Source organism: Shewanella sairae, from assembly GCF_023283535.1.
Taxonomy (GTDB): domain Bacteria; phylum Pseudomonadota; class Gammaproteobacteria; order Enterobacterales; family Shewanellaceae; genus Shewanella; species Shewanella sairae.
On sequence record NZ_JAKILT010000010.1, the window covers coordinates 1 to 57,671 of the forward strand.

At 41.7% G+C, this 57,671-nt stretch carries 59 protein-coding genes, 1 tRNA gene and 1 pseudogene (1 of these 61 running past the window's edge); 8 read left to right on the plus strand and 53 right to left on the minus strand.

Translation table 11 applies throughout. The features are described from left to right. On the plus strand, positions 1-518 hold a 518-nt coding region (locus tag L2748_RS05770), incomplete at its 5' end, for an integrase core domain-containing protein (RefSeq protein ID WP_248957670.1). 56 nt (positions 519-574) lie between these two features. Here L2748_RS05770 and L2748_RS05775 read toward each other — a convergent pair. The 32 genes and pseudogenes from L2748_RS05775 to L2748_RS05930 all read right to left on the minus strand — a co-directional run. Then, positions 575-715: pseudogene (locus L2748_RS05775) on the minus strand (flagellar motor switch protein FliN); the annotation flags it as partial. A gap of 12 nt (positions 716-727) precedes the next feature. Continuing rightward, positions 728-1,756, minus strand: a complete 1,029-nt coding sequence (gene fliM, locus L2748_RS05780; protein WP_220782806.1) for a flagellar motor switch protein FliM — start codon at positions 1,754-1,756, stop codon at positions 728-730. A 39-nt stretch (positions 1,757-1,795) separates the two neighbouring features. Further along, positions 1,796-2,314: a flagellar basal body-associated protein FliL gene (fliL, locus tag L2748_RS05785; RefSeq protein WP_220782807.1), complete on the minus strand. Its 519-nt coding sequence runs from the start codon at positions 2,312-2,314 to the stop codon at positions 1,796-1,798. Between the two features lie 73 nt (positions 2,315-2,387). Next, positions 2,388-3,839 (minus strand): flagellar hook-length control protein FliK, encoded by a 1,452-nt coding sequence (locus tag L2748_RS05790; RefSeq protein WP_220782808.1) that lies wholly within the window; start codon positions 3,837-3,839, stop codon positions 2,388-2,390. Positions 3,840-4,030: 191 nt separating this feature from the next. Further along, positions 4,031-4,477 carry a flagellar export protein FliJ gene (gene fliJ, locus L2748_RS05795; RefSeq protein WP_220782809.1) on the minus strand — a complete coding sequence of 149 codons (447 nt, stop codon included), beginning with the start codon at positions 4,475-4,477 and terminating at the stop codon, positions 4,031-4,033. Between the two features lie 30 nt (positions 4,478-4,507). Then, on the minus strand, positions 4,508-5,848 hold the full coding sequence (gene fliI / locus L2748_RS05800) for a flagellar protein export ATPase FliI (RefSeq protein WP_220782810.1): 1,341 nt from the start codon (positions 5,846-5,848) through the stop codon (positions 4,508-4,510). Beyond that, entirely contained in the window at positions 5,817-6,797 is a 981-nt protein-coding gene (gene fliH, locus L2748_RS05805; RefSeq protein ID WP_220782811.1) for a flagellar assembly protein FliH, read from the minus strand. The genes fliI and fliH overlap by 32 nt, the downstream gene beginning before the upstream one ends. After that, positions 6,797-7,834: a flagellar motor switch protein FliG gene (gene fliG, locus L2748_RS05810; protein WP_220782819.1), complete on the minus strand. Its 1,038-nt coding sequence runs from the start codon at positions 7,832-7,834 to the stop codon at positions 6,797-6,799. Before fliG ends, fliH begins: the two co-directional genes overlap by 1 nt. A 1-nt stretch (position 7,835) precedes the next feature. Next, positions 7,836-9,536 (minus strand): flagellar basal-body MS-ring/collar protein FliF, encoded by a 1,701-nt coding sequence (fliF, locus tag L2748_RS05815; protein ID WP_220782820.1) that lies wholly within the window; start codon positions 9,534-9,536, stop codon positions 7,836-7,838. Positions 9,537-9,579: 43 nt separating this feature from the next. Further along, positions 9,580-9,912, minus strand: coding sequence for a flagellar hook-basal body complex protein FliE (fliE, locus tag L2748_RS05820; RefSeq protein ID WP_220782812.1), 333 nt, complete (start codon positions 9,910-9,912; stop codon positions 9,580-9,582). A 479-nt stretch (positions 9,913-10,391) separates the two neighbouring features. Continuing rightward, positions 10,392-11,744, minus strand: coding sequence for a sigma-54-dependent transcriptional regulator (locus L2748_RS05825; RefSeq protein ID WP_220782813.1), 1,353 nt, complete (start codon positions 11,742-11,744; stop codon positions 10,392-10,394). A gap of 12 nt (positions 11,745-11,756) precedes the next feature. Next, positions 11,757-12,824, minus strand: a complete 1,068-nt coding sequence (locus L2748_RS05830) for a sensor histidine kinase (protein ID WP_220782814.1) — start codon at positions 12,822-12,824, stop codon at positions 11,757-11,759. A 151-nt stretch (positions 12,825-12,975) separates the two neighbouring features. Continuing rightward, positions 12,976-14,409 carry a sigma-54 dependent transcriptional regulator gene (locus tag L2748_RS05835; RefSeq protein ID WP_276516339.1) on the minus strand — a complete coding sequence of 478 codons (1,434 nt, stop codon included), beginning with the start codon at positions 14,407-14,409 and terminating at the stop codon, positions 12,976-12,978. Positions 14,410-14,686: 277 nt separating this feature from the next. Continuing rightward, on the minus strand, positions 14,687-15,097 hold the full coding sequence (gene fliS, locus L2748_RS05840) for a flagellar export chaperone FliS (RefSeq protein WP_220782815.1): 411 nt from the start codon (positions 15,095-15,097) through the stop codon (positions 14,687-14,689). Positions 15,098-15,103: 6 nt separating this feature from the next. Then, positions 15,104-15,430 carry a hypothetical protein gene (locus tag L2748_RS05845; RefSeq protein ID WP_220782816.1) on the minus strand — a complete coding sequence of 109 codons (327 nt, stop codon included), beginning with the start codon at positions 15,428-15,430 and terminating at the stop codon, positions 15,104-15,106. Between the two features lie 22 nt (positions 15,431-15,452). Beyond that, positions 15,453-16,817, minus strand: a complete 1,365-nt coding sequence (gene fliD, locus L2748_RS05850) for a flagellar filament capping protein FliD (RefSeq protein ID WP_220782817.1) — start codon at positions 16,815-16,817, stop codon at positions 15,453-15,455. A 41-nt stretch (positions 16,818-16,858) separates the two neighbouring features. Continuing rightward, the gene (locus L2748_RS05855; RefSeq protein ID WP_220782822.1) at positions 16,859-17,239 is read right to left on the minus strand and encodes a flagellar protein FlaG; all 381 of its coding nucleotides are present in this window, start codon (positions 17,237-17,239) and stop codon (positions 16,859-16,861) included. 145 nt (positions 17,240-17,384) lie between these two features. Continuing rightward, positions 17,385-18,203, minus strand: coding sequence for a flagellin N-terminal helical domain-containing protein (locus L2748_RS05860; protein ID WP_220782818.1), 819 nt, complete (start codon positions 18,201-18,203; stop codon positions 17,385-17,387). A 312-nt stretch (positions 18,204-18,515) separates the two neighbouring features. Beyond that, positions 18,516-19,337 (minus strand): flagellin N-terminal helical domain-containing protein, encoded by an 822-nt coding sequence (locus L2748_RS05865; protein ID WP_220782529.1) that lies wholly within the window; start codon positions 19,335-19,337, stop codon positions 18,516-18,518. Between the two features lie 92 nt (positions 19,338-19,429). Then, a complete protein-coding gene (gene flgL / locus L2748_RS05870; protein WP_220782530.1) occupies positions 19,430-20,620 on the minus strand; it encodes a flagellar hook-associated protein FlgL in 1,191 nt (396 codons plus the stop codon). A 45-nt stretch (positions 20,621-20,665) separates the two neighbouring features. Further along, on the minus strand, positions 20,666-22,588 hold the full coding sequence (flgK, locus tag L2748_RS05875) for a flagellar hook-associated protein FlgK (protein WP_220782531.1): 1,923 nt from the start codon (positions 22,586-22,588) through the stop codon (positions 20,666-20,668). Between the two features lie 40 nt (positions 22,589-22,628). Next, positions 22,629-23,756, minus strand: a complete 1,128-nt coding sequence (flgJ, locus tag L2748_RS05880) for a flagellar assembly peptidoglycan hydrolase FlgJ (protein WP_220782532.1) — start codon at positions 23,754-23,756, stop codon at positions 22,629-22,631. Between the two features lie 28 nt (positions 23,757-23,784). Beyond that, on the minus strand, positions 23,785-24,876 hold the full coding sequence (locus L2748_RS05885) for a flagellar basal body P-ring protein FlgI (protein ID WP_220782558.1): 1,092 nt from the start codon (positions 24,874-24,876) through the stop codon (positions 23,785-23,787). Between the two features lie 41 nt (positions 24,877-24,917). Further along, complete coding sequence (gene flgH / locus L2748_RS05890) at positions 24,918-25,592, minus strand: flagellar basal body L-ring protein FlgH (RefSeq protein ID WP_220782533.1); 675 nt, start codon at positions 25,590-25,592, stop codon at positions 24,918-24,920. A 22-nt stretch (positions 25,593-25,614) separates the two neighbouring features. Further along, positions 25,615-26,403: a flagellar basal-body rod protein FlgG gene (flgG, locus tag L2748_RS05895; RefSeq protein WP_220782534.1), complete on the minus strand. Its 789-nt coding sequence runs from the start codon at positions 26,401-26,403 to the stop codon at positions 25,615-25,617. Positions 26,404-26,413: 10 nt separating this feature from the next. Further along, positions 26,414-27,157: a flagellar basal-body rod protein FlgF gene (flgF, locus tag L2748_RS05900; protein ID WP_220782535.1), complete on the minus strand. Its 744-nt coding sequence runs from the start codon at positions 27,155-27,157 to the stop codon at positions 26,414-26,416. Positions 27,158-27,352: 195 nt separating this feature from the next. After that, positions 27,353-28,714 carry a flagellar hook protein FlgE gene (gene flgE / locus L2748_RS05905; RefSeq protein WP_220782537.1) on the minus strand — a complete coding sequence of 454 codons (1,362 nt, stop codon included), beginning with the start codon at positions 28,712-28,714 and terminating at the stop codon, positions 27,353-27,355. A gap of 89 nt (positions 28,715-28,803) precedes the next feature. Then, the gene (gene flgD, locus L2748_RS05910) at positions 28,804-29,568 is read right to left on the minus strand and encodes a flagellar hook assembly protein FlgD (protein ID WP_373317229.1); all 765 of its coding nucleotides are present in this window, start codon (positions 29,566-29,568) and stop codon (positions 28,804-28,806) included. A gap of 88 nt (positions 29,569-29,656) precedes the next feature. Continuing rightward, a complete protein-coding gene (gene flgC, locus L2748_RS05915; RefSeq protein ID WP_012276534.1) occupies positions 29,657-30,073 on the minus strand; it encodes a flagellar basal body rod protein FlgC in 417 nt (138 codons plus the stop codon). A 2-nt stretch (positions 30,074-30,075) separates the two neighbouring features. Next, complete coding sequence (flgB, locus tag L2748_RS05920) at positions 30,076-30,474, minus strand: flagellar basal body rod protein FlgB (RefSeq protein ID WP_220782539.1); 399 nt, start codon at positions 30,472-30,474, stop codon at positions 30,076-30,078. A 153-nt stretch (positions 30,475-30,627) separates the two neighbouring features. Continuing rightward, positions 30,628-31,461 (minus strand): CheR family methyltransferase, encoded by an 834-nt coding sequence (locus L2748_RS05925; protein WP_220782540.1) that lies wholly within the window; start codon positions 31,459-31,461, stop codon positions 30,628-30,630. A gap of 136 nt (positions 31,462-31,597) precedes the next feature. Further along, complete coding sequence (locus tag L2748_RS05930) at positions 31,598-32,518, minus strand: chemotaxis protein CheV (RefSeq protein WP_220782542.1); 921 nt, start codon at positions 32,516-32,518, stop codon at positions 31,598-31,600. Positions 32,519-32,711: 193 nt separating this feature from the next. On the opposite strand from L2748_RS05930, the gene flgA reads away from it, so the two are divergent. The 3 genes from flgA (at position 32,712) to L2748_RS05945 (ending at position 34,391) form a co-directional block, all read left to right on the plus strand. After that, on the plus strand, positions 32,712-33,485 hold the full coding sequence (gene flgA / locus L2748_RS05935) for a flagellar basal body P-ring formation chaperone FlgA (RefSeq protein WP_220782544.1): 774 nt from the start codon (positions 32,712-32,714) through the stop codon (positions 33,483-33,485). Positions 33,486-33,561: 76 nt separating this feature from the next. Next, a complete protein-coding gene (gene flgM, locus L2748_RS05940; RefSeq protein WP_220782545.1) occupies positions 33,562-33,879 on the plus strand; it encodes a flagellar biosynthesis anti-sigma factor FlgM in 318 nt (105 codons plus the stop codon). Between the two features lie 86 nt (positions 33,880-33,965). After that, entirely contained in the window at positions 33,966-34,391 is a 426-nt protein-coding gene (locus tag L2748_RS05945) for a flagella synthesis protein FlgN (protein WP_220782546.1), read from the plus strand. A 75-nt stretch (positions 34,392-34,466) separates the two neighbouring features. Here L2748_RS05945 and L2748_RS05950 read toward each other — a convergent pair whose 3' ends face one another. Together L2748_RS05950 and L2748_RS05955 are read right to left on the minus strand one after the other, a co-directional pair. Next, the gene (locus tag L2748_RS05950; RefSeq protein WP_220782547.1) at positions 34,467-34,913 is read right to left on the minus strand and encodes an LPP20 family lipoprotein; all 447 of its coding nucleotides are present in this window, start codon (positions 34,911-34,913) and stop codon (positions 34,467-34,469) included. Then, on the minus strand, positions 34,914-35,534 hold the full coding sequence (locus tag L2748_RS05955) for a FlgO family outer membrane protein (RefSeq protein WP_220782549.1): 621 nt from the start codon (positions 35,532-35,534) through the stop codon (positions 34,914-34,916). A 326-nt stretch (positions 35,535-35,860) separates the two neighbouring features. Here L2748_RS05955 and L2748_RS05960 point away from each other — a divergent pair, with 326 nt between their 5' ends. The 3 genes from L2748_RS05960 (at position 35,861) to L2748_RS05970 (ending at position 38,713) form a co-directional block, all read left to right on the plus strand. Continuing rightward, positions 35,861-37,030, plus strand: coding sequence for a flagellar assembly protein FlgT (locus L2748_RS05960; protein WP_220782550.1), 1,170 nt, complete (start codon positions 35,861-35,863; stop codon positions 37,028-37,030). Positions 37,031-37,222: 192 nt separating this feature from the next. Further along, a tRNA-Arg gene (locus L2748_RS05965) sits at positions 37,223-37,298 on the plus strand. 374 nt (positions 37,299-37,672) lie between these two features. Then, a complete protein-coding gene (locus tag L2748_RS05970) occupies positions 37,673-38,713 on the plus strand; it encodes an FkbM family methyltransferase (RefSeq protein ID WP_220782551.1) in 1,041 nt (346 codons plus the stop codon). Positions 38,714-38,779: 66 nt separating this feature from the next. On the opposite strand, the gene L2748_RS05975 is transcribed toward L2748_RS05970, so the two are convergent. The 19 genes from L2748_RS05975 to pseB are packed head-to-tail and all read right to left on the minus strand — an operon-like array spanning position 38,780 to position 55,900. Then, positions 38,780-39,988, minus strand: coding sequence for a glycosyltransferase family 2 protein (locus tag L2748_RS05975; RefSeq protein WP_220782553.1), 1,209 nt, complete (start codon positions 39,986-39,988; stop codon positions 38,780-38,782). Between the two features lie 50 nt (positions 39,989-40,038). After that, complete coding sequence (locus L2748_RS05980; RefSeq protein WP_220782555.1) at positions 40,039-40,269, minus strand: acyl carrier protein; 231 nt, start codon at positions 40,267-40,269, stop codon at positions 40,039-40,041. Positions 40,270-40,288: 19 nt separating this feature from the next. Continuing rightward, on the minus strand, positions 40,289-41,218 hold the full coding sequence (locus L2748_RS05985) for a ketoacyl-ACP synthase III (RefSeq protein WP_220782556.1): 930 nt from the start codon (positions 41,216-41,218) through the stop codon (positions 40,289-40,291). Then, on the minus strand, positions 41,215-41,763 hold the full coding sequence (locus L2748_RS05990; protein ID WP_248957671.1) for a hypothetical protein: 549 nt from the start codon (positions 41,761-41,763) through the stop codon (positions 41,215-41,217). The genes L2748_RS05985 and L2748_RS05990 overlap by 4 nt, the downstream gene beginning before the upstream one ends. A 5-nt stretch (positions 41,764-41,768) precedes the next feature. After that, positions 41,769-42,710, minus strand: coding sequence for a DapH/DapD/GlmU-related protein (locus L2748_RS05995; RefSeq protein WP_220782997.1), 942 nt, complete (start codon positions 42,708-42,710; stop codon positions 41,769-41,771). Next, on the minus strand, positions 42,697-43,776 hold the full coding sequence (locus L2748_RS06000; RefSeq protein WP_220782996.1) for a DegT/DnrJ/EryC1/StrS family aminotransferase: 1,080 nt from the start codon (positions 43,774-43,776) through the stop codon (positions 42,697-42,699). Before L2748_RS06000 ends, L2748_RS05995 begins: the two co-directional genes overlap by 14 nt. Continuing rightward, on the minus strand, positions 43,773-44,645 hold the full coding sequence (gene rfbA / locus L2748_RS06005) for a glucose-1-phosphate thymidylyltransferase RfbA (protein WP_220782995.1): 873 nt from the start codon (positions 44,643-44,645) through the stop codon (positions 43,773-43,775). Before rfbA ends, L2748_RS06000 begins: the two co-directional genes overlap by 4 nt. Next, entirely contained in the window at positions 44,645-45,706 is a 1,062-nt protein-coding gene (gene rfbB, locus L2748_RS06010) for a dTDP-glucose 4,6-dehydratase (RefSeq protein ID WP_220782994.1), read from the minus strand. The genes rfbA and rfbB overlap by 1 nt, the downstream gene beginning before the upstream one ends. A 22-nt stretch (positions 45,707-45,728) precedes the next feature. Beyond that, entirely contained in the window at positions 45,729-46,904 is a 1,176-nt protein-coding gene (locus L2748_RS06015; protein WP_220782993.1) for an acyl-CoA reductase, read from the minus strand. Further along, entirely contained in the window at positions 46,901-47,983 is a 1,083-nt protein-coding gene (locus tag L2748_RS06020) for a LuxE/PaaK family acyltransferase (protein WP_220782992.1), read from the minus strand. Before L2748_RS06020 ends, L2748_RS06015 begins: the two co-directional genes overlap by 4 nt. Further along, positions 47,980-49,371 (minus strand): AMP-binding protein, encoded by a 1,392-nt coding sequence (locus L2748_RS06025; RefSeq protein WP_220782991.1) that lies wholly within the window; start codon positions 49,369-49,371, stop codon positions 47,980-47,982. Before L2748_RS06025 ends, L2748_RS06020 begins: the two co-directional genes overlap by 4 nt. 17 nt (positions 49,372-49,388) lie before the next feature. Then, complete coding sequence (locus L2748_RS06030) at positions 49,389-49,619, minus strand: acyl carrier protein (protein WP_220782990.1); 231 nt, start codon at positions 49,617-49,619, stop codon at positions 49,389-49,391. Positions 49,620-49,630: 11 nt separating this feature from the next. After that, the gene (locus tag L2748_RS06035; protein ID WP_246616261.1) at positions 49,631-50,380 is read right to left on the minus strand and encodes an SDR family NAD(P)-dependent oxidoreductase; all 750 of its coding nucleotides are present in this window, start codon (positions 50,378-50,380) and stop codon (positions 49,631-49,633) included. Positions 50,381-50,390: 10 nt separating this feature from the next. After that, positions 50,391-50,945 (minus strand): UDP-4-amino-4,6-dideoxy-N-acetyl-beta-L-altrosamine N-acetyltransferase, encoded by a 555-nt coding sequence (gene pseH, locus L2748_RS06040; RefSeq protein WP_220782989.1) that lies wholly within the window; start codon positions 50,943-50,945, stop codon positions 50,391-50,393. Beyond that, on the minus strand, positions 50,942-51,997 hold the full coding sequence (pseI, locus tag L2748_RS06045; protein WP_220782988.1) for a pseudaminic acid synthase: 1,056 nt from the start codon (positions 51,995-51,997) through the stop codon (positions 50,942-50,944). The genes pseH and pseI overlap by 4 nt, the downstream gene beginning before the upstream one ends. Positions 51,998-52,036: 39 nt before the next feature. Continuing rightward, positions 52,037-53,050 (minus strand): UDP-2,4-diacetamido-2,4,6-trideoxy-beta-L-altropyranose hydrolase, encoded by a 1,014-nt coding sequence (gene pseG, locus L2748_RS06050; protein WP_220782987.1) that lies wholly within the window; start codon positions 53,048-53,050, stop codon positions 52,037-52,039. A 17-nt stretch (positions 53,051-53,067) separates the two neighbouring features. Further along, positions 53,068-53,763, minus strand: coding sequence for a pseudaminic acid cytidylyltransferase (gene pseF / locus L2748_RS06055; RefSeq protein WP_220782986.1), 696 nt, complete (start codon positions 53,761-53,763; stop codon positions 53,068-53,070). Further along, positions 53,763-54,908, minus strand: a complete 1,146-nt coding sequence (gene pseC, locus L2748_RS06060; protein WP_220782985.1) for a UDP-4-amino-4,6-dideoxy-N-acetyl-beta-L-altrosamine transaminase — start codon at positions 54,906-54,908, stop codon at positions 53,763-53,765. The genes pseF and pseC overlap by 1 nt, the downstream gene beginning before the upstream one ends. Further along, positions 54,905-55,900 (minus strand): UDP-N-acetylglucosamine 4,6-dehydratase (inverting), encoded by a 996-nt coding sequence (gene pseB / locus L2748_RS06065; RefSeq protein WP_220782984.1) that lies wholly within the window; start codon positions 55,898-55,900, stop codon positions 54,905-54,907. Before pseB ends, pseC begins: the two co-directional genes overlap by 4 nt. 744 nt (positions 55,901-56,644) lie before the next feature. On the opposite strand from pseB, the gene L2748_RS06070 reads away from it, so the two are divergent. Then, positions 56,645-57,671, plus strand: the 5' end (the start) of a protein-coding gene (locus tag L2748_RS06070; RefSeq protein ID WP_220781123.1) for a 6-hydroxymethylpterin diphosphokinase MptE-like protein. It continues 1,445 nt past the right edge of the window; the window shows 1,027 of its 2,472 coding nt (coding positions 1-1,027); its start codon is at positions 56,645-56,647; its stop codon lies off the right edge, out of view.

A 57,671-nucleotide genomic window follows, 5' to 3' on the forward strand; every position in this document is an offset into this window, starting at 1 on the left:
GCAATCTAAAAGGTGTGGGTAGAATTTACCAGCAAACCTTTGTAGATACCTATAGTAAGATAGCGTTCGCTAAGCTCTATACGACGAAAACACCTATCACAGCAGCAGATATGCTGAATGATAAAGTATTGCCTTATTTCGAACAGCATGAGCTCCCTATGCTACGAATACTGACAGATAGGGGAACTGAGTACTGTGGTCGAGTTGAGCATCATGACTATCAATTATACCTGGCAATAAATGATATCGATCATACAAAAACTAAAGCGATGTCACCGCAAACCAACGGCATTTGTGAACGATTCCATAAGACAATTTTGAATGAGTTTTATCAGGTAACTTTCCGCAAAAAGCTCTATGACAGCCTAGAGAGCTTACAGAAAGATCTGGACGAATGGATGAATTACTACAACAATGATCGAACCCATCAAGGAAAAATGTGCTGTGGTCGAACACCACTTGAAACATTGCTCGATGGGAAGCAGGTTTGGGCAGATAAGAATTTAGCTCAAATCTAAACTGACAGATACCTTTAAAAAACGGGTAACTGTCAGATCAGGTCTGAGCTACTACACATAATCGCATCAAGTTTTGACGCTTCTTCTTCACTCAACGGCGCACCATCATTACTAAACTCATCCAATTCGACCGCTTTAGCCTCTTCTATCGCTTGCTCAGCCATTGCTGAAGCCCAATCATCAGTATCTGTACTCATTCACTCTTCGCCTTATATTTCCGAACGGTCACGGGAGCGCCCTTTGTGGGTCACTAGTTGTAACTCTGTTTTGACTGTCTCTGGTCGTGGGATCTGTTCACAAATTTTTAATGCTAAATTCTCTTTGGTTCTTCCCATCTTACATCTGTAAGTTGGCAAGTCTTCTACTTTTAAAATAATATGCTCAGGCAATTCGACCGGAATCACATCACCCGCCTTAAACTCCAGTACTTCTCTTAATGTGACCTTGTGTTCTACCACTGTGGCATCAATGCCAACATCCACATCCATAATTTCATCTCGCAGTGCCTGTGACCAACGCATATCTGTATCTTGGGTATCACTTTGCACACCGGCATCGAGCAACTCTCGAATCGGCTCAATCATGGAATACGGCATAGTGATGTGAAAATCACCACCACCGCCATCAACTTCAATATGAAATGAGCTCACCACAACCACTTCTGTCGGGCTAACAATGTTAGCCATTGCAGGGTTAACTTCTGAGTCAAGGTAATCAAACTGGACATCCATCACTGGCGCCCAAGCATCTTTGTAATCTTCAAAGATAATCTTTAGCAATAACTGTACAATACGGCGCTCTGTAGGAGTAAATTCACGCCCTTCAATTTTGGCATGAAAACGCCCGTCACCACCAAAAAAGTTATCAACCAAGATAAACACTAAACGTGCTTCCATGGTGATTAAGGCGGTTCCTTTAAGAGGACTAAACCGCACCATATTCAAGCTGGTCGGGACAAACAAGGTATGAACGTACTCACCAAATTTCAACATCTGCACGCCGTTGATTGACACTTCTGCTGCACGGCGCATCATGTTAAACATACTGATCCGTAAGTGACGGGCAAAACGTTCATTAACAATTTCAAGCGTTGGCATCCGCCCACGAACAATCCTGTCTTGCGACGAGAAATCATAAGAGCGCGCATCCAGCTCGTTGTCGTCAATAACGTCATCATCAACATCATCTACGCCATGGAGCAGAGCATCAATTTCGTCTTGGCTTAATAAATCACTCACGGTATCGCCTTAGCTTAAAAATAATCGATTCGCAGATAGTTACTGCATAACAAAACCGGTAAATAATACCTTCTCTACGACTGTACGACCGGTGACAGGTTGCAGCGTATTTTGCACATTGCGTAATGCCAGCAAGCGCAATTCATCTTTACCTGCAGGAGAACTCATTTTTTGGATATCCGCAGCACTAAAGGTCGTCAATAACGCATCTTCAATCAATGGAATATGTTTTTTAATCAAGGTGTCGTCATCAACGCCTCGAACCATTAACTGGACTTTAATCTCGACCAAACGAGTACGACCATTGTCCGGAAGATTGAACAAAAAAGGTCTTGGCATGGCGGCATAAAAAGCTTCACCGGTATTCACGACCGCTTGTTCTGCCGTACTACCTTCAACTTGTGCATCATCGTTTGCCGCTGAGGGGCTTAACAACACCCACACTGTGATTGCAATAATAGCAACCAGCACAACACCAATTGCGCCAAATAAGATCAGTTTCTTTTTACTTTTAGGTTCTACGTTATCTTCGAGCTCTAAGCTTGCTTCTTCTGCCATCTGCCTTCCCTAATGCCGCGCTAATGAACATCTACGCCAGACTGTTCCTATTTAGTTGCTATAGGTTACCTGCTTATGCGTAATAATCTATACCTGAAGCTGAACTTGTTGATAGATTTGATCTAGTTAGCATATCTTCTGCTGAAAATTCATCCGATTCGCCTCGTTCACTCCCCTCACCGTTGCCATTTCCACCATCACCATGGGTACCACCACCGTGACCTTGGGATACCTGCCCATCAGTCAATTGCATCCCTTGCTCTGCTAGCATTTCTCGCAGCCTTGGCATCGCTTGTTCAACTAAGTCTTTAGTTTGATGCTGACTCACCTGAAACTGTACTTGAGTGGTATCTCCTTGCACTTGAATACGTACCATCATTTGTCCAAGCTCTGGCGGGTCCAAACGTATCTCAGCTTGTTGAACACCGTTGCTCACCATAGTGATCAACTGTTGATTCATCACTGGTGCAAACCGTTGGATCATTTGCTGCATAGTGGGTGTTTGTTCAATATTTTGCTTTAACGATAGGTTTATTTGAGGAAGTTCTTGTCTGTTTGTACCAACTTGTTGCATTTGGTTTTGTAGGCTATTCAGCGATTTAACATCTGATTGTGGCTCTTCTACAGCAGATAACAACTCACCGGTTTCAGTGGTCGTCATACGCACTGATAAGTCGGCATTTTTTAGCTGCTCCGTTGCTAGTTGCGGGTTAATCGCTACTTGATTGCTGCTATCGTTACCTTTTCCAACTTTTGCATCATCAACTGCCGCATGACTGCCCGATAGCTCCTTACCAAAAATGTCGCGAACACCATTTTGTAATTTATTGTTGATATCGTCCTGCGGAAGTTTAGTTGCCATATCACCTTGTATTTGTGATGTTCCAATCGATTTAGATTTAACAGCAGATTCTTCTGGAAGAGGTTGGCTTGTTTCGTTCCCTTTAACCGTTGTTAGGTTTAGCGTAACAAACTCAGGTTTAAGCTGACCACTAGCATTAAGCAGTTCATTTTGTTCTAAAAGTTTTTTTAACTCATCAGTAGACAACTGACTCAATGCTTGTTCATCAAGTCCAGACTGTAGACTCAAAATTAAGACTACGTCTTCAGGTAAATCATCGATCGTGACTTCTTCAGTAACTTCGACAGGCGGCAAAGTTTCGCCGTCAGTGGCAACTTGAGCTTCATCACTAGCCCCACTGGAAAAGTTATTAGCAAGATTTATTTGGGCAAAAACCTGGCTCACTTCATCTTCAACATTAGCCTTGGTTTCTTGCTGTTCAGCGACCTCACCTAGTTCGGTCTTTTCCGTTTTTAATTTCTCAGGTTCACGCTCTTTTTCTGTAGCATGCTTTTGTGCAGCAGTGTGCTGCTCAGCCGCTTTTTCAAGTGCTGCCGAAAAGCTATCATCTTGAGCAGGACCTTTAGGTTGGCTGCTATTGATATCGCTTGGTTTATTTTGGGTCTCACCAGCTTTTTGGCTAAAATCTGGTTTTCCGAGCAAGATATTACTCACCTGTTGCATTACGTCTCCATCAGCGCAATCTAATCAAACTGACAAATTGTCAAAAAATCGGCAAAAAATGCTGTCAATATTAATAAGCAAAAATAATGCCAAAGCATTAACCCAATCTAATGATTATACGCTGAAGACTCATACAGTTTTGGTTTTGAGTACATTGAGTTAGTAGGTAGGAGATCTGTTTTTTTTAAAAGCTAACGTGCTTTTTTACGATAAAACTGCTGCGAAGCAAATTCGTCAATCATTTTTTGCTCACTGCGTAACTCAGCTAATTTTGCTTTTTCCGCTTTGTTCGCAAGTAGCAACTCAACCGCTTTACGCTTTTGTTGTTTTTCTTGCCAATGAGCTTGCCTATGCTGTTTAAGGGAATCAGCTTCTTGAACCGTATGCACTTGTTGGCTAATGGCAGTGTCGACTTGTCTGACAAACTGATGAAATTGATGATAATGGCTAGCACTAATGCTTTGACCCTGTTGCTGTTCCATCTGTTTCATATAATCGAGACGATAATTTTGTAGCGCGGTTAACTGATTCTGACGGCGTTGTAATTCAAACTCGGCAGAACGTAGTTGCAGCGAAGCCTGTTCTTCTGCTTCTTCAGCCAATTTAAGTACCAAATGCAGTGGATCTTGTTTAGCCATGATGCACTGCCACTCCATTTATAAACCAGACTAAACTTGGCATTGCGCCCCCATTTGCCCCAGCATCAAAGTGCTACTTTCAAACGTCACAGAGTCTTTCATCATCTGTCTTAAAAATGCATTCATCGCCGGTTGTAAGCGAATCGCATTATCGATGCGTGGGTCGCTGCCTTGACTATACGCACCTATTGAAATCAGATCTTTATTTTGCTGGTACAGTGAGTAAACTTGCTTAACCTTACGCATCGCCTCTAAATGATCCGGTGTTATCACCATAGGCGCCACACGACTAATAGATGCTTCGATATCAATTGCCGGATAATGACCTGAGTCAGCAAGTGAGCGTGACAGTACAATATGCCCATCCAAAATAGCCCTTGAAGCATCGGCAATCGGATCTTGAAGATCATCGCCTTCGGTTAATACGGTATAAAAGGCTGTAATAGAGCCTTGTTTGCCGCCACCGTTACCGGCTCGCTCAACCAATTTAGGTAGCTTTGCAAACACTGATGGCGGATACCCTTTAGTTGCTGGGGGCTCACCAACCGCTAACGCAATCTCACGCTGCGCTTGAGCATAGCGTGTTAGGCTATCCATAAGCAGTAATACGTTATAACCAAGATCTCTAAAATACTCGGCAATTCTGGTGGACGTTTCACAAGCTCTTAGTCGCATTAACGGTGATGTATCTGCCGGGGCGGCGACTACGACTGAGCGAGCTCGACCTTCTGCACCTAGAATCTCTTCAATAAACTCTTTAACTTCGCGACCACGTTCGCCAACGAGTCCAACCACAATAATGTCAGCATTCGTACCGCGGGTCATCATCCCCAAGAGCACACTTTTACCTACACCAGAGCCGGCAAATAAGCCCATGCGCTGACCTTTACCTACGGTAAGCATTGCATTGATAGCTCTTACACCGACATCAAGAGGCTCACTAATCGCCCGTCTCGCGAGAGGATTTATCGCCGCCACATGACTTGACGCCTTTTGATCAGTTTTTAGATTACCAAGACCATCAATGGGTTGACCACTGCCATCGAGAACTCGCCCAAGCAAAGATAACCCAACACTCAATCCAGATTGTTGCCCTAAAGGAGTGACTTTTGCGCCGGGTAAGACTCCGCGCAGCTCTTCGATTGGCATTAGGTAAAGTAATTGATCATCGAAACCAATAACCTCTGCAACTAGATTACCTGACATGGTTTCAATGGCACATAAACTACCAACGGCAGCTCGGCAGCCAGTGGCTTCGAGCGTGAGCCCTACAACACGAACAAGTTGACCACTCGCTTCAACGACAAATGGGTGGATTTTTTGCTGATGCTGGGCAAGCTTACTGCGCAGTCTGTGCTGACGTGTTGCCATGCTCACCTTGATTATGTTCAGTGATAACTTCATCGTGGGAATCAAGCGCTTTGTTGACGGCTAGGTCATCACTAGGAGTAACTTGTTGAGCTGCTGTTTCGGATGCGTGCAACGCAAGCTTGCTCTGCCTTTCAGATTCAAGTAACTCTTCTTGCTGCTCTTTTAGCTGCAATAAGTCTTGTTGATGCTTTTCCAGTTCACTGAAAACATGTTGCATGCGAGTTTCAACCGTCATATCAATATGGCTACGTCCACTGTTAATAATACAGTCACCTGGCGAAAGGCTTGGGTCGACTTCTATTGTCCAGCGATTTCGCTCTAGCTGAGCTTGAGAGTATAGCTCTGTAATTAACGCTTCATCATTTGGGTGCAAGCGCACATTGACTGATTGTTCTTTTATGGGAAGAGAGTCAATGCCTTGACGTAACGCCGCGAGTACATGTTCTGGACTCGTTTTAAGTTCATGACCAATGACCGTTTTAGCCAAAGTCATCGCAGTCGATAATAACTCTTTTTCAATTTCAACGTCTAAAATGGCGAGTGGAGTTTCAAATTGATTTAGCAATTCTTCAAAACGGCGAGTCATGTCCGTCGCCGCTTTTAATCCCTCTTCATAACCTTGCTGTTGACCTTGAGTAAAGCCTTCACTATGTCCTTGCTCCAGCCCTTCTAAACGCCCTTTTTCAATGCCTTCACTAAAGCCTTTCTCTTGCCCTTCAGCAAAACCTTCCTGTTCGGCATGAGCACGAATATCTTCAATTTCACTCAATGTTGGAGGCAAGATGACTTCTGTTTCATCATTTTCGTCTATTTGAAGCTTTAGACTATGACGTCCAAACATATTCTGTGAGGAAGGCATTGCCTCTAAACTAATATCCGGTAACTCCCAATGACCAAACTCATCACTGGTATTTACACTCGCACCCTGCGCTTTTTTAGGTTCTGTCATTATAAGAACTCTTCACCGCCACCACCACCGAGCATGATTTCACCACTATCACTTAAACGCCTAGCGATAGATAAAATCTCTTTTTGAGCCACTTCGACTTCACTGATCCTAATAGGCCCCATGGCTTCCAAGTCGTCTCGAATTAACTCAGCTGCGCGCTTAGACATATTGCTCAACAACTTCTCTTTTAGCTGCTCATCTGCACCTTTAAGTGCTTTCATTAATACATCTTGCTGTACTTCGCGCAATAAGACTTGAATCCCCATGTCATCTACATCACTTAAGTTTTCAAACACAAACATAAGATCCTGGATCTGTTGCGCCATCTCTTCGTCGGATTCGCGCATATTTTCCATTAGGTGACTTTCAACGCCCGTATCGAGGTAGTTCATAATGTTAGCTGCAGCTTTCAACCCGCCCATCTTCGCAGCTTGCGCGCCACCTTGACCAGCAAATTGCTTCTCCATAATATCATTAAGCTCTTGTAATGCAGCAGGTTGCACCTCTTCCAAATTAGCAATTCGCATCATCAGGTCTAAACGGGTATTTTCGGGAAACTGTCCAAATATCTCTGCGGCTTGATCGGGCTCTAGATAAGACAATACAATGGTTTGGATCTGCGGGTGTTCGTTTTGAATAATCGTTGCAACCTGACGAGCATCCATCCATTTGAGTGAATCAAGGCCTTTAGCACCACTGCCCATAATGATCTGTTCAATTAGATTACCCGCTTTATCTTCGCCTAGTGCAGCGGTTAAGGCTTTACGAACAAACTCTTCGCTATTAAAACCAATCGACGAATACTTTTGAATATCATCAAGAAACAATTTATGAACGCCTATCACTTTTTCTTGACCAAAATCTTGCATCGCAGCCATCGCCATACCGACTTTCTGTACTTGCTTAGGCTCAAGATGTTTTAATATCGATGCCGCATCACTTTCGCTTAAACTTAAAAGTAAAATTGCAGTTTTTTCAATACCGTTTAAATCGCTAGGCTTAAAACTTTTTACATCTGTTTTAGCCTCGACACTCATCTCATTTGTCATCTTCAATTAACCAGTTTTTCACGACTTGTGTCGATAGTTCAGGCTCGTTAGCCACTAATGCCCGTATAGCCTTGATCATATCATCATCTTTATGCAAGTTAGGGATCAAGATAGAGCCATCGTCAGCGTAACTATATTCCGCTTCTGGACGCTGCAACATACCTAACGTATCTGCAGCATATTGATCTTCTATATCTGCTAACTCACCGCCGATTTGAGGATCCTCTGGCATTTTTACGCTATCTGGATAGATTAACTTCTTCAGCATCGGCCGCACAACAGCCAAAATCAATACCAAGATAACTAACGCTCCTAATACAAGTTTAACTGCACGCCAGAACCAAGGTTCTTCCCATATTTCTGGTGCAGGAGCCGCCTCAATAAGCTGGTCCATAAACGGTACAGTGACCACTTCAATAATATCGCCACGTTGAGTACTAAAACCTACGGCACCTTCTAATAAACGGCGAATATTAGCGATTTCTTGTTCGGTACGTGGTACTCGATTAACACTGCCATCTTCAGCCACTGGAGCATTTTTAAAATCTACCGCAACCGAAACACTGACTCTACGTAAGGTGCCAACTTGTTGGCGGGTGTGACTAATAGTGGTATCGAGTTCAAAATTACGAGTGGCTTCTTTATGTGAACTACCAGAAGTTTGCGTCGCGGACTCAGCCTCACCAACCTCTTGCGGAATATCTGAAGGCATAGGAGGTTGATTTGATAAAGCCCCAGGAATACCACCGGTTATGCCACCATTGGAGTTGTTCTCAACAACCATTTCACTTCTTAGGGCTGGTAAGTCTGGGTTATAGCGTTTTGCCGTTTGCTCAACAGCGGTAAAATCCATGCTCACATCGACTTGAGCAGTAAAGTTTTCAGGGCCTAAAATAGGCATCAAAATCGATTCAATTTTATTACGGTATTCTGATTCTTTTTGCTGCACAATCTCAAGTTCACGACGTGCGATAGCTGACACGCCATCTTGACTGCCTGAATTTAATAAGCGTCCATTAGAATCAGTAACAGTCACTTTATTGGGTTCTAAATTGTGAACCGCTGATGCAACGATATCAACAATAGAGTCAACTTCTTCCTGGCTTAAACCAACACGGCGCGTACTGACAACAACTGTAGCACTCGGCTTTGAACGGTTACGTGCGAAAACATTTTCTTTTGGTAAAGCTAAAATAACTTTAGCTCTAGTAACGCTTCTTAGCTCTTCAATTGCGCGGGCAAGGTTTTGCTCTTGGCTATGTTTTAATCGCGCTGTTTCCATACGCTGACTCACACCAAAGCCAGAGTCTTTATTTAAAAAATCGTTATTTGCTTCAACGTTGTCTAAACCTTCACGGCTCATCAACATTTTGACCGCTTGATACTTGTCTTCGGGAATCTTAACTACATCGCCTTGCAGTTCATATTTGATCTGATTTTTATCTAGTACATCTAACACTTGTACCATTTCTGCGGTGGTCATCTCACCTAAAGGACGGTACTCAGGCTCTTGTGCCCAAATCATCACAAAGACAGCTAAGGCTAAGCAAATTGCAAGCGCTAAGATCATGGTCACTTGACGCAGTAAATCTACGCCACCAAAAGAGCCCATTAAACCGGGTTTGTTCTCTTCCTGAACACCAGATGTTTGTGGATCAGATGCTAATCCTGAACCGGTTCCAACGACCATTTCTGTACTCACTATTACACCCTGCAATTACGTATTAAAAGGCCTAAACAGGCATGCTCATAATTTCTTTATAGGCTTCTACAAGCTTGTTACGCACTTGAACTGTCGCTTCAAATGCCACGCTCGATTTCTCTCGCGCGATCACGGTATCAGATAATGTCACGCTGGTATCGCCCATATCAAGCCGAGTGGCGAGATTAGAAGCATTTGATTGAAGTTCGCTTACATTTCCAACAGCTTGAGAGAGTAATTGCCCAAAATCACTACCTGAAGTATTTTGTACTTGGCGTATGATCCCAGTTTGAATGCTTGAAGTGCCGATTTGACCGTTAAGTGACTGCATTTCTTGCAGTAAAGAATTCGCACCAATTTGCATACCTAGCTCCCATGTCGTTTTCTTGACGAAAATGTTGATATGCATAGATAAAGCAAATAGCTTGCCAGTTTGTCAAAAGAAGGCGAGAAGCAGAGCAGGACGCTTCGCTGCTAGGAAAGGAAAAGAAAAGTCCTAGGCTGTAGGCTCCAGGAAAATCAAAATCAAGAACTGAAACAAACAGACTGAGTCACTTCTCGATTCAGCAAGTTATGTTTTGTAGGTTGGGCTTTAGCCCATCAAATACTTATGCCATCTATAGGAGCGACGGCATAAATGCCGACCTACGTTTAAAGAAGGTCCGAGGTTTAAAAATAGGTTCTAGGTTCTACGAAAGCATATAGAACAATGCAGTTGGATAAATATAACCTATGCAAGCCTTTGACTTTTTTTGTGCTTTTCCTAGGACCTATCAGGACAAAGTCCGTCCTAGCAGTGAGCCTGCGAACGTCCTAGCAGCCCGCAGGGTGTCCTTCTTAGCTCTAAGCCGGAATTTGTATGCCTAAGTCACGCATTTTCGCCATCTTATAGCGTAGAGTGCGAGCACTAATTCCGAGCTTTTCAGCCACTAATTTTCGGCTGCCATTACATTGAGAAAGCGTTTCCAAAATAATGACATGTTCTTGAGCCTTTAATTCCCCGCCTAAACCATCAAGTTCTGCAGGTTTAGGTTCAGCAATTACAGGCGAGTCATTGGTAAAATCTAGCTCTAATGAGTCAATAATAATATCCGACACTAAGATCTCACTTGCAGTACTTAAGATTAATGCTCGCTGAACCACATTATCGAGCTCTCGTACATTACCAGGCCACCTATGGCTTAATAATTTTCTACATGCACACTCGCCGAACTCCGGTATTTCACTGCGATTAGCAGCCTGAGCATGGCGTTGTAATAGGTGACGAGCAAGCGGCAAGATATCCGCAGGACGCTGATTGAGTGCAGGCCAAGTCAGCGGAAATACATTTATCCGATAATATAAATCCTCTCGAAACTCTCCAGATGCAGCCATCGCCTTTAAATCACGGTTGGATGTTGCTAATACTCTTACATTTAATTTAATGGTTTTCCTGCCACCTAGACGCTCAACTTCTCTCTCTTGCAAAACTCTAAGCAATTTAGCTTGCAAGCCGACTTCCATTTCGGATATTTCGTCCAAAAGCAAAGTGCCGCCTTCCGCCTGCTCAAATTTCCCCGGGCAGGCTTGGTATGCACCAGTAAAAGCACCTTTCTCATAACCGAACAAGGTCGCTTCAAGCATATTTTCAGGAATTGCTGCACAGTTTATCGCGACAAATGGTTTGGTTACACGCGAACTGTTTTGATGGATATATCTAGCTAATACCTCTTTACCGCTGCCACTCGGGCCCATTATCATTACCGAAGCATCAGAAGCTGCAACTCGTTGCGCGAGTGAAAGTAATGCTAAGCTTTTTTCGTCAGCAACAATAGGCGTGCCTTCTACCGCTTTGACCGGCATATAGCGAGAGACTTGATTTAGGAGCACTTCGGGTGAAAAGGGTTTAGACAAATAATCGACTGCACCCAGCTTCATCGCATTGACTGCATTATCAATAGTTGCATAAGCAGTCATTAATAAAACAGGAAGCTTAGGGTAATACTGTTGTAAGTGATTTAGTAAGCCTATTCCACCGATCCCATCCATTTGCACATCACTGATCACCATGTCAAAGCTGTCATTTTTTAATGCGAGAATGGCATCTTCTGCAGAGCCAACATCAACGCAGTCATAATGAGCTAACATCAACGTATCAAGCAAAGCTTCACGTAAAGAAGCATCGTCTTCTACGAGTAATAATTTACCTTCCGACATGCTACCTGACTCCTAGCGATTCATTACTGAAATTAAAGGGAACTTTAAAGAAGCTGTACAACCGTTGCCGGAATGACAACTAAACTGCATTTTGCCGCCATGATTATTAACGACTGACTGAACAACTGCTAAACCTAAGCCCGTTCCTTGAGATTTTGTGGTGAAAAAGGGTTCCAGTACTTTTTGTTGCATTGCAGCATCTAAGCCTCTGCCGTTATCAATAACGTCAAGGTGCAATGCCGTGGGCGTATCATAAGCATGCAATATAATCTTATCAGCACCAGCCTCAATACTGTTCATCACCAAGTTATTAATTGCTGAACAAAGAGCCGCATCATTAGCGCGGATTTTTTGTTTGGACTGATTATTAAAAATTAGCTGACACGCTCTTTGTTCTGCAATCGGCTGACAGTTACTTAAGACGTTACCTACAACTTCATCAATTACCACAATAGAGTCAAGCTCCTGTTGCCGCCCTTTCGCCATAAGTAGCATATCGTTCACCTGATGCTCTAACTCATTGAGTCGATCAATCAGTTTTCCTTGAAAACGCTTTCTTGAATCATCTGATATTTTTGGGCTTGCTAAGTTTGAAGCATATAAAAGTGCTGCACTTAATGGCGTCCTAACTTGATGAGCGAGGGTGGCGACCATTTTACCAAGCGCTGACAAACGCTGCAGATGAGATAGATTCTTTTGCAATAAGCGAGTTTCGGTTAAATCTGTTAACACGATTAATTGACCAGGCTCTGGCGTTAATGGGGTGATAGCCAACTTAACTCGGCGGCCATTTCGCAAAGACACTTCATGTCCATCATCGTCTTGCGGTGAAAAAGCTCGATTAATAATCTGTAACCAGCGCAAACCTTCTAATGGGCTACCTAATAGCTCAATTGCAACGGGATTTGCATCGGTGACGATACCGTCACCATTAATGATTACCACGCCGGACGGCATAGCCTGAAGAATATGATCCATTCTGTTGGACATATTAGCGGCTTGCTGAATATCAACTAATTGCGGACGACTTGCTTTTAGTGCTTCGTTCGCATGAAGCTGTGACTTTAAAATTGCGGACATGGTAACCCCGTCAAAAAAACTACACTTGATAGCTCTATTAGCAGGTTTTATACCAACTCTAACTTTCTACACCTAAATAACAAAAAAGCTGTTATATCTCAGATATAACAGCTTAATCAATCACGCTAAAATGGATTTAACAAAAAACGTATCAGTCTTTGCTTAAGCCATACTTACGCATTTTCTCAACTAATGTTGTTCGACGAATGCCCAACATCTCTGCTGCACGAGCAACTACATTATCTTGTTGATCTAGTGCTTGCCTGATCATATCAATCTCAAGCTCTGCAAGCAGATCTTTCAAATTAACACCTTCTGGTGGTAACTCACTTGGAAAACGCGTTTCCGGTATATCAATGGGTTCTTCATCATTGAAGATAGAAGCTAGAGCGTCGCGCTCCAGTTGTTCTTCACTGACTTCAACACAATATTCAGGCACGTCGATGTGACGGTATTTGATCGGTAAATCATTAACATCAACCAATCCACCAGGATATAAAATAGTAAGTCGTTCAACTAAATTTGATAATTCACGTACGTTACCAGACCAAGCGTGTTCTTTTAGGGATTCTATAGCACGCTGTGTAAAACGAACCCGTCCACGTCCTTCATTATAAACGCGGCTAACTAGCTCCTGTAACAATAACGGAATGTCGTCTTTTCGTTCGCACAAAGCAGGCATTTCGATTGGGAAAACATTCAACCTGTAATAGAGATCTTCTCTAAACTCACCTTCCTCAATCATACTTTCTAGATTACGGTGAGTAGCTGCAACGACTCGAACATCAGCACTAATGGATTTACTTCCACCAACACGTTCAAACATGCGTTCTTGCAAAACACGTAATAGCTTAACCTGCATTTGCAGTGGCATATCACCTATTTCATCTAAAAATAACGTGCCCTTTTCAGCAAGTTCAAAGCGACCTTTACGCGCGCTTATTGCGCCTGTAAAAGATCCCTTTTCATGCCCAAAAAGCTCACTCTCTAATAATTCAGGAGGAATAGCACCACAATTGACAGGTATGAACGGACCGTCTCGACGCTCCGATATATAGTGAATATTGCGCGCAACGACTTCTTTACCCGTCCCAGATTGACCAAGTATTAGCACCGTTGCTTCGGAACTGGCTACTTGATTAATAAGATGACGAACATTGGCGATACCATCGCTTCGTCCAACTAAACTTCTAAATAATTTAGTCTGATTACCACTAGTCGGAATATCAGGGCGTTTAACCTGACCATAAACCTGACAAAAATGCAGTAGCTCAGTTAATTGCGGATAATTTAATGGTTCTTCTATACTACCGAGAATATTCGACGCTTTTATATCGTCTCTTTCTCCAAGTAATAAAAATGGTTGCCACGGAAGCACCCCAGCAAAAGACTGAAGTATTTCTTTTCCTTGATTTTCAGACGGCAAAACAATCGCTCGAAAACGCGTTTGTTTAGTATATGCTTCAAGTTTATCAAAATCGATCAACTCGACCTGCTCACCCAAAAATTCAAATACACATGACAAGCGACTAATTCGCTCAGACTTGTTACCTACAAGTAGGATTCGTTGATCTGTTTGCATCATTCCGAAGGCCGTAAGGCTCAAATATTTCAGCGCATTAATTATTAGTGTTGGTTGCTTTTTAAAGCGAATTGTTAAAGCTAATAGTTGTCTATATTATTTATCTACTTAGCTTCAAGTTAGAATAGTGTATTATCAGCCCGTCATTAGCAAGCCCCTGATGACCTTTATGAGAAACTGAATTGTTTTTAGCTTAAAAAGTCCGCACTCCTGCCCCGCTTTGTCAGCTTTTTGACAGTTGACAAAAAGGAGGCGTCAAAGCCTCCAAAACAATCACGCACTATAAATTACTTGCGTGCGAATCGATATGATGTTTATCGGCAGGAATAGCATCCCACCCTTCTTTAATCGTTCTAAGAATATCACTGACGTCATCTAAAGCTGCTACATCATTATTCATATTCGCTTCAGAAATTCTACGTAACATAAAGTCATATAAGTCAGTTAAATTCTGCGCTATCTCACCACCAGCCTCCATATTTAGACTATTATTTAATCCGGTGATGATTCCAACAGCTTTACCAATAAAAATCCCCTTATTTGCAAGATCCCTATTTTCAATAGCATAACGACTTTGTGCAATTCGCTGCAGCGCTCCGTCAAACATCATCTGGATAATTCGATGTGGTGAAGCCACTAGAATTTCATTTTCTAACGACACTTTACGATATGACTGGAGAGAGCTTCTCATTTAAACCTACCTATTCGAATCTATGTTTTTATAAACGTTTAGCTGTCGCTTACTTTTACTTCCCACATGGAGCAAAGATTGCCTGTGCTCTTTTAGTGCCATCGCTTTTTCTTCAAATGAACGAGTAAGCATTATTTGCTTTTTTAATTCGTCTTCATCTGCCGCGGTCGCACTTGCAAATACATTGGTAAGTAAAAATTGACGCTTCCCGACTAACAACTGCAAATTTGATACCAAATCGTCAGTAGATTCATCTTCTGCTGGGATCTGATTAAGTTTATCTAAAAGCACTTCTAGTTCTTCATTTAACTGATTTAAAGATGAGTATGGCAAGTTTGCCTCCACTGCTTATTGACTATGAACCTACGACGCCAGGTAATGAGTTCAGTCTGTCAACCAAACCAGCACTCTGTTGATTTAATTGCCCCACAACAAGATCCATCGCATTAAACTGTTTAAATAGCCGTGCTTGTAACATCTCCATTTTCAAGCTAAAGGATTCACGCTGTTCATCCAATCGTTTCTGGTCATTTGTGAGCGCATTATCACGACTATCGATTAAGCCACCGGATTTAACATAACCCTCTACCAAGTTATCTAGGCTGGTTGCGATGCCAGTATCAGGTGTCGTAAATAGTCCCTCTAGTGATCCCATATCTTCAGCAATGACTTTATCTAGCTTTTCGTCATTGATAGACATTTTTCCGTAGCGATCAGTTTCGATACCTATGTCATAAAGGGCTATCGTTTCTCCGTCAACATCAACTCGACTACTGATCATATTTCGCATTTGAGATTCAATAGAGCGGATCATTGAGTCACCTTGCAATGCGGCCGACTCCTCTTTTTCTGAATCATACTTGGAGAGACTAGATATTGACTCAACTAGCGTATTGTATGCATCAACAAAACCCTTTACATTCTCTTTTACAGCCTCATTGTCTTGCTCAACTTTCAATGTCGAAGTTTTGCCTACATCTGCGTCAGTCAGAGACAAAGTTACGCCCGTTATCGCATTTTCAATTTCATTGCTTTGTGCTGTTACTTTTTGACCATCAATATGCACGATGGCATTTTTTGCTTCTTGCAGTGTTTCTAACTTACCAGCCCCAAACATATCATTAAGTCCAGAGCCTACAGTGTCTGTTGCGGTAACACTGACTTGATTATCAGTGCCAGTCTCATCAGAGCTAAAAACGAGTCGACTGCCACCATCACTTTTAATGATTGTCGCGGTCACACCAGAGTTATCAGCAGACTCATTCACTTTCTTAGCAATAGCTTCGAGTGAATCCCCCGCCTCAACGTCTACAGAAAACGCTTTGCCATTAACAGAAAGATCAAGCTTACCCTGCCCGACAGCAGCCGAAGCATCCGCAACATTGCCACCAGCAACTTTATGCTGCTGAGCTAACTGCTCAACTTGAACCTGATAACTTCCTGATTGCGCATTTTTATCGGCACTTGCAGTAAAATAGCTACTATCACCCGTTGAGACCTTACGAATATTCAATGACTCAGGGTCACTCAGCTTTTCTAACGCATCCTGGAAAGTTGATAATTGACTCTTAAGAGTCCCTATCGCCGACACCTTAGCTTCTATCGTTGCTTCTGTTTTATCAAAAATTGCTTCTTTAGGTACTTTTTCAGCATCAACTAACACTTTAACAATGGTGTTGATATCTAATCCGGAACCGATGCCAGTTGCTGTTAATGCCATTTTCTTCCCCTAGAGAATTAGTTTAATTTTTGACGCCAAAACTAGGCTTCAGTTTTAAGCAAAGATCCCGCCACTTCTGCAAGTTTCTGCGCAAGTTCTAATGCTTCTTCATTTGGGATCTGCCTAATGAGATCACCGGAGTCTACGTCCATTACGCTAACAATACTCTGACCTGATTGTTCATCAACTTTAAAAGCAAGTCCTTTACGCATCAATGACATCATATCGCTCAACTCATTAGCGACATCGTGTAAATCCTGCTCAGCGTTTTCGCTTTCATTTAAAGCGAATCCGACATCTTCCGTTTTGCTGGCTTCATCTGTACGCACAGCACTTGATTGCTGCTCGACTTCAATCCCTGTCGAGTTCGAATCCAATTTTACAGGTGACTGGATCACGGTACTTGTAATATTTACGTCCATTGTCATATTTTACCTCCATCACGATGTTGAGACGCCTACCTCTATTTATTAACGCCCTATTTCGAAAACAACAAGGGGAGACTCATTAGAATCTCCCCTTTAAAACTGCAGCTTTAACTCAAGGCTCTCCTAATGAGTACCTAAATTAAAGAAGAGATAATGCCACTTGTGGCAACTGATTAGCTTGTGCAAGCATTGCTGAACCAGTTTGCTGTAACACCTGGCTCTTAGTCATTGAAGACGTTTCTTTAGCAAAGTCGACGTCAACAATACGGCTCTTAGCATCCGCTACGTTTGCCTGAGTATTGGCACTGTTGCTGATGTTGTGTGCTAGGCGGTTTTGAACAGCACCTAAATCTGCACGTTGATTATCGATTGTTTTAATCGCAGCATCAATCTTACCTAACGCTGATTGACGGTTTGCAGAACTTGTCAGGTTTAGACCACCAACAGATAAAGTTGTAGCATTAACGGTTTTAACTTGAACCTTAATATCTTCACCTTTCTGGTGACCTACTTGGAAGCTCTTGCCCGCAGAAAAGTCACCCGTCATCAACTTAGTGTTACCAAATGCAGTTGTACTACCAATTGAAGTAATCTCAGTTGCCAATGCATCAATTTCTTTTTTCAGTGCCGCCACGTCATCAGTACTGTTTGCACCGTTAGAAGCCTGAATAGTCAGGTCACGCATACGCTGAAGCATGTTTGTTTGCTCCTGCATCGCACCTTCTGAAATTTGCGCAATTGAGATTGCGTCATTCGCATTACGCATACCAACATCTAAACCACGAACCTGTGAATCTAGACGGTTAGAAATCTGAAGACCCGCAGCATCGTCTTTCGCACTGTTAATACGAAGACCACTTGATAAACGCTCCATTGAAGTAGCCAAACCTTGGCTAGAAGCATTCAAGTTCTTTTGCGCTTTCATAGAAGTCACGTTTGTGTTTACTGTAATAGCCATAATTTGTTTCCTCTTAAAATACCTGGCTTTAAAACTTGCCTGTCTATTTACGCCAGGCGGGTCTATTGGGTTACAGTAACTTTAACGGCCGCGAGTTTTTAATCTTTAGCTGTTTTTATCATAAAAAATAAATAAATTAAAAAATACATTAAATTCATACAATTAGGGTAAGGGTGCACGCTTAAAAGCAAAAATCCATATTCCCCGATTAACGAGCAATATGGATTTAATTTCTACAGTAAAACTCAAATTTAGATTAAAGTCATTTCAAATAAACAAGCTAATTTCGTCAGCTTTGTTAACTTTATTCTACTAACCAAGCAATGATAGAGCGACTTGTGGTAGCTGGTTAGCTTGAGCAAGCATTGAGCTACCAGTTTGCTGCAGCACTTGGTTTTTAGTCATAGCAGCCGTTTCTTTAGCAAAATCCACATCCACAATTCGGCTCTTTGCATCGGCTACGTTAGCTTGAGTGTTAGCACTGTTACTAATGTTATGTGCCAGACGGTTTTGGACTGCACCTAAGTCTGCGCGTTGATTATCAATCGACTTAATCGCATTATCAATTTTACCTAACGCAGACTGTCTAGTCGCAGATGAAGTCAAAGTTAAGCCACCGACAGACAATGTTGTTGAGTTCAACTCAGACACTTGTACGCTAATATCTTCACCTTTTTGGTGGCCTACTTGGAAACTCTTACCCGCAGAAAAATCACCGGTCAATAATTTAGTATTACCAAATGCGGTCGTATTACCAATAGCTGTAATTTCTTCGGCTAGAGCATCGATCTCTTTTTTTAGTGCCGCAATATCATCAGCACTATTTGCACCGTTAGAGGATTGAATCGTTAAGTCACGCATACGTTGCAACATGTTGGTTTGCTCTTGCATTGCACCCTCAGCAATCTGTGCAATAGAAATAGCGTCGTTTGCATTACGCATACCAACATCAAGACCACGAACTTGAGAATCTAAGCGGTTAGAAATTGCCAGACCTGCGGCATCATCTTTAGCACTATTGATACGCAAACCACTCGATAAACGCTCCATCGACGTCGCTAGCCCCTGGCTTGACGTGTTTAGGTTCTTCTGCGCTTTCATTGATGTAACGTTAGTATTAACGGTAATAGCCATTTTGATTTCCCTTATCTAAATTTTCGCCAAGACTGTAGGCTTGGCTAATTTCGGTTAATTTGAATTCTAATTATTGAGGCCTAGTGTTTTGCTTAAATATAATCAAACAAAGACACTGTCCCGACCTTAGTAAAAACGCTTGATGCGGCAGATAGAGCCTGTTGCTGCTGCTCTAATTGCGTTATCGCCTCGGCGTAATCTAAATCTTCCAACATAGATAAAGCCGAGTTATTAACAATCTTCTCTTCTTCATGAGTTGCCGCGTAACTGTCTAAGCTCTTTAAGCTGTTTCCGGCGACCCCTCTTGCAACATCCAGTTGGTTCATTCCACTATCAATGTTATTCAACATCTGTGCCAACTCTGACTTACCTGCAGGCGTATTTACTTTATTAGGGTCTTCAATTAAGGCTATTGCGCTATTTATTGTATCGAGCAAACTCGCTTCAGGCTTATGTTCCATCGTAAAGGAATCACCCGAGGCAGGCTTTCCATCTAGCTTTACTTCTATTCCGTTAAAAGACACAGGATTATTAGGATCAAATGCTGGAACAGTTGTCACTAACGTATTTGACGAGTCTTTGACTTCTAAATTGGCACCGACCATCGTAAAAGTGTATGTGTCGGCAACATGGGCTGCAGAATCTGTCACTTTTGCACTTTCAACGCTAAATTCACCGCTCTGGCCAGCCAAATAATTGACGCTGTAATCACCTAAACCATTAGGGGCATTCATAAAAGCAAGATCACCAGGAATATTAGCGCCTACGGTGGTGCCGGAGGCAATAACACTCTCTCGCACTCCACTGTCACCGTTGTAAACTGCGTTACCACTGGCATCAAACTCAAAAGGTTGGTTACCCGTATTAAAACCACCAAATAGATAATTACCCGATTCATCTTTACTGTTGGCGATTGTCATCAGCTCTTCAAGGCTACCACGCAACTCATCGGCAACAGTTTGCCGATCGGTATCGCTCAATGTGCCGTTTACCGCTCTAAGCAATTGCTCTCGCACACTGCTGGTAATCGTTGTAGCACTGCCCAGTTTGCTTTCAGATACCGATAAACGGTTTGTTGCATAGTCAATATTCTTAAGAAACTGATCAACAACAGCATTTTGTTGATTAAGATTCCCTATCCCCGCTGACGCAACAGGATCATCTCCAGCAGTATTCACACGCTTGCCTGTCGACAGTTGCTCGATAATCTGGCTTGTTTGTGACTGCTTATTGGTCACACTATTAATGTTTTGGTGAAACATTTGCGCGGTAGAAATTCGCATAATCTTAATCCCTAAATCCTGTTTCTAACTTAATCAGCCAATGTGTTAGCGCAGTGAACTAAACAGAGTGTTAAAAATCTCATTTGCCGTGGTCATCAGTCTCGCAGATGCTTGATAAGACTGTTGAAAACGCATTAGATTGGCCGCTTCTTCATCTAAGTTAACCCCTGATACACTTTGATTTCGAGTATAGGCTTGGTTATAAATAGCCTCAGCCGAACCCATTGATATTTCAGCAGACTTGGCTTTGCTACCGACATCAAGTTTGGTATCTTCAAAAACATCATTCAGGGTTGTTTTCCCACCATTCATCAACTTAGCTTCATTAAGCTTTGCCATGTTGACCATGTTGGTATTGTCGCCCTCGGCAAAAGATAGGTCGAAAGTGAAACGCTCTGCTGTTGTGGCTGTAGAATCAATCTCAAAGGTAAAGCCATGCGCGGTAATGTTTGGCGGTGTATATGGCGCTGCAGCACCGAGAGATGTGCCGTCGACATCAAACACTTCATAAGTTGGCGGCGTGGCTGACGGGTCAATCTCGAATGTAAGCTCAGCGCCCTTTATTGGGAAATTAGCGGCATTTCTATCGTTAATACTGACAAGGCTTACCTGACTATTCCCGGTATTGCCGGCATCGGCCGTAATTATACTGCCGGCAGCAGCGATCCCCTTAGGATCGGTCATTTCAACAGATAGTGAAGATGCTGCACCAGAAGTGGGTCTTATTTCAAAGGTATCACCTGATGCTAATGCCCCTGCATTGATATTAATACTAAAGCCATTAGCGCCTTCTAACTTAGTACCGTTTAAAGTCAGTGGCGTAATATTGCCGCTAGCGGCATCTTTTAGCTCATAGGTTGATGGAGCAGTGAACTTTAATTCATAACTACTGCCGCTTAACTCTCCAACATCATCAATATTGACACCTAAGACAGCCGTGCCAGTATTAGTTGAAAGCGCACCAACTCGTCCAATTTGCATTGATGGATCGTTAATGTCAGTGAAAATATTAGCGCCCACTTGACCATTTAAGTCAAAGCCTTGTTCCTGTGCTTTGTTAAACGCATCACTCACACCTAAAGCAAACTGACCAAGCTCCATTTGTGACGGCAGTAAAGTTTCGTCACGGTAATTAACCAGGGCTCCTAACTGTCCGCCCACCTTAGTCGCATCTACCACCATGCTCTTATTGCCTGACTGTGCGGTGATCTGCAGTTCGTTAGGATAAGGATCGCCTTGCGAGGTACCCATTTGCATCGAGATCTCACCCGACACCAACATAACAGAACCACCCAACATGATACTTTTTGCACCAGAGTCTAATGGCACCACGTTAACTGAAGCGTATTCGCTAAGCTCCAAAATCAATGCATCTTGTTTATCAAGCAACTGCATGTCTTGACCTTGAGACTTCATTAGCTCACGGTTAATATTGCCTAATTCAGTACTGATCTCGTTAATGCGGTCGGTTACTGCGGCTATTTGATCATTAGTTTGCGTCATTTGACCATCAAGGTGGCCTTGCATCTGGTTAACGGCACTGGCTAATTGATTCGCACTCGTTAAAAAAGAGCCACGCATCCCCATATCATCAGGTATGTCGGCTAAAGCGTTCATACTTGCAAAGAAGTCATTAAGGCCTTGTGGCACCGCTTTACCGAGTTGGGAAAAGATCTGGTCTAATTCGCTCATTTTACCGAACGTAGTTTGTGACTCACTCATAGCCGTTGAGCCAATACGTAACTCCCGAGTCGCGTAATCATTGTAGACACGCTTAACATCGGAAACATAAGTACCCGCGCCATAAAAGTCATTACCCATACGTTGAGAGTCGAGTGCTGACTGAGAGACAACTTGCCTGTTATAGCCAGCTGTATTGGCGTTAGCGATGTTGTTACTCGTAATAGCAAGCTGAGACTGAGAAGCCAGCACGCCAGTGCGAGCAATATTCATTAAATCTAAAGACATAACTGGCTCCTTGCTTTAAAAGGTTGCACAACTGGATTTATCATTGCTTAACCCCTTGTAAAACATCTTTAAAGTCTCGAGTAATGGTTTTCATCACTTGAATAACCTTATCGGCATATTTAGGATCGGTTGCATAACCTGCATCTTGCAGCGAACGAATAAATGCCTGCGGGTTACTTGCTTGTTTCATCGCGTCTTGATAGCGCTCACTGTTGGATACAAACGACACAAAGTCGTTAAAGCTTTGACCTATGTCTTCATACACTCTGAAATTTGCTTGCTGTTTAACCGCGATACCTTGCTCATATTCCAAAGTACTCACTGACGCTTTATCACCTTGCCAGCGGCTATCTGCTTTAATATTAAATAAGTTATTGCTCTGCTGCCCTTGATGACCTTTAACCACTTTTTGACCCCAACCCGTCTCTAAGGCTGATTGAGCAATCAAGACTTCTGGTGTCGTTCCTAGCGTTGCCGCCGCTTTTTCAGCATGGGGGTATAAACGTGATACGAACTCATCTTGGCTGGTAAAGTTTGCTTGAGATTTATCGCCGTTGACTGCCGCTGACGGCAATACTTTGCCACTCAAGATTGAATCTAAGGTTTGCGGTTTGGATGCGATACTTATCGGCGCTGCCGTTGCTAATACGGCATTACCATTAGCACTTGCCAATTGATTAGCTTGTGGACTCACTGCAGCTGCAGCCATTGGTTTAATAGCAACATTGACACTTGAATCGCCACTGGCGACACGTCCCGTAGGCATTTGCAGCATATCTGGCTTATCCATGGTCAAAGCCGCGGCTTTAGAACCACCATTGATATCACCACGTAGCACTGATGCTGGTGTCATCGGGCTGTTAGCTGGGTCTAGTTGCTGCACCATTAAGTCAGCCAAGCCCAACATACCTTCACCCGATAAGTTCAACGACATCTGCTGATCGTGCATCTGCTCATAAAACTTAGTGTATTGGCTGTTCATCGGGCTGTCTGACTCAAAGACAGCATTGGCGTCACGCATGCTTTGCATCAGCATTTGTACGAAGATCCCTTCAAATTGTTGGGCAACTTCTTTTAACGCGCTGGTTTCATCTTTTTGCGCTCTGGATCTTAAAGAGTCCAAGCCTCCAAGATCCAGAAATTGCGATGCGTTCGACAACTTCTCCATGACACCTTTCCAATAAAACTGACAATTTTTAGATAATTATCAGTTCACCATGCAAAGCTCCTGCCATCTTTAACGCTTCTAGAATTGCAAGTACATCTGAAGGGGCTGCACCAACCAAGTTTACCGCCCTAACCAGCTCATCTAGCGTGGTTCCAGGGTTAAACATAAACATGCGGCTATCTTCTTCAGCCACATCAATGGTGCTATCTGTTGTAACTACTGTTTGCCCATTGCCGAATGGATTAGGTTGAGAAACCTGTGTGGCCTCGGCAATAGTGACGGTCAAACCGCCATGTGTTACGGCGGCTGGCAATAATTTGACGTTTTGACCGACAACAATTGTGCCGGTACGCGAATTAACAATGACTTTTGCTGACTCTTCTGCAGGCTCAACTTCAATATTTTCAAGTGTAGCCAAAAATGAGACGCGTTGAGACACATCCCTTGGAGCACTCACTTGCACAGATGCTGCATCAAGCGGTCTAGCCATACCAGGACCAAGCAGATCGTTAATCGAATCAGCCAAACGTTTAGCTGTAGAAAAATCAGCGCGGCGCAGATTGAAGGTTAGGTAGTCACCCGTCGAAAACGGCGTGGCTACCGTTCTTTCAATGATCGCACCATTGGGAATACGACCAACAGTTGGTGTATTTTGAACTACCTTAGAGCCGTCCATACCTTCAGCACTAAAACCACTGACGACCATGCTACCTTGAGCAATTGCGTACACATTACCGTCGACGCCTTTTAGAAAGGTTTGCAGTAGCATGCCACCACGTAAACTTTTAGCTTCACCTAAGCTAGATACTGTTACATCCAAAGTCTGTCCAGGCTTAATAAAAGGGGGCATATCAGCACTTACGGCAACTACCGCAACGTTTTTAATCTTAGGTTGAAAATTATCAGGCAAGTTAATGCCAAAGTTTTTCAACATGGTTTTAAAAGTTTGTTGGGTGTAGCGAGTCTTCTCACCTGTACCAGGTAAACCTACCACTAAACCGTAACCTATCAACTGGTTACTACGCACCCCCTGCACATTAGCGATATCTTTAATTCGTTGTGCATGAGCTGGTGCGGTTACAGCAAGAATGGCACACAGCAAAACCAATTTTAATTTCATCATCCTAAATCCTTAGCTAGACGCAATATTCATTGCAATATCTAGAATGGCCACCAGCTACCCATAAAGAACGAAGCTAACCAACCCACTTTTTGAACTTCTGCAAAAGTGCCTGTACCACTATATTGAATACGCGCATTAGCGACACGCTGTGAGTCAATGGTGTTGTCTGGTCTAATATCTTGTGCTCGCACAATGCCGGTAATACGCACAAACTCATCACCGTTATTGATACTTATCCACTTTTCACCACGAATAACCAAGTTACCGTTATTTAAGACTTGCATAACGTTAGCTGAAATACTGCCAGATAAGCTGTTGCTTTGGTCGGCATCAGATTCACGCTTGGTATTCATACTATCTTTGTAGCGCAAATCAATTGGATTACCACCAATGGTCACATTACCGCCACCCGCATAAATCGGGTCAAGTGAAAGATCGGTGCCTTTAGATATCTCATTATTAGCACTCTTTTTCGCCTGAGTTTGCTCCATTAAATAAACCGTAATGATGTCGCCCACTTTTAGCGCTTTAATGTCAGAATATAGGCTTGATGCTTGGCTATCTTGATACATAGAACCTGTCGCAGCGATCTTAGTTGGCGGTGCCTCCGGATACACTGGCGCATAATAAGGGTCATCAGCTATCGGCTTGCCGTTAGTTGAATTACATCCTGAAATCACTGCAACAAGGGCTAAAAGCCACAAATGCTTCATATTCAACGCCTCTTAAAAGTGCTTAAAGGTTTTGGTTAACGTAAGACAACATCTGGTCAACAGCAGAAATTACTTTAGAGTTCATTTCATAAATCCGCTGACTCTCAATTAAATTCACCAACTCTTCCGTTACATTAACGTTGGAGGTTTCCAGCGCGCCTTGACGGATAGCGCCCATGCCGTCGAGTGATGCAGTGCCTTGAATAGGTGTACCACTTGCGCCCGTCTCTAGGTAAAGGTTTTGCCCCATAGGATCGAGTCCTGACGGATTAATAAAGTCAGAGATTGCTAGCTGACCAACCACTTGGTTTTCAGCATCTCCAGGCATTTTCACTGACACTTCACCTTCAGCCGAAACCGTAATACTGGTAGCATTTTCAGGAATAGTAATAGACGGTTGAATCACATAGCCCGAACCTGGGGTCACAATTTGCCCTGTCTCATCTAAGCTAAATTGACCATTACGAGTGTAAGCCGCTGTGCCATCAGGAAGCTGAACTTCAAAAAAGCCCGGCCCCTCAACCATTAAGTCCAGTGAATTATCTGTGGTTAGCATGTTACCCTGAGTAAACATCTCTTGAGTCGCTACCACCTTGGTACCCGAACCAATACTCAGACCGTTTGGCAACTTAGTATTTGAGGCACTAATACCGCCAGCTTGGTTTACGTTCTGATACAACAGATCTTCAAATACCGCACGACTCTTTTTAAAGCCAACAGTACTTGCGTTGGCCACGTTATTAGAAATAACTGAAATATCGGTTTGTTGAGCGTCTAAACCAGTCTTACTTATCCATAAAGCGGGATGCATAGTATCTCTCCTAGCTTATGCGCATTAAGGCAGAAGACGCGCGATCGTTCTCTTCTGCTGTTTTCATCATTTTGACTTGCATCTCAAATTGACGCTGTAAGTCAATCATGGATACCATTTCATGTACTGCATTTACGTTGCTGCCTTCAACAGCTCCGCTGACTAACCCTACATTTACATCTGCCGGCGCATTTTCACCTGACATTAAACGAAACAAACCATCTTCCCCACGCATTAAATTTTCGTTGCCAGGGTTGACTAATTTGATACGTGCAACCTCTTCAATCACTTCAGCGGTAGCACCTGAGGGGCGAACAGAGACGATTCCGTCTTGGGAGATCTCGACTTTTTCAATTGGCAGTGGCAATACAATAGGGCCGTTATCGCCCATTACCGCAGTGCCTCTGTCGTTTCGTAGCACACCAGTATGATCAAAGCGTAGACTACCCGATCGCGTATAAGCTTCACCGCCGTTTTCAGACTGTACGGCTATCCAGCCATCGCCTTTAACTGCGATATCTAAATCACGGCCTGTGGTTTTTATCGGACCGCTAGAAAAGTTAGCTGACGGAGTTTCAGTCATCGAAAAAACGCGTGTGGGTAAACCTTCGCCAAAAGCTTGCATTGAACGAGCTTGCGCTAGGTTTGCTTTAAAACCATCGGTATTTGCGTTTGCCAAATTGTTGGCACTTACCGCCAACGAATTCATATTCTGTTTTGCGCCGCTCATGGCGACATAGAGTAACTTGTCCACTTAACACTCCGTCAAACTTCCGTCTAAACAACAAGAAAGCAAGCTTCATGCCAAACTAATAAGTCAGTGATAAAAAAGGTGTAAATAATCGTAGGTAGCAGAAATGGATCAAGAAAGGCTGAAGTCTGCAGAGTAATAGAGGAAACACGTTGCCATGCGGCAACGTGCTAAATACTATTTATCCGCAAAAGATAATTAACGAATCTGCAGAATCGACTGTTGCAACGTGTTATTCACTTCAAGGGTTCTTGAGTTTGCTTGGAAGTTACGTTGTGCAGAAATCAAATCAACCAACTCAGTCGTTAAGTCAACGTTCGACTGTTCTAATGCTGATGAACGTACACTACCAAAGGTGCCGCTATTCGCCTCACCGGCTAATGCGGGACCTGAATCTAAACTTGCTTTCCAAGAAGTATTACCCGCTTGTGTTAAGCCTTGTTCGTTAGCAAAACCAACTAAAGCCACTCGTGCTAAAGGCACAGTTGAACCGTTACTGTAGCTAGCATTAATAAGACCATCTGCGCCTACTTCAACATTGGTAAGACGACCAACAGTCGTGCCATCTTGAGTCAATTCGGTCACTTCAAATGGTGATGCGAACTGAGTTGGGTTATTAAAGTTAAGTGTCAGCTTTTGTGAGCCATCTGCGCCTGGTCCTAACACATTGGCACCACCAACCCCTAGCTCTTCAGTCGTAATCACTGCCGGGTCGCTGGTCTTATAACCACCAGTAGAGTTAAATGACACTGCAGCACCTTTCCAGCCCGCGGCATTTTCCGCTTTTTCAGTAGCATCAGCTGCACCGTCACCATCGGTATCCGTTTTATATTCACCAGCATCAGGATCAAGGTTCACTGGTTTACCATCAACCGCATAAAAGGCAACCCAGTTACTTTCATCATTGTGCGCCGCATTAGGAGGACGAACAAAGTAAGAAGTCAAAATATGTGGTTCACCCAATGAGTCATAAATGGTCACTGAGGTTGAGTTGTTAAATGTTTCTGGATCATCAGGATCAAAGGCTGCAGGGTCTAACGTCCCCTCGCCCGCATTCAGGTTCATCTGAATACCAACATTATCGGTTTTAACCGGGCTACCTGCAGTGTCTGGAATTTGCACTGGCTTGGTCGTCGTCAAACTCACAGATGTTGAATTACCTTCTTTATCAACTGGAAAGGTCTGTAAATAATTACCAGCTGAATCAACGATATAATTATTAGAGTCAAATTTAAATGCACCAGCACGCGTAAAAGAATGGTCTTGCGAGCCTACTTCTGATGAGGTAACAAAGAAACCACCGCCATTAATTGCCATATCAAGCGAATTATTAGTAAATGCCATACTGCCCTGATGGAATTGCTGAGCAACTTGACTGGTTGTAACACCACCACCCACTGCTGTTTTACTATTTGAGAAAATAGAGTTGGCATAAACATCAGCAAATTCTGCACGTGATTCTTTAAAGCCTGTGGTGTTAACGTTAGCAATGTTGTTTGCCGTGGTATTTAGATCTTTCTGTGCCGATGAAATACCGCTCAAAGCAATGTTAAATGACATGGTTCACCTCAATTCTTATATAATTCGATTTTTGAAAATGGCTTAAGTTAATATTGCAAGTACCATTTCAATACACATCTTTAAATTTATTAAGTCTCTGATACAGCAAGAACATCACCGATCTTAATGCCGCCGACACCACGTAGGTTCAAGATTGCGCCTGTTGCAGCATTGCCTAATGACACACTTGATACATGGGCGTAGGTCGAAACAGGTAACTCTTCACTCTTGCCATCTACCTTGCCGCTTGCTTTAAAAGAGTAATTACCTTCAGCAACGGGTTGACCATTTTTATCGAGACCATCCCAGCTCACATCAATGTTACCGCCTTCACTGCCATTAACGGTAAAGGTGTCAATTAGCTGACCTTTTTCATCTTCAATGCGCACCGTTATCGATTCTATTGACTCAGGGGTACTGATAATCCCTTTCATACTTGGGTCTTCAGCAGAAATATGCCCCGTGTCTGATGGAATCAATACTTTTTGCCCAACTAAGCCCGATGCCTGCAGCGCCTGGCTAGAGCTGGTTAATGCATTAAGATTAACAATCTCTTCATTCAGCTTAGTGATACCGTCTACTGTCGAAAAAGAAGCCATTTGCTGGATCATCTGGTCATTTTCAACCGGTTTAAATGGATCCTGCATCGACAACTGCTGACTCAAAAGGGAAAAGAAATCCTCTTGGGTTAACTCTTGGTTATTAGCTTCTGGGACAGCACTTTCTTCAGGTAGACGTAAACCGTCAAGAAAAGGGTTACCCGTTGAAGTTTGTTCAGTATTGGTCGCAGCAGCCACATTACTTTGCGTTGCTTGGCTTGTTTGCGATGAAATAGGGTTGCTCTGAGGCGCTATCCCACCAACTTGAGTAGCCCCTGGCGCTGCCGGTGTTCCGGTAAGCGGATTAATAAGGCTCAAAATTTACCTCCAGCTTTCACTGAGTTTATTTGCCTATTCGAAGAGTCTGCTGGAGCATAGATTTAGCAGCTTCAGTGACTTGTACGTTCATTTGATAAGAGCGAGAAGCTGAAATCATGTTAGCCATCTCCTCCATCACATTCACATTGGGTTTGTAAATAAAACCATCTGTGTCCGCCATAGGATGGTCTGGCGAGAATTCTTTATTAAGCGGTAAGTCACTTTCAACAATACCTTTAACGGCAACAGAAGCAGACGCACTTTGATGTTGCTGAGCTTTGCTCATCTCTGCTTCAAAAATGGGGTGACGGGCGCGATAAGTCTCTCCAACACTGCTTGAGACAGAATCAGCGTTAGCGATGTTACTGGCGGTTGTATTCAGTCTGACAGACTGAGCAGACATACCTGATCCCGCAACATTAAATATATTAAATAAGCTCATAATTAATCGCCTCTAATCGCTTTTTTCATGCCCGAAAACTTACCGTCTAAAAAACCCAGTGACATTTGATACTCAAGTGCATTTTGCATAAACGCCGATTGCTCCTGCTGAATATCAACAGTGTTACCATCGCCTGTATCTGGTTGATTAGGGACTCGATAGCCCATATGCTGCTGACTTAGCGCTGCTAAATCAAAATGCTTACTATCACTTTTGCTCATAGTGATGCCAGATTGCTTTGATTGCGCAGCATTCATTGCCTTAGAGAAATCAACATCACGGGCTTTATAGTTAGGAGTGTCTGCGTTAGCTATATTTGAAGATAAGACTTCCGCACGTTGAGAACGAATACCCAAAGTGTGTTGATGAACCCCTAATGCTTTATCAAAACTAATCGCCATAAAATTGCCTCCTAAGCTCCATGACAAGAATAAAGCAATACTTGTGCCAAATAATTAAAATAAAGAGAGAATTTGTATTAAAACGTAGAAATGAAATCGCATAGATATAAAAAACGCGCCATTAGAGGCGCGTTAATTTGATTGATTCAGGCATTAGGCCTTTTTCTGATAATAAATACCTGGATTACAGCGAACCATATCAAACTCGTCAGATAAGCCAGCAATAGATTCAGATGCACCTAAGAATAGAATGCCATTAGGATTTAACGCGGCAGCAAATTGCCGTAATATTTTCCGCTTTGCCTCTGGCGAAAAATAAATCAAAACATTGCGACAAAAAATAATGTCAAACTTACCAAGTAAGGTATAACTTTCAAGTAGGTTGTGCGCTCTAAAGTTAACCAAACGCTTCACGTTGGCTTTAACTTGCATATTACCTGACGGTAAAGCATCAAAAAACTGACGCTTGCGTTCATCCGATAACCCTCGCCCAAGCGCTAAATTATCATATTCTGCGTTTTTACAACGTTCTAGCATCGATGGTGATAAATCCGTCGCTAAAATATTTGCCCCCGCAGTTAAGCTGCCAGGTTTACGTTGTTGGTGTTCTAAAATACTCATGGCCAAAGAATAAGGTTCTTGACCTGACGAACATGCTGCCGACCAAATTTTCACCGGGCGACCTAAACGATTAAAGTTAGGTAAAATTGAAGTAGTCAGTAACTCAAAAGGATAGCGGTCACGAAACCATAATGTCTCATTGGTTGTCATGGCATCAATCACCTCAGTGCGCAATTGACGCTCTGTCGGTTTCATTGAATGTTTAACCACATCTGACAAAGAGGGTAAATTGTACTTACCCATTAACGGTGCTAATCGGCTTCGCACCAGATATTGCTTGTTTTCTCCCAGCACAATACCGCTATGCTGCTCCAAGAATAATCTAAATTGATTGTACTCATTCTCAGCGAGAGATTTATTCGACACACTTACATCCTAATTAGTTAAAACGAGCCGTATTAGCTAAGACTGCATTCACTACAGCAAAAATGAACGCAGCGTTATACCTTAGCAACCTAGGAAACACAAGTAAGACCAGCCCCTATATTGCTTTGTGTAGTAATTAAAGGCTCAGGTGTTTATTAACTGCAGCAGCTAACTCATCGGGATTAAATTTAGCAATAAAATCGTTAGCCCCTACTTTTTGTACCATTGCCTGGTTAAACACACCACTTAATGATGTATGTAAAACCACCTTAATGTTTTTCAGTTTTGGATCATCGCGGATCTCAGCTGTTAAGGTATAACCATCCATTTCTGGCATTTCAATATCTGAAATAATTAACGGGATCTCAGTTGAGACATCATCAAGTTCTTTCGCTATAGCCCTTAGTTTGTCGAGTGCTTCTTTACCATCTTTAGCTGTATCAATCTGTAAATCAAGTGACGTTAATGCGCGAATGATTTGCTTGCGCGCAACCGATGAATCATCAATAACCATAATATGGTAATGCTGATCTCTATCAATAGTTAATGCCGCATCAAGCTCTTTACTGGTATTGGTATTCACTGGCGAGATTTCATCAAGAATTTTTTCTACATCTAAAATTTCAACCAATTCATTGTCAATCTCAGTCACTGCAGTCAAATAAGATAGCTTACCCGCCCCTTGAGGTGGTGGCATAATGGCTTCCCAGTTCATATTAATGATGCGCTCAACTGAACTCACTAAAAAGCCCTGAATACTGCGATTATATTCTGAAATAATAATAAAGCTATTGGCGATATCTTCAATTGGACGCCCGCCTGTAGCGGCGCTTAAATCAATAACAGAAATCGTCATGCCCCGCACATGAGCAACACCACGCACATTAGGATTAAGTTTAGGGAGATTAGTTAAAGGTGGGCACTGTAATACTTCTTTAACTTTAAATACGTTTATACCAAACCTTTGACGTCCATTAAGTTTAAATAACAATAATTCTAAGCGGTTTTGCCCAACCAGTTGAGTCCGTTTATTTACTGATTCAAGAATATTCGACATATCGTTTTTGCCTTTTACCTATTTTTAATAGGGCTATATCTATTCGTTTAGTGGTGTTACGAAATACACCTTAATACAGGTAACAACAAGTCTAGTACCGCATTTAGGCACACTACTTGCTTATCAACATCGTTCAGAGCCAGTAAGACTATTTTCAGTCAAACTAATGACGCCCACTACGCAAAGGATAACGATGACTGCAGTCCATAAAAATACACAGTATAGTAGCATTCTAGCGAATCAAGCGACTGCATTCATTAGTAATTTTTACTTTGCTTTGCTTTTCATCACGCTTTTGTTACCTATACGTGTATTTGCAGCTGAACCTGCAAGTATTCCATCTATATCGACCATTTCCCGATTAGCTATAGCCGCTGTAGAAGAAAAGATTGAAGCCCCTGACAAAGCAAAAATACAGATTACCCCCCAAAGCCTAGATACAAGGGTGAATCTGCCAAATTGTTATCCCCCCATTACCGCAGAAATTGCTAGCGACAGAGCTATCCGACGTAACAACACAGTTAAAGTTAGCTGTAAAAGCCCTGATTTAAGCTACCCTTGGCAGATTTTCCTTTCGGTTAGAGCAGATATTCTTTACCCAGTCGTCGTAGCAAAATCGACTATGGGACCAGGAGACTTACTCTCCAACAGTGATATAGAAATTGAATATATTGATCAAACCAGTCTACGTGGTCATCAGTTTGAAGAAACACAACAGGTTGTTGGCGCTCGATTGAAAAGACGTGTAATACCTGGGCAACCTATTTTTGCGAACCAATTATGTATTATTTGTAAGGGCGATAGCGTATCAATTTATGCTCGTTCTAAAAATTTTCAAATAAAGACCGTTGGTGAAGCCCTTCAGGACGGTAATGTTGGTGATAAAATCCGCATTAAAAATAGTCATTCACATAAAAATCTAGATGCAAGAGTTACTGGTGTTGGTCAAGTCGAAGTAAGAATGTAAAATATGTCTAAAGTAAAGTGTTACGCTGCCGATAGCATGTGTAAGAAACTATTTTTATTGAATGTTGGATTTCAAAATGGCTATTGATATTAAACAAGTAAATCCTCATGCCAACTCTCGAATTGGTACAGGAACAAGCGCTAAGGGAATGGCTTCCCAAGCGACAACGACTCACGCTGCACCAACGCCGCAAAAAACAGATTCGGTTTCAATTACTGCGCAAGCTCAGCAGATTCAAAACGTGCAAACTAAGATGGCTGATATGCCTGACGTTGACCAAAATAAAATAAATGAAATAAAAGCGGCCATTGCCGAGGGCCGTTACAAAATCGACCCTGAAAAGCTAGCAAGTAATATTGCAAACTTTGAAAATGAACTTAAAGATTTAAATTAGCTCTGCGAATCAAGTTGTTAGCTGTTATGTAAGTATACGAGGCAAAAACAGACAACAGCGCCTGAGAAAAATTTAATAAGGTTATTATGACAAACTTATCTCAACTCATTAGCTCACAACATCAAGTGTTGGTTGAGCTAAACGCGGTTATCAGCCAAGAAAAGCAAGCGCTTCACGCACAACAAGCAGATGTATTGCTGTCTTTAGCCAACACTAAAGCAAACTTACTTGCTAACTTGCAGAACAATGATGAGATGATTGCAGCGCAACCCGATCTTGCCTTATTAAAAACTGATCCTGAGCTATCTCTGCAAGTTAACAACAGCAAAGCACTACTTGCACAATGCCAACAGCTCAATGCTGAAAATGAATCATTAATCGAGTTAAGTTTAGCCAGCTTAAATCGTTTCTCACAGGCGCTACAAGTTAGCCGAAATGCCTCTAGCCTGACCTATGACGGTAAAGGTAAAACCTCTAGCATTTCAACTTTAGGTAATAATTTAAAAGCCTGATAGCCTCGATCTGCACGCTAAGCAAAAAGCCGACATTATTGTCGGCTTTTTGCTTAGTATCTTTCATTAAACAGCTTAAAAATAGGTCACACTCTTTACTCGCTGTGAACGATGTTGCTGTTGATATAGCGCCCAGACTTGTTCGAAATCTAACTCCAACTCAGTAACGTAATGCTCCCCAGCAGGATAGCTTTTAACGACTTTAGCCCCACGGATCACACCAGATACCGATGCATGTACCTCATCAGTTGTTAGCATCCAATCACTCACTTGGCTGTTAGCGTGTAATTGCTGGCCGTATACTTGCTCGGCTAATTCTCGATAAGCCGCTATTTTTGATGCCTGCATTGCCATTAATACTCGTTGAGACTGCTCTTCTGCCGGCTGCGTAGCAAGTGGGGCATAACCTATTGCAGTCAATTTAGGAAAAGAACTCGGCGCTTGTGTTTCATATTGAACATAGCGGTCTTGCATTGAGCAAGCTGTTAGCATTAATACGCCACATAAAACGATAACTTTCATCTATTTATCTCCGACTATTTCAACTATATGCTCTCCCTGTTGAGCATTGCGATAAAGCATACCGTGCTTAGCGATCACTTTTTGCGACAATCCCATGTACTCTGGCATGTCGCTAACGTTAACAAATCCTTGCGTCGCAGAGACAACACGATTATTAGTCACATTTACCACGCGGCTATTTAATGCGATCCCCGCATTAGTTAAGCTCATCGTTGATACTACGACATGCTCTACAGCAACATCAGTAGGTAACTCTTGCCAATCTCGAGTTAATATAAAATCACCACTAGGGGTCACCTTCAGTGCATCAGCCACATTAATATCAACAAGATTAAATTGATGATCATGTAAAGCAGCTATCAAACCTTGCTGTAACTGCAAGCCAATTGCATTAGTTGTTTGCATATCATCAACGACTACAGGGGTCGTCACAATAAGTGGCTGATTAGAGCGAAGGCTATCATTCTGGCGCACTAGGTCATTCACCATCTGCTGCGCGATATGATTAATTGCCCCGGTCTGCGGTAGACCATAACCACTTTCAGTCAACTTCTCGACATCCGCTGAAGTATTACAGCCACAAGCGAACAATAACGGTAAGATAATAATAGACTTATGCATGTATAACCCATACAAAGAACGACGGTGTATAAACAACCACCACTCTTCTAAATAAAGACACTGACAATTTTATCGGCAAGTAGAATGAAAACTTTATGTCTAAAGTTGATAATAAAGTACGACTATAAAAACTAATAACTGCCGTCTACTCAAGACAAGCCTATGCCAATGACAGCCACCAATCGTCTTAACTTAAATTGGTTCACAAGTAATTAAAAGGCACATTAATTGCTTAACTTTATTGATATGCAGCAGCCTTAGCTGTAAACGTCATTTAAACGGCGGCAAATAATACTTATTTTTGTAGTAAATACTGGAAAGGTAAAATGAAACCTACGCTATATTCAATCCCAACACTATTGTGTCTCGTTGCATTCTTGCTCACATTTCCGGCTGAGGCTAAGTGGATCAATGCTTCTGGTCAGGCGAAAGTCACCGATGATAATGTTGCTCAAGCAAGGGAGGATGCCATTCACCAGGCCGTGAGCTATGCCACTCTCAAATCTGGCGCAAAATTCAGTAGCCAACAAACGGTAAGCCAAGGTCAGCTTATTGAAGACTCATTTTCGCTAGCCTATCAAACAAATAGCGAGAATGTAGAACTGCTCAGCGAACAAATCGATGACGATATACTCACGGTCAATATCCGTATTGACATAATTGAGCCGCTTAACGATACCTGCTCAAATAGCCAACTCAAAGCTGCAATATTAATCCCTCAAGCCTTAATCAAAGATCGAAGCCAGCTGAGGTACGGCAATATAGGGTTATTCGAACAAAACTTATCACAACGTCTAGCGAACACCTTAGATCAAACCTCAACCAACAGCTTTCCACAATCCCACGCTAATGAGCGCTTAGATATTAAGCAAGAACTTGTCGATGTACGCGGATACCGTTTACCAAGTTGGCTAAGTGAGATTACCGATAGCCAATATATTCTATTACCCGAAATTATCGATATATCTACTGAAGACTTTACCAGTACCTTAGGCCTATGGGATAACGACCCAATGCGCAACTTCGAGCTTAGAGTCTCATTGTTCCACGGCATTAGCGGCGAGAAGATCTGGAGCCAGCAATATGCCAAAAGTGCTGAGTGGGAGTTTAAGCGCCAGCAAACTGTTAACTCAAACAGCCAAACCTTCTGGCAATCAGAATATGGTGAAGTTATCGACCAAGTGTTAACCCAAGTATCTCAAGATATCGACAGCACTCTGAGTTGCCGCCCTTTACTCGGCCAAGTCGTATCAAAGCAAGCCGATCGAATCATCATCAATATCGGTAGAAAGAATGGCATTCGAGTGGGTGATAAGCTGCAATTAGTTTTACAACAAAATATGCCCGACAGGCTTGATAATATGCGTGTAGTTGCCGGAAAAAGTAAAGCGACGATAACCATAGAGCAAGTCTCAGAGGAAAGTGCAACTGCACTGCTTGAGGGAATCGCTGGATCGCTCAATGTTCAGCTAAGCGACTTAGCCATCAAGTTGTAGACTAAATTACTAGCCTGAAAAACTGCAATAGAAATTTTACTCAGGCTAACGCAGGTAAAAGGTAATAAATTGCGATGAATATTGTCATTTACTACCTTTTATCTTAATAACGAACACTAATTAAGCAACTAAATTTAAAGACTTTTCATCAACCCTTTTCATCTAGGTTAAAACCAGTATAATCACTGCAGTCTCCCTATAGCTCAACAGGATAGAGCAGTCGCCTCCTAAGCGATCGATCGGGGTTCGAGTCCCTGTGGGGAGACCAGATAAGCATTTCAAACCTGTTTTAACGCCAAAGTACTACTAACAGTATCGTTAGCAACAATCCAAAGTGCTCTTCATTGTTTTATCTCTCATTAGCTTTTTCATGGCGCTTCCTCGCGAGCATTAGCACTAATAGCAAACCTCACATAACCAACACTCATCCGCTAAACATCGCAAAACCATTGTTATTCAAATAACTCGAATAGTAATTACTTTATAATCAAGATTGATATTTGTAGTAAACCGCAAAAGTAAGTAGTGTTCTACTACGTTGATAAAGTGCGTCCGACAACAAAATCTTAGGTTTGGTTTTGATTTTAGTTTTGGTCGATATGGACGCTTTACTTAGGCATGGATTTCGAGGTGAACATAATAATGAGTAATAGCTTAAAACTATTCCTAGAGAATCAACTGGAATTTTTTAACCAGCACAAACGAGTCGCGGTATTTGGGGCTGGAAGCGGTGGTCAGCAAGTCATAGAGTGGCTAAGAAAATCTAATATTACAGTCTGTAGAGTTTATGATAATGACCCAACTAAACATGGGATACCTGTCTGTGGCGTAGAAGTCTTCACTCCTAATAAGCAAATTATAAATGACTACCCGGTTGTCATTGCCAGCACTTGGAATAAAGAAATAAAACAGCAGCTAAGTGAACTTGCTTGTACCCTATTTATTGATGCCAGTATTACAGGTCTATCCAACACTCCAATCACATCTGATTGGCTGACTCAGCTCAAGTGGCTAGAAGAACAACTAGTAGATGATGACAGTAAATTGGTGCTTGAAGATATCGCCCACTACCTTGAACAACCTGAAAAAGGTATGCCGAAAGCAAAATATGAGCAATATCAGCACCCTAAGCTTCATTTAATAAAAAACGCAACAATCATAGATGGTGGTGCATTTGATGCATTATCAAGCATTAACCTACATCATCATTATGGTTTAGAAACTAAAGTTACCGCTTTTGAACCCGATCCCGGCAATGTTCTAAAATGCAAACAGCTGATTGCTAATTATGAGCATAAAGAGAAAATAAGTTTAATTGAAAAAGGCGTATGGGATAAAGAAGAAACGCTATACTTTAACTCATCTAATTCTGTCCATGGAGCCTCTTCTTCGGCTAACTCTCAAGGAGATATACAAGTACCTGTTACAGGCATCGATATTGCCTTAAAAGGGCATAAGGTACATATGATTAAACTCGATGTCGAAGGAGCTGAGTTAAAGGCTTTGCAGGGAGCAAAGAAAACAATTCTTTCTGATAAGCCTATACTTGCTATTTGCCTATACCACTATTTTGATGATTTATGGATTCTTCCTAAATACATTAAAGAATTAAACCCTAAATATAGATTCTACATCGGCCACCATACTAATAATTGGTTCGAAACAGTCTTATACGCAATTTAAATTTACACGACATATAACAAACTAACACTGTCATTTAAATTTACAGTGTTAGTTATATCAAAGACACTATTCTACAAAATGTATAAATTGCACATCAGAATAGTTCGCGTTTAAAATTTCCGCCATCTTAAAACGAGAAGCAAAAGACATAATCACAATATGTAGCTCTCCATAAGCGTAAGCATCCTGTAAATTAATCACTGAGTACGCTTGAAACATTTCATCCTCTCTCGCCCATGAGTCAATCAAGTAGTTAACCTTAATATCAGCCTGTTTCAATTTAGGTAACATTAGCTGGGTCATTGTATCTATACCCCATAGCGATACGGACTTCCATCCTAAATGTTGAATTTGGCTTAATATATTATCAAGAACCTCACTCGACATATCATCTTCAGATATAGAAAAAAACTCACTCATTCTTTGCTGCATATCAGGACATACTTGGAGATTATCAGGGAAATTAAAATCATCCTGTTTATCCCAGAGAGCAACATCAAATTTACTGGAGATCCCCGAATGTAATCCACTACCATCCTGACCAATATTTTGTACTAGTGAGTTTTTAGGAAAAATCGAAAAACATTGATTAGACAACTGGTAGAAGGTAGCTCGAGTATCTAAAGAGTCCAGGTGACCATTTACCTCAGCACGAAAACGATTGATTAAATCATCACCAAACTCAGCAACATTAATAGTTTTATTTAAATTCTCAAGATTTGTTGAAGAGATCGGTTGCATTAGTGGATAACTACGCGACCAAAACCCCACTCCCCAGGCAACAAATCTAGGGAAAGCAAATATGTCATCAGAACTGTTTGATTTGAAGCTTGACTGCATAACATCAGCTATAGGAGGTGTATAACCACAAATACTCAAGACTCGACTATCCGATTGATAAAGTGCTAGTGCTTGATTCATGTATACCAAAAAACCAGATGCAACTTTATTGTCATCTTCTAGAAAAATGACTTTACCGTGCTTGCCTAGAACCTCTTCAATTCCTTGACGATTATTTTTTTTTGCACCGTAATTACTTTCTCTTTCAATCACATGAACATGTTTAAACGCGCTCGTTCCTATTAATCCTCTCAGATACTCTCTAACGGATTCAATCTCATCTTCATCTCCAGCACGAGCTCCATCACTAAAGATATACAATTGTGTTTGTGTTGCAAGCTCACATTTTGATAATGAATCAATTGTGGCTCTTAAATGTGATAAACGATGATAAGTTGAAATCATAAGAGGTGCAAAGTAACTTATATTAAACAAAACAGCTCTCCATTTATAAAATAAGAGGCGTATGCCTCTTACCTAAACATTTATTTATATATCTCAATTACATCGGATATATTTTTAATTTTATCAAATTCACTCTCTGGTATTTGCTTTCCAGTTAATGCATCCAACTCTAAAAAAAAGTTGAATAAGTCTAGACTATCTAAACCGAGTTCTTTAAATGTTCTCGTCATATCTTTTTGTTGCTCCGAATCAATAACAACATCGATATTCGCCTGCGAAAATGCAGTATTGATATTCTCGAATATATTCATATAACTGTTAACCTTCCACCTAGATACTTACTTTTTTACTTAAGAGTGTGGTCGCCCAAGACAACCCCACGCCAAAACCTGATATAACTATTTTGTTAAACCTTGATTCCTTAATATACCGCTCACACAATAAAGGTATAGATGAAGATACTGTATTCCCTGTGTTTTCAATGTCAAATATAAACTTATCCTTTGAGTAATTTAACTTCCTCGTGATCACATCAATAATCGCGGCACTACCTTGATGTAATAAAAACAAGTCAATATCATCATGGACCAAATTAAATTTCTCAAGATAGTTATTAATTTGATCTGGAACATTTTGTGCGGCAAAGTTAAATACTGACCGTCCGTCCATAACTAAGCTTTCTTGCTTTACCAATGCGGAATAACCTTGACCATTAGTTGCTAATAAAGGCCGCTGTATTTCCCATTCACCATTTACAGACAGCCATGATGCAGTTGCCGCATCCCCAAAAAGCAAAGAGGTGTTTCTATCGTTCGAATCAACAATTTTTGAATAAGGATCTGCTGTTACTAATACTGCGTTTTGAAATCCCATCTCTTGCATATGTGCTTTCAGTATGCTTAATCCGTATACGTATCCAGAACAGCCTAACCCAATATCAAAGCAAGCAACCTGTTCTGGTAAACCTAATTTACCATGAATTATCGCTGAAGTATGAGGTAAACCACCAAAGTCACCATTTTGGGTGATCACCACAAGGGCCTCTATCTCTTCGAAGTTAAGTCCATGTTGATCACATAAGGCCCTTACTGCAGCACTCCCAATATCTGAAGCCTGTTCATCATAAGGTAACCTTGGTAATTGCCGAGCACCTATTTTATTGATTATAAATGACTCACTTTCAGAAAAAGCTTTTGCATTCTCGATATTATCAATCACTTGACTTGGTATGTAATTTGAAATCGCTTTCAAATAAATCAAAGTGTCTCTCCTATCGCAAAAATAACCTTTGCTTTCAGAATCCCATTTAAATAAACAAGATTCTCACTAAAGCGTTGTGGTACAAATGAACCGCGTTCAATACTAATTTCGCCTTCAAAATCATCGTTATTTTCTTCAGTACGATATTGAGTAAAAAGCCATTTCCCACTCTTTGGATGTTCTAATGCATAATTTAATTTTTTGGTTAAGGCAATTAAATTCTCAATCATCGAAAACTGCATATTACGACTCATTGTTAATCGTTTTTCATACAAAGTCGCGGCCTCAACCAAAGACTCCTCATCAAATTGGTAACGCTCTGTTACTGACTCATTAGTTTCTAATAAGTAATATTTTTGCGTCTTGGTTTTTATCTCAGCAACTAATGAACCATCATTTTCTGTTGACAAAGTACATTGCTTATTCGTCATTTTTCGAATAATCAAAAACTCAACATTATCATCAACTGCCGCCATCACATGATCAAATATATCACCACCTTGGATATAATTACGTTCACCTTTAAATCGAAATGTTAATTGCATATATATTAGCCCTGCTGAGGAACACCATTTAAGTTCATTTGTGATGGAATTTGCCGTGCTGGCATTGCGATATAAGTAACGCTATCAGTCTCGATCGATTTATTGATAACGGCACCTGCTCCAATAGTTACCCGTTCAGCAATTCTCATATGCGAAACTACTACGCTACCTGCACCAAGAAAACTGTGCCCCCCAATCTGAGCATTACCCGCTATTGTGCAATTATTAGAAATATGCACCTGTTTACCAACTCGAACACCATGACCAATTTGACTACCATGAGCTATCACTGCTCCCTGGTGGATCACAGTATCTTCACTCACAGAGCCACGGGCAATTGTTACATTTGAACCAACCATCACTTGACTTTCAATAACAACCCCGCCAATTTGTGGTTGAATCACTTTGCATTGATTTTGCTCGTCCCACACCCAAGCCATACCCTGAGCACCAATCACGGTATTGTCTTGAATCACTGAATAGTCACCAATCGACACATTGTCATGAACAACCACATTTGTGCCAATTAAACAGTGTTGACCAATAACCGCCTTACCAATCTTACAAAAGTCACCAATATTATGATGCGCACCAATTATTGCCTCTTCTGCAATTTGAGTATGTTTCCCGATGCTACTGTTATGTGCTATCGGTGAATGGTAAGATCTCATCAGTTTATAAAAAATTAACTGTGGTTCGGCAACGATAATATAAGTGTTAATCGAAGTATCATCGAATGTATCATCGAATGTATCTAAATTTTTTCCAACCAACACTACTGAGTCTGTAATATCACATGGTAAATCCTTCCCCGAGAAATAGTAAAGACTATTAGGAATAATCTTTTTCATACTCCCAAAATTAATACAGTCAATCTGCTTACCGTATACTTTGTATTCTGTTTTAGAATCCTCGAGAAATTTAATAATTTCGCTAAATATAATCATAGATACTCTCATCAAGTGGAAGCACAACCATCGCCATATTTTTCTTTGTCATTTTATAAGATAACGGCAAGCATAAAATTGTTTTGCTAATCCCCAAGCTAGTCTGGCAACATTTACCATCGTGGTAGGCCTTGTCCAAGCTCGGATAAAAATACCGCCTAGGGAATACATCATGGGCTTCTAACTTTGCTTTTGAAGCAAGTAACGCTTGTTCACTTTCAAAAACAATCGGAAAGTAAGCACCGTTTTGGGTAGCTTGTGCACTCCATTTTTGGAATTGGTATTTACCTTTCAGTAAATCAGTATACCTTTCATGGCTATACACACGATCTTGAATAATCATATCAATATCATCTAATACGCAAAGCCCCATCGCCGCTTCAAATTCATTCATTTTGGCGTTAGTCCCGAGACCCTCGATTTTATCGGGGCCTGTGATACCAAAGTTGATAAGCAGCCTGACTTTTGCGGCGATCTCATCTGATTCAGTGATAATCGCACCGCCTTCAATGGTGTGAAAGACCTTAGTAGCATGAAAGCTTAAGGTGCTGATATCACCATGTTTCAACACACTTTGACCTTTATAGCTCACCCCAAAAGCATGCGCCGCATCATAGATCACTTTTAGTCCGTGTTTATCCGCTATGTGTTGAATCTTTTCTACTTCACAAGGGTTACCGAACACATGAACAGGCAAAATAGCTGAAGTACTCGGAGTAATATGTGACTCGATGAGTGAAGGGTCTAAATTAAATGTCTGTGGATCTATGTCGCAAAACTTAGGTGTTAGCCCTTCCCACAACAATGTACTCGCCGTTGCTGCAAAGCTAAAAGGCGTCGTGATCACCTCCCCTTTTAAGCCAAGCGCTTTATAAGCCACTTGTAAAGCAAGTGAACCATTGGCGACACATATCACATGCTTAACACCAAGATACTTTGCTAGGCGGCTTTCAAGCTCTTGAAGCAAAGGTCCTGAGTTAGTTAACTGGCCTGATTCAAAAATGCGATCTATATAGGCTTTATATTTATCTTTATTAGGTAAATAGGCTTTAGTAACCGGAATCATTTACTGCTCTCAATTAAACTGAGCAGATATTGCCCATAGTTATTTTTATTAAATGGTTGAGCCAATTTTTTTATTTCAGCAGCAGAAAGCCAGCCTTCAAGCCAAGCAATCTCTTCTAAACAGGCGATTTTATAACCTTGCCTCTTTTCAATTGTTTCTACAAAATGTGCAGCATCTAATAAGCTTTCATGTGTACCGGTATCCAGCCAAGCAAACCCCCTGCCGAGCAATTCGACCTTCAACTTTTTCTTTTGTAGATAGATTTGATTTATCGCAGTGACTTCCAATTCTCCACGTGCAGACGGAGTAATTGATTTAGCAATATCGACCACATCATTATCGTAAAAATATAACCCTGTTACCGCGAAGTTGGATTTCGGCTTTTCAGGTTTTTCCTCTATTGATATAGCACATTTGTTTTTATCAAACTCAACAACACCAAAACGCTCAGGATCTTTCACCTGATAACCAAATACAGTTGCCCCTTCAGTTCTTGCAGCAACTTCACGTAACTTAGGGCTAAATCCTTGACCATAAAAAATATTATCCCCTAATACCAAACACACGTTATCGCTGCCGATAAAATCAGCACCAATAATAAATGCCTGTGCTAGCCCCTTAGGTTCAGGTTGAACTGCATAACTCAATTCAATACCAAATCGCTTACCATCACCTAAAAGTCGATAAAAACTATCTTGGTCCTCCGGTGTCGTAATAATCAATATTTCACGTATTCCAGCCAACATTAAAACCGAAAGGGGGTAGTAGATCATCGGCTTGTCATAAATAGGTAATAACTGCTTAGATACCCCCATTGTAATAGGGTAAAGGCGGGTACCAGCTCCACCAGCAAGAACAATGCCTTTCATCAATTAATCCCCAAACGAGTCAGTTGGTATTCACCGGAAAGCACTCTTTGCCACCAGTGTTTATTATCCAAAAACCACCGCACTGTCTTTTTCAATCCACTATCGAAACTCTCATTTGGCACCCATGCTAAATCACGTTTGATTTTTGAAGCATCGATAGCATAGCGCATATCATGGCCTGGTCGATCTGGAACATAAGTGATCAAGTCTCGATACTTTTTTACCCCAACAGGTTTATTTGGTGCCATCTCTTCCAGTAAAGCGCATAGAGCTTCAATGACTTCAATATTGGTTTTTTCGTTATGCCCACCGATATTATAACGTTGCCCAGCTTCAGCTTTTGTCACTACGGTATAAAGTGCTTTTGCATGATCTTCAACGTATAACCAGTCGCGAATTTGCTGGCCACTACCATATACTGGCAAGGGCTTTCCCTGTAGTGCATTTAATATTACATGCGGAATGAGTTTTTCTGGGAAATGATATGGCCCATAATTATTAGAGCAGCTAGTGATAATAATAGGAAAGCCATAAGTTCGCCCCCAGGCACTCACTAAATGATCAGAACCTGCCTTACTAGCTGAATAAGGACTACTCGGTTGATATGGCGTTGCTTCAGTAAAGAGCTCAGTAGTTAGCTCCAAATCACCATAAACCTCATCGGTAGAAATATGATGAAACTTAAAAGCAGACTTTTGATCTTGTGTTAACGTTCGCCAATAATGATAAGACGTATCAAGCAGGTTAAATGTTCCTACAAGATTAGTTTGAATAAAAACCGATGGGCCATCTATTGATCTATCAACATGAGACTCTGCAGCTAAATGCATAACCGCATCAGGTTGATGCTCACGAAAAACCCGTTGAAGTTCGACTTTATTGCAAATATCAACATGTTCAAATCTATAACGTGGATGATTAACTGCATTCGGTATTGACTCAAGGTTGCCTGCATAGGTTAACGCATCAACGTTGACGACGCTATCTGAAGTATTATCTAAAATGTACCTAATCAGCGCACTACCAATAAACCCTGCACCGCCTGTCACTAATATTTTCAAAGTTTTTCCTACTGATTAAGCATCAAACTAACATTCTAGATTGGCGAGAAAACATACTGACCAATTCCATACCATCCCAAACCAAGTCAAAATTCAAAGCCTGACCAACTGGCACAACTCGATCAATTCCCACTACCTGTTCAGCAAACCAATCTTGTAGCTTGACACTCTCAATGCCCCAATAACTCAGAGTCTGATGATAATGCTTTAACATTGGTGTTAATTGATTAAGCTCAGTTAGCTCTACTTCAACAAACAAGCCATTGCCACTGTGTTCTTGCGCTTGTATATCTGTTAAATGGCTCGCAGATAAACGGCAACACCAGCTATGTTGTTGAAAGCCTTGTATACTGTTATCGAGCAAGATTAACTGCTGAGCATTAGCAAAAGCATCATAGAAATTACGTTCTTCAAGCCATTGTTTATCATTTACAGTTATGTCTAATTGCGACCAAAATCGTTGTTTCGCATCAGCGATTGAAGAACTATCACCTAACCAAACTAACGTTTTAGCTGAGCTACAGCCTTGCTGCGAAAAAGTCAGCTGATCTTTAAGAAAGTCCTGAGCTAACTGAATAACTTCTTGTTCACTGGCATCGAGTATTACAGTCGCATCGAGTAAACATAAAGAGTATTTATGTCCAAAAGCTAATTCTCTCGCATGAGCAGGGATAGTATGTATACGCTGAGCTTGTATCGCACTGTCACTTCCCCATAATACCCTAGCGTCTACTTGGCTTATCAGCAGACTCAACTCATGGTCTTCCCGAGCACACCGAATCAATTGGAGCCTAGCATTTTGCTGTGGAAACTCTTTTGCCAGCACACTAATAGCCTTGATTAACACTTCAGTGCTACCGCCGCTGCGATTCGATAAGCGAATGATGTTGGCATTACCACACAGCAGGCTTAAGATCCCTGAATAGGCAAATAAACTATCGACATTACTCGGTGTTGAATGGTAAACCATTCCCAAAGGTCGATAAATAACATCCCTGTGCCTATACGCTGCAAGTAGATGAGTCAGATTGCTACGCCTTAACCAATACCCTAAGGCGACAAGATCTGGGAATTGCTTAATATTATTTTGGGTCAATAAAGCCCTGCTAAGAGCCTGACAATACTCCAAATCCTGTTCAGTAAAAGCCGAGCAGGCCAGTGCTGGAGACTCACTAAAATTTAACCACTCAATACTCATAACGCACCTGCTGCTTGATAAGTGTCACTGCAGCCACGCGCTTCTGACTTAGGTAAACGACCTAAAACACTGAAATACTTCCCTTTACGACCACATTTACAATTATCTTCACCATGAATAACACCACGGTCTTCCGTCAAAAGGCTATGCCCTGGATAACTATGCGGCAAAGTGGATAGCAGCTGTAACACACCTTGTTGTTCATTATTTGCAAGCTGCCAGCTACCTGGCACCCTAACTAACACATCAGCATAACTTGGGCAGTGCAAATAACCATGTTCACATTCAACAAAAATGGCACCTACCTGCTCTACCATTCCATAAAAATTGTGTACTCGCTCAACACCCGTTAATCGTTTTACTTGTTGTTTAAATACAGAGTTGCTTACGGCTATTTGCTCAAGTTTTTTCCAACCACCACTGTGGATCAATATGCCTTGGGGAAGATGCAACTGTATATTCTGATCGACCAATTGCTCTAACCAGTGCTGCCATACCATAAAGGTAAAACCGAATATCAATACAGGCCCGTCAGCAAAACGTTCGCAAAACTCTGTTACTGCAGGCCAATTCGGGCTCATATCATCGTTTAATGCAAAACAATGATTACGCCCCATAAAAGATAAACCTTGAATGCCTGCGCCACGAGCACTGAAATTAGCTCGATCTTTAATTACTGATGGGCAATCGATAATTAACATCGGCAAACGTTGCTTACCTAGCCATTGCTGCATAATTTTCACAAGAATACGCGACTGCACTGCAGCCGTATCTGCGTCCAATACAATGCGTGAAGGCGTTCCTGTGGTGCCGCTTGAATAAAGGGTTTTAAAAACTTGTTGTTCAGATACAGATTGTAACGAAAACTGCTTGAAAAGCCTGACTGACAACCAAGGAATGTCCTTCAACTCGAGTGCTGAGTCATCTGCCGTAAATCTTGGCCACTGCACCGACACAAGCCGAGCATAAGCAGGACAAGCCTTAATATGATGTTGGCTCAACTGTTTCAACTCATTTATCAAAGCTGGCGTTTTTTGTGTTGCAGTCAATTCATATGGTGACTGTTCTAGCAAGCTCATTGGTTTTCCATTATGGTAGAAAGCGTCTGATAATCAGGCTTGCCATTCGACAACCTAGGCAGTTCAGCTATGTGTTGCAATTTAAATAAACTTGGATGTAGCCCTAGATACTGAACAGCAAAGTCTGCTAGCCGTTGCATATCGTCAGCTTGGTCATAAACCAGTTGTAAGGCTTCATCTTTTCCTAAAGCCCATACGTTACCACCTTGAGCTGTTTCAAGTAGGCTCTCAATATGATCTAGAGATAAACGCTTACCTCTCACTTTAATAAAGCGCCTTTTTCGACCACATATACGGTACAGCCCAGACGTCGTCAACTCGGCAATATCGCCGGTAGCCAATTCCTGACAATAACTATCCCCAAGTAAATCAAGGTAGTTACTCGCGTAGCCAAGCATCACATTATCGCCTTGATAAAACAGCTCTCCAGCTATGCCAGGACGAGTGATTAATGCTCCAAGTTCATCTTTTAGGTAAAGACGCCCACCTGGAATGGCCTTGCCAATACAATCGCCATCAGACGCTAAATGTTCTGGTGGTAAATAGGCAATACGTGCTGTCGCTTCTGTTTGTCCATACATCAGATATAATTGCCAAGCTTTATCTTTTGCTAAGGCTGTAAAATGGCTAACCAATGTACTTGGCAGCTTTCCACCTGCTTGCGTTAAATAACGCAAGCTAGGTAAATTCATACGTTCAATTCGCAGATTTTTAAGCATCTGATAACTAAAAGGCACACCAGATAAAACCGTGACTTTAAAATCAGTAACTTGCTGCCAAAACGCTCGACTTAACATCGACTCATCTGACAGTAAAATACAGGCTCCCAGCCAAAGGTGGGAGTTTAGTATCGATAACCCATAACTGTAATGTAGCGGTAGGCAAGTGATTGCAATATCATCAGTGCGCATAGGCAGGTATTCGCTAATTGACTTAGCATTGCTGATGATATTTTTGCGGCTAAGCATGACAGCTTTAGGCGCGCCGGTGCTACCCGATGTGCTTAGTAGCAAAGATAAATCATGCCGGACACCCTGCATATTTGTTGCAATCTCACGATCGTCACCATCAGCCACATCGAGTAACCAAGTAACGCGGTAAGCCGTCATCAACTGCTCATTCACTGATTCAGTTTGTTGTCCATCAAGCAGCAATAGCGGGATCCCAGCATCCATAGAGGCAAGGTAAGTGATTACCGATGAAAAAGTTGGTTGTAGCGCTAACGCACAAACTTGGCCAGGTGCAATTTTAGCCAACAGCAATACTTTTCTAGTTTGTATTGCTTTTTGTAGCTGACTATAACTTAGCTGTTTGTCACCATATAATAACGCTGCTCGTTCGCCGAGACCTGCCGCTATATGGCTATCAAATTGAGTTTGCCAATACATATCGGGTACCAAACTGATTAATCTAGGTACTTAGCCAAAATGGTTTTCGCTTTCGCCACTGAACTCATATCAATAATATCGTCAGTATCCAGCATCACATCAAACTCAGCTTCTAATTCAGCAACCAGCATCATGTGCGCGGTTGAATCCCACTGAGGAATACTATTGTACTTAAGCTCGTCAGTGACTAATGCACCATCTATTGCTAAAGCGCTTACAAAACATTGGATCAATTTTTCTTGGTTCATATTATTCTCGATTAAATCAACATTCCGCCGTCGACCCCTATGGTCTGGCCTGTAACGTATTGCGCCAAGTCAGACGCAAGAAATAACGCGGTATTGGCAACATCTTGCGGAGTGCCTTTTCTACCCATCGCAATAGATTGCAATGTTTGATTCTGCTTATCTACAGATAAAGACTCATTCATCTGGGTATCGATAAATCCTGGTGCGATAGCGTTCACTCTTATTTGTGTAGCCGCCAATTCTTTGGCAAGAGATTTGGTAATACCGATAACGGCGGCCTTACTACCGCCATATACACTATCGCCACTACTACCAACACAACCAATAATTGAGGCCATATTGATAATGCTGCCACCGCCATTTCTCGCCATCAGCCTACTAGCATATTGGCTAGTGTATATAACGCTAAAAGAGTTAGAGGCAAATGTCTGTTGGATCTGTTCTGCTGACACCATACCAACCAGCGAATGCTCCAAAATACCTGCATTATTCACTAACACATCTAACGTTTTAGTCAGTTTAAATAGAGCTTGAAAACCTTGTTTTACTTGTTTTGCATCACTGACATCAAAGGCTAAGCTATGCACTCTATCGCCATAGAGCTGTTTTAACTCATTCTCGAGTGCTTTCAAACTGCTCTCGTCACGGCCATTAAGATAAACAGTGGCTCCTTGAGCGGCAAAGGTCGCAGCAATTGCACGGCCAATACCACGACTTGCTCCTGTAATCAGCACATGTTTATCCACTAGCATTTGGTTCATGCTTAGCTCCTTAATATCGAATAAATCTAGCTAAGGGATCCCGAGCAGCGATATAAGATTGTGGCTCTAAACTCATCGCAATTTGACCTAGGGAATTCTCGCCAAGCTGCTGATAACCACACTTAATATTAAATCGCAGTGCGGCACTATTATGACTTAATACAATGGCATCAAGTCGCTTTAAACCTAATTCAAAAAAAGCCATATCATTTAATGCAAACGCAACACAAAATGGCACAATATTACTGCGGTATTGCTCTGGGTATATATATAAACCAGGTTCACCTGTGCCAACGGTTTTATCAATGGCTAAAATAGAAGCTACGCCAATTGGCTGCTCTTTAAACATTATTAACCAATAAGCTCGGCTGCTATCATCAGCAAGTCCTGAATACCAAGCCTGTTGCTGTGCTTCAGATATCTCTCGCTGATCCAGCATAAACTGCTGTATTGATGGACTGTTTCGCCACTGCCTGACCATTTCTAAGTGTTCCGGCTCAATCGGCGTTAACGTCACGCCATATCGTTCGAATGTTGGCGGCCAATGAGGTTTATCGCTGTTCATTTTGCAAGCATATCCCAGTTCAATGCAGTCCCCGCGTTAATATCGTACTTAGCAGACTGACCTATAAATTCAGCCATATGTTTTGGCGCAAGCCCTAGTCCTGGCCTAACTGAACGTATATTGTGCGACGAAAATACCTCGCCTTGACGCATATCTTGAGATACGTATAGCGAACGACGGAACTTAACCGACTCTCGCTCTTGACCAACGGGTCCGTAACTCACCTTACCTAGCGCTATATGAGCTCTTCTGCTCTCTTGAACCAATATGGCGAACTCATCAGGCTCCATAGAGAAGTCAGCATCGACACCACCGAGTGTTCGATCTAATACGAAATGCTTCTCTAATACACTAGCTCCCAGAGCAACAGCGGCAATTGACACACCTATACCTAAGGTATGATCTGACAAACCAGACTGACAATTAAACCTCTGTGCTAAGTCAGGTATCGTCATTAGATTGGCGTCAACGGGATCCGCTGGGTAATGGCTTGTACACTTTAATAAAATGAGTTGCTCACAGCCTTCACGGCGCAGCAATTCAACAGACTCGGTCAACTCAGCTTCAGTAGCCATACCCGTTGACATAATTACGGGCTTACCTGTACGAGCGACAGCCGTAAGTAATTGATGGTCAGTGTTTTCAAATGAGGCTACCTTGTAACAAGGCACATCAAGCGTTTCCAAGAACTCTACGGCAGTAACATCAAATGGTGAACTAAAAGCCACTAACCCTAATGATTTCGCGTAATCAAACAAAGGTTTATGCCATTCCCATGGCGTCATCGCTTTCTGATACAGGCTGTGCAACGACTCACCACGCCATAAGTTGGCATCGTCGTTAATCATAAATTCACCATGGTTAACATCAAGAGTCATGGTATCGGCTGTATATGTTTGTAACTTGATAGCTTGAACCCCAGTTGCTGCGGCCGCTTTTATCATTTCCATTGCTGTATCAAGAGATTGCCCATGATTACCTGAAAGCTCAGCTATCACAAACGGTACTTCTTCTGTGCCAATTCGGTGGCTTAATATCTTAATATGCTGCATTTATTTTTCCGCTGTAAATGAGTCACCCCGGCCAAGGGATTAAATTACAAGTATTCTTTGCACAACTTTCGCACAACCATCAGTCGCAATGAGCTGGCTAGCACTCTCAGCCATGTGCATAAGTTTATGTTCATCGCCCCACAAACAAAGCAATGTATGTGCCAACTTAGAAACTGTAACATCATTAGCCTTTCCTAAGTTGTAACAAATATCCTGCTGGGCAAGTAATTCAGTGGTCGGTACTTGGTTATCCGCCACTGTTATAACAATTGCAGGAAGCCCCACCATGCAGCGTTCCCAATGGCTACTGCCACCAGTGCCAATTGCCAGCCTTGCCTCGCTCATTAATTGCGCCATATAGTCACACTGAATATGCCAATTTACTTGGCTAAGATGGGCAAACTCTTGCTTTAATTGTTGATTCCAAGGGCTTCCGCCCCCTAACACTATATCAACTGGCTCTTGCCAGCCTAATTGCTCAATCGCAGCTAAGACTTTTCGGCTATGGTTATTCGGATCTGAACCACCTAGAGACACCATTAACGAGTTATTTTTATGAATATTTGCTTTTTGGGCACAAGTAAACTCAGGACGCAGCAGACAATAGTCGGGACCTAATAAAAGCTCACAAGCCTCAGGTACCAGTCCTTGATAACGGGTATTAATATCGGCCAGTAAATTCTGATCCAATAAAATATCACAATCATGCTGACGATTTGCCAAATCATCGACAACCATTACCTTACGACATATCGCTCTCATCATGCCCTCATACACTGAAGAGAGCTGATAATGATCAACAATCAAAAGATCATAATCGCGAGTTAACTGAGCTAAGCACTGACTCGCGTGCTCTAACTCATTAGTGAAGGGAGCGACTTCTAATACTTGATAACCACGCTGTTGAATAAGTCTTTGTAAGTGCCCGTTTTCTGCGGCGCACATAAAGTGACAATCAGCTTTACCATAAAGAGCATCAGCCAAGGTTAAACAACGCATGACATGACCTGCACCAATTAAGCTTGATGCGTCAACACGGATTAAAATATTCATGAGTTTAGCCCTTTGGCTCACGCCCTATTAAGTAGCTGATACATTAATTCAGCTCTCAGCCAATCCTCTTCAGTATCAATATCTTGAACCCTATTTGCAGGTAAGACCAACATCGATCCCCTTTCACCGAAAACCGGACGTTCAGGATCTAAAAAGGCCTCTACTTTGCCCCAATAAAATTGACCAGCATCATGGTATGTAGCAACGAGATCTTGTGAGCGCATACCAATACTTTCTTGGTCAAAAGCACGAGTGCCTCCGTTAGCGGTCTCAACCAAAGCACGCTGAATAGGAAAACTGAACCGGCAAGCACTAAAAACATAGTCAAATTCAGTATTCGCTTCGAGCTGTTTTAGCCCCTTAACAAGCGTATCTGACGTCAACAATGGGGACGTTGCATATAAGCAGCAACAGTGTGTTACCTGATACCCATGGTCTTTAAGCCAATTAAGTGAGTGACGAATGACGGGGGTTGTACCAGTATAATCATCAGCTAATTCATTTGGTCTAATAAAAGGAACCCATGCACCATAAGCCTCTGCTACCGAAGCGATATTAGAACAATCAGTTGATACTAATACCTTATCAAAACACCCAGTGGCTATTGCTGTTTCAATTGCGTGTGCAATCATAGGTTTGCCACAAAAGTCTTTGATATTTTTATGGGGAATACGTTTACTGCCACCGCGGGCAGGGATCACTGCTATCTTCATTAAATAACCTTTTCTAAACAATCAACAACATAGGCAAGTTCTTTCTGACTCAGACCGGGGTGTAATGGCAAAGTCAAAATATCATTATAAAATGTCTCTGCCTGAGGAAACTGACCGCGAGTAAAACCCAGATTTTGATAGTAAGGTTGTAAGTGAACAGGAATGTAATGCACATGTACCTGCACATTTAGCGCACGCATTTCATCAAAGATCCGACGCCTTTGCTCGGCTTTTGGTAAACGCACAACAAATAAATGATAACTGCTTATGCTCTCAGCTAGCGGTTGAATTAAGGTTAACGGTAAGCGAGTTAATAGCTGGGTATAATGGGTGGCCAATTCGTTACGACGACAGACAAAACTTTGCAACCGAGTCATTTGACTCAAGCCCAGAGCTGCTTGCAGCTCTGTCATTCGATAGTTATAACCAAGATCATGTTGCTCGTAATACCAATCGCCTTGATCTTGACGTTGTAACTCGGCCTCTAATTTAGTTATCCCGTGGCTGCGCAAACGCGCCATTGCTGCTGCTAGTTCAGAGCTATTCGTTAACGCCGCGCCCCCTTCTGCCGTGGTAATGATCTTTACCGGGTGAAAGCTAAAAATGCAAATATCACTATAGCGACAGTTACCTACTGGCTCAGACTGATAATAACCACCAATCGCATGAGAGGCATCTTCGATAACTTTAATGCCATACTGAGAGGCAAGCTTACCAATCGCTTGCATATCGCAGCTATGACCACATAGATGCACAGGGATAATCACCTTAGGCAATTTATCTTGCTTAGCCGCTTCAGCGAGCTTAATCGCTAATTGAGTTGGGCACATATTGCCAGTTATTGCATCTATATCAACAAAGTCAATCTCTGCGCCACAATATAAAGCCGCATTGGCCGACGCAACAAAAGTGATTGGGCTGGTCCAAACTCTATCTCCAACGCCCACACCTAAAGCTAAACAAGCAATATGCAGCGCCGATGTTGCGCTATTCACCGCAAGTGTATACTGCACGCCAGTAAACGCACTTAACGCCGCCTCAAACGCTGGGACCTGAGGTCCTTGAGTCAAATAGTCTGATGTTAATACTGCTACAACCGAATCAATATCCTGTTGATTAATACTTTGCTGCCCATAAAGGATCATATTTTATTGTCCATCATCAAAATTTCAGCCTGACTAAGAAAGTGGCTATTGCTTCCAGAGTTGTATTCAAAACCATAGTCGACAGGTTTACCCTGTTCCTTTAATCCATTTGAACAAAAATCAACCTGTCTGGAATAAAACTTTATGCTTGGCATAATCACAAAGTGATCACTAAACTCCAGAGTATTATGGGAATCATCCGCTGGGCACATAATTTCATGCATTTTTTCTCCAGGACGAACCCCAACAATTTTCTGTTGTAAGTTAGGAGCGTACGCAATTGCTAAATCTATAATTCTAACTGAAGGAATTTTAGGTACAAAAATTTCACCGCCATGCATCCGAGTAAAATTTTTCAATACAAAATCGACACCATCTTGCAATGTAATCCAAAAGCGAGTCATGTCGGGGTGAGTAATCGGAAGTGCGACTTCCCCTTTAGCAATAAGAGACTTAAAAAAAGGAACAACACTTCCTCGACTGCCCACTACATTGCCATAACGCACTACAGCAAAGCGGGTATCTTTTTCCCCCACCATATTATTTGCCGCGACAAATAACTTATCAGATGCTAATTTAGTCGCCCCGTATAAGTTAATAGGATTTGCCGCCTTATCGGTTGATAACGCAATGACCTTTTTTACGTTATTTGCAAATGCGGCTTTGATGACATTTTCAGCACCGTTAATATTGGTTTTTATACACTCCATGGGATTATACTCAGCTGCTGGTACCTGCTTAAGTGCTGCGGCATGAATAACATAATCTACATTTTGAAAAGCCTGCTGTAACCTATCAGCATCCCTCACATCACCAATAAAATAACGCATACAAGGTTCATGAAATTGCTGCTGCATTTCATACTGTTTGAGCTCATCTCTTGAAAATATGATCAAGCGTTTTGGCTTGTAACGACTTAAAATAGTCTGAGTAAACTTTTTCCCAAATGAGCCTGTCCCACCTGTAATCAAAATCGTTGAATTATCGAACATAATTTAATACATACCTTAAAAGGTGAGCGAAAAGAACAGTAAGTGAATAGCTGCAAGATTACATCTTCAAACAATATACAGAATTTGTAAAAGTTACCTAAGCTTACCCCTAGAAAAAAACCTAAACAACTTAAAAGCCACTACAATCGAAGGCAACAATGGAAGTCACTTAGTTTTAAGTATGTGATCTAGCAAACATGACACAATCTCAATATACCTATGATGCTTCTTCATAGACCATATACTCCTTAGAGCATTGTATTAGTGAATATTCCAAAGCTGTATACATAACTTTAATAGTGACGAATAATAAATCTAAACAGTTAATAAACTTTATATTGATTTAATTAAATACGCATAAAATATAGAATTTTTATAGTTTACTCTTGTTATAGTTATAACTTTATCCACAACTAGCTGCTATAGACTGTATAAAGCTATTTTAAACAACGTCACACATTTACTACTATAAACATTCACGTTAACCTAGCCCTAACAAGGGACCCAAAATATCCACCTTAGGGTGCATTAACAATGTAAAGTCTGAATTCTGAAAAGACAAAAGTCATTACTAGACTGCTTATTATGTGCCCCTTCCCATCCCATAATAAGCTAGCATGTGCACTCAATAAGCTTTGGCTTAGATATTGCTTAATATACATAATAAATTTTAGTAAGGTTGAAGCGACAGTTTTCTGACGTTACGACTCAACAAACCACGAATCATTAAGGCTTACAAAGGCAATGAACGTTTTTGAATCAGCAATAAAAAACCAATTTTCAATTAGTAAGTTTGGCGAATACTATCTACCTAGCATCAATAGAGATACGTTCGAAAAAATTGATTCAAAAACCGTTTTTCAACAACGCTTTAAAGACAAGATTTTTAAACCCGACACGCTTCATATCATCATAGGGTTAGATTCTGGATTACTAGCAAATCATATCCTAAAGCAAGAGCTTGCTTCTGGAAGCAAGTATTTGTTCATCGAACTCGACGATGCATTAGCCATGCTGAATATTGAAATAGAATCGAGGTTAGACAAATACATAAAAGTGTTAAGTTTAAGTGAATTCACTCAAGAGCTAGACAGCGGAGACTATGATTTATATCTAATTAAAGATCAATGCCTCGTCCATCACTCTATGGGCTCAACATTGGGTATTATCGAGCAATACAGCTCACTTATAAACATCATTCAAAAGCAATTAAGCCTACGTACTGTTGATCAAAAATCTCAATTTGAGCAAAAACACTTTTTAATTCAGCAGCTTTACAACATTGCTGACAATCAGTATCCGGCATCGATGCTCAGGGGAAAATTTATAGGTAAAAGTTGTATAGTTATAGGAGGCGGTCCATCTTTAGATGAACATATTGATTGGATAAAAAATAACTACCAAGACTTGTTTATCATCACCGTTTCGAGAATGGCAGCTAGGCTCTCTCAAGAGGGAGTCCCTGCCCATATCATAGTGTCAGTCGACCCTCAAAATATTAGTTTTGAAATCAACAGAGACATGATGGAACTCGCCAATGAAAGCTTGTTTATCAACTCTCACCACGTCAATCATCGTATACTATCCCAATGGCTTGGAAAATCTCTTTATTTGGGTACACGACTGCCTTGGCTAAAAGAAGACTTTGACAACATCCCAACTATTGGCCCCACTGTTACTAATAGTGCAGTACGAATAGCAATAGAGCTCGGATTTAAAACAATTTTACTCACTGGAGCAGACTTTTGTTACTCAAGCGTTGGTGTATCTC

Bases quoted from the DNA above. Each gene is read 5' to 3' on its own strand.
- fliF (WP_220782820.1), bottom strand. From the start codon at position 9,536: ATGGTCGTTGGAACCGGTTCAGGATTAGCATCTGATCCACAAACATCT.
- L2748_RS05885 (WP_220782558.1), bottom strand. From the start codon at position 24,876: ATGAAATTAAAATTGGTTTTGCTGTGTGCCATTCTTGCTGTAACCGCA.
- rfbA (WP_220782995.1), bottom strand. From the start codon at position 44,645: ATGAAAGGCATTGTTCTTGCTGGTGGAGCTGGTACCCGCCTTTACCCT.
- L2748_RS05990 (WP_248957671.1), bottom strand. From the start codon at position 41,763: ATGCAATTAACATTTCGATTTAAAGGTGAACGTAATTATATCCAAGGT.
- L2748_RS05945 (WP_220782546.1), top strand. From the start codon at position 33,966: ATGACAAACTTATCTCAACTCATTAGCTCACAACATCAAGTGTTGGTT.
- fliG (WP_220782819.1), bottom strand. From the start codon at position 7,834: ATGAGTGTCGAGGCTAAAACAGATGTAAAAAGTTTTAAGCCTAGCGAT.
- flgK (WP_220782531.1), bottom strand. From the start codon at position 22,588: ATGTCTTTAGATTTAATGAATATTGCTCGCACTGGCGTGCTGGCTTCT.
- pseB (WP_220782984.1), bottom strand. From the start codon at position 55,900: ATGTTCGATAATTCAACGATTTTGATTACAGGTGGGACAGGCTCATTT.
- flgE (WP_220782537.1), bottom strand. From the start codon at position 28,714: ATGTCATTTAACATTGCTTTGAGCGGTATTTCATCGGCACAGAAAGAT.
- flgC (WP_012276534.1), bottom strand. From the start codon at position 30,073: ATGAGCTTATTTAATATATTTAATGTTGCGGGATCAGGTATGTCTGCT.
- flgM (WP_220782545.1), top strand. From the start codon at position 33,562: ATGGCTATTGATATTAAACAAGTAAATCCTCATGCCAACTCTCGAATT.
- L2748_RS05970 (WP_220782551.1), top strand. From the start codon at position 37,673: ATGAGTAATAGCTTAAAACTATTCCTAGAGAATCAACTGGAATTTTTT.
- flgH (WP_220782533.1), bottom strand. From the start codon at position 25,592: ATGAAGCATTTGTGGCTTTTAGCCCTTGTTGCAGTGATTTCAGGATGT.
- L2748_RS05835 (WP_276516339.1), bottom strand. From the start codon at position 14,409: ATGATGCAAACAGATCAACGAATCCTACTTGTAGGTAACAAGTCTGAG.
- flgG (WP_220782534.1), bottom strand. From the start codon at position 26,403: ATGCATCCCGCTTTATGGATAAGTAAGACTGGTTTAGACGCTCAACAA.
- L2748_RS05865 (WP_220782529.1), bottom strand. From the start codon at position 19,337: ATGGCTATTACCGTTAATACTAACGTTACATCAATGAAAGCGCAGAAG.
- L2748_RS06035 (WP_246616261.1), bottom strand. From the start codon at position 50,380: ATGAACCAAATGCTAGTGGATAAACATGTGCTGATTACAGGAGCAAGT.
- L2748_RS05955 (WP_220782549.1), bottom strand. From the start codon at position 35,534: ATGCATAAGTCTATTATTATCTTACCGTTATTGTTCGCTTGTGGCTGT.
- fliL (WP_220782807.1), bottom strand. From the start codon at position 2,314: ATGGCAGAAGAAGCAAGCTTAGAGCTCGAAGATAACGTAGAACCTAAA.
- L2748_RS06000 (WP_220782996.1), bottom strand. From the start codon at position 43,776: ATGATTCCGGTTACTAAAGCCTATTTACCTAATAAAGATAAATATAAA.
- pseG (WP_220782987.1), bottom strand. From the start codon at position 53,050: ATGAATATTTTAATCCGTGTTGACGCATCAAGCTTAATTGGTGCAGGT.
- L2748_RS05830 (WP_220782814.1), bottom strand. From the start codon at position 12,824: ATGTCCGCAATTTTAAAGTCACAGCTTCATGCGAACGAAGCACTAAAA.
- flgJ (WP_220782532.1), bottom strand. From the start codon at position 23,756: ATGGAGAAGTTGTCGAACGCATCGCAATTTCTGGATCTTGGAGGCTTG.
- fliE (WP_220782812.1), bottom strand. From the start codon at position 9,912: ATGCAAATTGGTGCGAATTCTTTACTGCAAGAAATGCAGTCACTTAAC.
- pseH (WP_220782989.1), bottom strand. From the start codon at position 50,945: ATGAACAGCGATAAACCTCATTGGCCGCCAACATTCGAACGATATGGC.
- fliH (WP_220782811.1), bottom strand. From the start codon at position 6,797: ATGACAGAACCTAAAAAAGCGCAGGGTGCGAGTGTAAATACCAGTGAT.
- L2748_RS06025 (WP_220782991.1), bottom strand. From the start codon at position 49,371: ATGTATTGGCAAACTCAATTTGATAGCCATATAGCGGCAGGTCTCGGC.
- L2748_RS06020 (WP_220782992.1), bottom strand. From the start codon at position 47,983: ATGAGCTTGCTAGAACAGTCACCATATGAATTGACTGCAACACAAAAA.
- L2748_RS05930 (WP_220782542.1), bottom strand. From the start codon at position 32,518: ATGTCGAATATTCTTGAATCAGTAAATAAACGGACTCAACTGGTTGGG.
- L2748_RS05825 (WP_220782813.1), bottom strand. From the start codon at position 11,744: ATGTCGGAAGGTAAATTATTACTCGTAGAAGACGATGCTTCTTTACGT.
- L2748_RS05855 (WP_220782822.1), bottom strand. From the start codon at position 17,239: ATGGACGTAAATATTACAAGTACCGTGATCCAGTCACCTGTAAAATTG.
- fliJ (WP_220782809.1), bottom strand. From the start codon at position 4,477: ATGGCTAAACAAGATCCACTGCATTTGGTACTTAAATTGGCTGAAGAA.
- flgA (WP_220782544.1), top strand. From the start codon at position 32,712: ATGACTGCAGTCCATAAAAATACACAGTATAGTAGCATTCTAGCGAAT.
- L2748_RS05995 (WP_220782997.1), bottom strand. From the start codon at position 42,710: ATGATTATATTTAGCGAAATTATTAAATTTCTCGAGGATTCTAAAACA.
- L2748_RS06015 (WP_220782993.1), bottom strand. From the start codon at position 46,904: ATGAGTATTGAGTGGTTAAATTTTAGTGAGTCTCCAGCACTGGCCTGC.
- flgL (WP_220782530.1), bottom strand. From the start codon at position 20,620: ATGCGAATTTCTACCGCGCAAATGTTTCACCAAAACATTAATAGTGTG.
- L2748_RS05950 (WP_220782547.1), bottom strand. From the start codon at position 34,913: ATGAAAGTTATCGTTTTATGTGGCGTATTAATGCTAACAGCTTGCTCA.
- pseF (WP_220782986.1), bottom strand. From the start codon at position 53,763: ATGAAGATAGCAGTGATCCCTGCCCGCGGTGGCAGTAAACGTATTCCC.
- L2748_RS05790 (WP_220782808.1), bottom strand. From the start codon at position 3,839: ATGCAACAGGTGAGTAATATCTTGCTCGGAAAACCAGATTTTAGCCAA.
- flgB (WP_220782539.1), bottom strand. From the start codon at position 30,474: ATGGCGATTAGTTTTGATAAAGCATTAGGGGTTCATCAACACACTTTG.
- L2748_RS05960 (WP_220782550.1), top strand. From the start codon at position 35,861: ATGAAACCTACGCTATATTCAATCCCAACACTATTGTGTCTCGTTGCA.
- fliD (WP_220782817.1), bottom strand. From the start codon at position 16,817: ATGGCATTAACAGCAACTGGCATCGGTTCCGGATTAGATATCAACACC.
- L2748_RS06030 (WP_220782990.1), bottom strand. From the start codon at position 49,619: ATGAACCAAGAAAAATTGATCCAATGTTTTGTAAGCGCTTTAGCAATA.
- L2748_RS05860 (WP_220782818.1), bottom strand. From the start codon at position 18,203: ATGGCTATTACAGTAAACACAAACGTGACTTCTATGAAAGCGCAAAAG.
- fliS (WP_220782815.1), bottom strand. From the start codon at position 15,097: ATGAGAAGCTCTCTCCAGTCATATCGTAAAGTGTCGTTAGAAAATGAA.
- pseC (WP_220782985.1), bottom strand. From the start codon at position 54,908: ATGATCCTTTATGGGCAGCAAAGTATTAATCAACAGGATATTGATTCG.
- L2748_RS05980 (WP_220782555.1), bottom strand. From the start codon at position 40,269: ATGAATATATTCGAGAATATCAATACTGCATTTTCGCAGGCGAATATC.
- pseI (WP_220782988.1), bottom strand. From the start codon at position 51,997: ATGCAGCATATTAAGATATTAAGCCACCGAATTGGCACAGAAGAAGTA.
- fliI (WP_220782810.1), bottom strand. From the start codon at position 5,848: ATGGCAACACGTCAGCACAGACTGCGCAGTAAGCTTGCCCAGCATCAG.